Below are 57,671 nucleotides of genomic sequence, written 5' to 3' on the forward strand. Positions count from 1 at the left end.
TGCAATATCTGGCGCTGAACCGTGAATAGGCTCATAAAGACTTGGCCCCTTTTCAGAATGACTGGCTGATGGCATGACTCCAAGGGTACCAGATAGGACGCTTGATTCATCTGATAGAATATCTCCGAAGAGATTCTCTGTCACGATGACATCAAATTTAGCAGGATTGGTAATCATGAGCATGGCAGCTGAGTCGACTAGCTGGTGTTCCAAGATCACATCTGGGAAATCCTGCGCGACTTCCTCAGCTACTCTCCGCCAGAGTTTTGATGTCGCTAGAACATTTTGCTTATCGATACTAGTAACGATTTTTCTGCGATTTCTTGCAATTTCAAATGCCTTGCGAATAATCCGCTCTACTTCCTCATAGCTGTAGTCGTTGATATCACGCGCTTTTCGCTCTTCAAGGATATGATCTCCAAAGTAAATACCACCTGTCAACTCACGCACCACGACAAAGTCTACACCAGCAATTCTTTCCGGTTTGAGAGGTGACAAATGCTTGAGACTGTCAAAGATTTTTACGGGGCGAATATTGGCATAGAGATTGAGTTCCTTACGAAGAGACAGCAAGCCTTGTTCAGGCCGAACCGCAGCCCCATCATACTGGGGACTGCCGATAGCTGCTAGGAGAATAGCATCTGCTTCTCTACATGTCTTGAGGGTTTCATCAGGTAAGGGATGACCCACAGCATCAATACCTGCTCCTCCAAAGGGGCGTCTGTCAATTTCATAGTCAAAACCTGTTTTTGAAGCTAGAACCTCTAGAACCGCTAGACCAGCTTCCATGATTTCTGGACCGATTCCGTCCCCTGCTAGAGCTACTATTTTCTTTGTCATAGCTTTCTCCTTCACACACTAGGCATGTCTCGGTAGGAAACGCTGCGCCCCATCTCACCTGCATTCTCTTTTTGAACAAAGGTATTGGCATTTATATAAGCAATAGCCGAAGCCTTCAATACATCAAAATCAAGTCCTGCCGCGTTAAAAATGGTCTCAGTATCTCTGTTTTCAACAGTAACCAAGACACGAGCTTGAGCATCGATCCCATCTGTCACCGCATCAATTGTGTAGGATACCAAGCGGACAGATTGGTTAAAGAACTTATCGATAGCATTAAAGATCGCTTCAACAGAGCCTTGTCCTGTCGCATTGAACTCGACCTTCTCACCATCCATATTAGCCAGACTAACAAGCGCTTCAATGTCATTATCTGCATGGGTTTGAAGTTGCAAATCATCAAAGTGGAAGCCTTCTGGGTTTTCAACAATGGTTCCAGCGACCAGTGCACGAATATCTGCATCTGTGATTTCTTGCTTTTTGTCTGCCAGCGCTTTGAACTTAGCAAAGAGTGGTTTGATATCCTCTTCTGAAAAGTCTAGGGCCAATTCCCTTAGTTTCTCAACGAAGGCATGGCGACCTGACAATTTTCCAAGCGGAAGACTATTACTCTTAACACCAACCAATTCAGGTGTAATGATTTCATAGGTAAGAGGATTTTTAAGAACTCCATCTTGGTGAATGCCAGACTCATGAGAGAAGGCATTACCACCAACCACAGCCTTGTTTTTAGGAACTGGAATACCTGAGAAGCGAGAAACCATTTCTGAAGTATTAATGGTTTCGTTTAGGACAATGCTTGTCTCTGCTTGGTAGTAATCTTGGCGAATATTGAGCGCCACTGCTATTTCTTCCAAAGCTGCATTTCCAGCTCTCTCCCCAATACCATTGATAGTCCCTTCAACACGTCCTGCACCGTTCTTGACAGCAGCAAGGCTGTTAGCCACTGCCATGCCGAGGTCATCATGACAGTGAGGCGAATAGACGATCTGACGATTGGTCTTGACATTCTCAATCAAGTGTTTGAAGATGGCACCATATTCCTCTGGCGTAGTAAATCCAACCGTATCAGGGATATTGATATAAGTTGCCCCAGCATCCACTGCTGTCTGTACAACTTGCAAGAGGAAATCCAACTCGGTTCTGGTCGCATCCTCTGGAGAAAATTCTACGATTTTAAACTTAGAACGGGCATAGGAAACATGCTCACTAATTGCTTCCAAAATCTCTTCTTTACTCTTATTAAGCTTATACTTGCGGTGAATCGGACTGGTCGCGATAAAAACGTGAACCTGTGGATACTTGGCATCCTTGAGCGCCTCATAACAAGCATCTATATCAGACTTGACAGAACGTGCCAAACCTGTCACCGCCGTTTTCTTCAAGACCTTAGCAATCTCCTGAACTGCTGTAAATGAGTCTGGACTCGCCGCCGGAAAACCAGCTTCGATGGCTGAAATACCCCATTTCTCCAGCTGTCTTGCGATGGCAACCTTTTCCTTGATTGAAAAATTAACACCTGGTGTCTGCTCACCATCACGGAGACTGGTATCTAGAAACTCAACTCTACGCATAAGAATTCCCCCTTCAAAATTTCAGTATAGAAAAAACATCTCGCTCGGAAACCCAAGCGAGATGTTGATTTACTCCCGCTTGGTAAGCCAAACAGGACTAATGCTTCTGCACTAGCCCGAGTACCTCAACAACAAAGCAAATTGATTAAACTTAGCTGTTTTCATGTTTGACTTTCTCCTTCGTTTGATATCTTGTTTAGTATTTTAGCATAGGAAAAATCTCTTGTCAAGAAAAAATCCAATATTTTCTGAAAATTTCTTCAGTAAAGAATATTTAGCTAATTAAAAGTATTTGAAAAATCAAGTGAATTTCCTTACTTTTTCAATGTCAAATTCCAACTGATTTCTAGCAAATCTAGAACGTCATCATCAGATAAACTATCATCAAGAGTAAGACTAATCCAGTAACGTTTGTTCATATGAAAGGCTGGATAAATGCCCTTTTTTGAAAGTAAATGAGCTACTTGATCGTGTTTGAGGTTAACTGCTTCCACTAGCCCTTCTCTGCCTTTATCCAGCTTAGTCCAAGAAATCCTCATAAAAACAGCATACCACTTTTGATTGCCTTCATGATGTAATACTGCTGTATCAGGTGATTTTTCCCACAGATACTCCAACTGATTGCCATACTTTTCTTGAACTTTAGCCATGATACGCTTAGTCTGAGGACAGATAAAATCCTGTGCATCAAAGCAAGCCTTCCGAATCTGGTAAAGAATCTCCAAACAAGCCTCACGGACACTTCCGACAAAACTTCCCCTCATACTTTCCATATGTACTTGAGGATAGAGGTCACCCGTCTCTTGATCAAAGACCTGAAAACTCACATTATCAGTAGTGATGGAAACTGTCATGAAAAAGTCACCCTGCAAAATCTGGCAACTATAGGTCCAGACTTCTCCATTTTCTACAAAACCAAAGGCATGAGCTTTTTCTTTATTAAACTGATAGGATTTAAAAATTTCAAACATAAGTGAAAACTGCTACCAAAAGCTAGCAGTTCCTTTCTATTTTTTAAAAGACAACCTTGGTTCCATGCAATTGTGTCACACCTAGTTGGTCGATAAAGGTTTGACGGTTGTCCAAGTCAATCCCCCCACCTGGTAAAATTTCAATTTTACCTTTAGCCTGTTCCAAAATTCTGTGATAGTGATCAAAACGTTTCTCTAGCGAGTCACCAGACACACCAGCACGAGTCAAGATACGATTGACACCAGCTTGGCTGAGCCAGTCAATAGCTTCCAACTGGTCTTCTTCGCTCAATTCATCAAAGGCCATGTGGAAGACAATTTCCATTCCTTTCGATGCGGCAATCAACCTCTCAAGATTAGCCTTATCCAACTTCTTATCAGCGGTTAATAGCCCAAAAACAACTCCTTGACTTCCAGCCTGAGCAGTCAAACGAATATCTTCTAGCATAATAGCAATGTCTAGGTCATTATAGACAAAGTCGCCACCACGTGGACGAATCATGGTCATGATGGTGGTATGATAGTTAGCTGCCAGTTCAACCGCTGCCTTTGTTACTCCATAGCTAGGTGTTGTGCCACCTACTGCTAGATTATCACAAAGTTCGATTCGACGAGCTCCAGCCTGCATAGCTTTTTCAAGCAAGGTCACATTTTCAGCACAAAATTCGTAAATCATTTGATTCTCCTTGATGTTTTCTTTGAATTTATTATATCATATTATTTGAATATGCTTTCATTTTTATCAAGGCAAATAACTACTATTTTTATCTATTCTTTGTCAGGAATGACTTTAAAGAGATAGTAGGTGATAAAGATAGTCAATGCTCCCAGACCGATTTTGACTGGCAAAATAGGGGCAAAATAAATAGAAATTCCCATCAAGATATAGATAGATACGATGATTTTTTTCTTGCGTTCTCGCGCGATAGACTTGGTCTCGCGAAAATCAGCTACATAAGTCTGATAGAGCTTGGTGTGATAAAGCCAGTCTTCAAAACGCTTAGAGGATTTTGAAAAGCAAGCGATTGATAATAAAAGAAAGGGCGTTGTTGGCAAGAGCGGCAGGACAACACCTACAAGAGCTAGAGCCAAAGAAATAAAACCAATACAGAAATAAATAATGCGCATGTCTTCTCCTAATAAAATAATCTTCTACTAGTTTCCCACAAAATGAGGAAATTTGTCAAGTTTAAACTAAAAAGAGCCTGAAATTCATTTTCAGGACTCTTCATTTTATTTAATCTTTTCCTCTTCGTAGTCGCCATTACTACATACAACCTGCTTACCACCACCACGGACCTTTTTCTCCACAAGGAAGTGTCCACATTTTGGACAATCACGTCCAATTGGTTTGTCCCAGGAAGTAAATTCACATTCTGGGTAACGATTGCAACCATAGAAGATACGATTGCGCTTGGTTTTGCGTTCAATGATTTGTCCTTGATGGCAGCTTGGACACTCTACGCCGATTTCTTTCACGATTGCTTGGGTATGGCGGCAATCTGGGAAATTGCTACAAGCATAGAATTTCCCAAAACGTCCTAGCTTAATCACCATTGGACTGCCACAAACTTCACAGTCAAATCCAGCTGGCTCATCCTTAATCTGGATTTTTTCCATTTCAGCTTCAGCCTTGGCTACTTCTTTGGAGAATGGTTTGTAAAATTCGTCAATAACCCGTTGCCACTGCTCTTTTCCAACTTCGACATCATCCAGTTTGCCTTCCATTTCAGCTGTGAAGGTCACATTGACGATATCTGGGAAATATTCAACGATGAGTTTATTAACAATTTCTCCCAACTCTGTTGGTTCAAAGCGTTTGGCTGCCAGACGAACATAATAGCGTTTCTGGATGGTTTCAATGGTCGGAGCGTAAGTTGACGGACGCCCAACACCATTTTCTTCCAAGGTCTTGATAAGGGTCGCTTCCGAATAGCGAGCTGGCGGTTGGGTGAAATGTTGTTCTGGCTTGCTATTGACCTGCTTGACCACATCTCCTACTGACATATCTGGCAGCATTTTGTTCTTGTCAGAGTCATTGTAGATAGCAAGATAACCATCAAACTTAACCTGACTACCATTTGCCGCAAACTGAACGCCATTTTGAGAAAACTTAACAGCCATGGTATCAAAGATAGCTCCCGTCATCTGGCTAGCCACAAAACGGTTCCAGATAAGGGTATAAAGTTTGAGCTGGTCTTTGTCCAAGTACTTAGCGATACTTTCTGGTGTGTTTAAGACACTAGATGGACGAATGGCTTCGTGGGCATCTTGAGCACCTGAGGCATTCTTGACCTTGCTACCATGCTTAGAATACTTGCTACCAAAACGGTCGTTAATGTAGCTTGCCGCTTCATTCTGAGCCACAGGACTGATACGAGTCGAGTCTGTACGCATATAGGTAATCAAACCTTGCACGCCCGATCCGATATTGATCCCTTCATAGAGCTGTTGGGCTACCATCATAGTCTTTCGAGTACGGAAATTAATTTTGTTAGCCGCATCCATTTGCATAGTTGAAGTAGTATAAGGTAGGGGCGCATTGCGTTTGCGTTCTTTCTTATCTACCTGGTCTACTATGAAATCTTTGCTAGTCAAATGGGATAAGACTTCTTTGACTTCTTCGTTGGTGGTCAATTTCATCTTTTTGCCATTCATACCATAGAAAGAAGCCTGAAATTGCTTGGTTCCCTTCTTAAAGACACCATCAATTGTCCAGTATTCTTCTGGTTGGAAGGCATTGATTTCATTTTCACGGTCAATGATGAGCTTAAGGGCAACCGACTGCACGCGTCCTGCTGATAAGCCCTTCTTGACCTTTTTCCACAAAATAGGCGAAATCGAATACCCTACCAAGCGGTCTAAGACTCGACGAGCTTGTTGGGCGTCGACCAAGTCCATGTCAATCTTGCGAGGTTCTTTAAAGGCATTTTTTACTGCGTCTTTGGTGATTTCATTAAAGACTACTCGGTTGGCATCATTCTCATCCAAATCGAGAATATGAGCCAAATGCCAGGAAATTGCTTCTCCTTCACGGTCCGGGTCACTCGCTAGAAAGACTTTATTGGCCTTTTTAGCTTCTTTTTTTAAGTCATTGATGAGAGGACCTTTTCCTCGGATATTGATATACTGTGGTTCATAGTTATTTTCAATGTCAACTGACATACTGGATTTTTTCAAATCACGAATATGTCCGACGCTGGCTAGAACCTTATAATTTCTGCCTAAATATTTCTCAATCGTTTTCGCCTTGGCAGGCGACTCTACGATGACTAGATTTTTTTTAACTGTTGATTTTTTCTTTTTTGTTGCCGTAGCCACACTATCACACCTTTTCAAAGTAATAAACTTTATAAAGTGTAAACCATTTTGCCATAACTGTCAAGACTTAGCTACTATATATAGAAGAAAAGTTTATCTGAGGGAACAAATTTCTCCTTAAAATTCAAACTCAGCCAGCACATCTTGACCGCTGGAAATCAGTTTTGCCCCCTCTTGGATCAAGTGGTGACAGCCATCTGAATGGCCATCTAAAATGTTTCCTGGAACGGCAAAGACATCACGCCCTTCCTCCATAGCACGCTCACAGGTGATGAGGCTCCCTGAACGCATCCTTGCCTCTGCCACAATAACTCCTCGACATAGTCCTGCTATGATTCGATTACGAGCTGGAAAGTGAAATTTCAGAGGTTGCTCGCCAGGTCCATATTCACTGAGAACCAGATGGTCATTGCCAATGTACTCCTGCAAGCGTTTATTGGCTTTAGGATAAAACACATCCAAGCCTGTTCCAATGACGGCAATCGTTCTTCCTCCATTCTGGAGTGCAGCCATGTGGGCAGCCGTATCAATCCCTTTGGCTAAACCACTGACCACGATTAACTCGTTTTCCAAACCTTGAATAACTCTCTGAACCGACTTTGCTCCCTGACTTGAACATGAACGACTCCCTACAGCAGCAACCTTCGGAAACTTCAACAAATCCAGATTTCCTTTATAAAATAAGAGCACTGGAGCATCATAAATCTCACTCAGATCCCACGGATAACAGTCATCAAGAATAGAAAAGGATGGAAATTTTTGGAACTCCTTCTCCAACTGAGCATCATCTATCTGGAAATAGCGTTCCATAAAGACAGCAGGATTACGACATCCAGATATTTCCGCAATGTCACCTAGCAAGAGCTCCTGATCTACAGTCTCGTCATATTCAAGAACAGTTAAAATTTGTTGATTGGTCAGCCCAGCTTTGCGCAATTTGTAAATCTCATAGTTTGTGATCTTCATATACAACTCCATTTCTTTTTCTACTCATCTATCTATTCGTAAAAATAATAAAAAGAAGATCAGTTGATCTTCTTTTTTCATTTATTCAGCTTTAGTAGTTGACCAACTACTTTCAACCATCGGTAAGATTGTTTTTAAAGTTTCCCCATCCCCTTCAAGTGAAACATAGCGGATTTTACCATCATTTGATCGGAAAACCCAGGTAACGAGATATTTCCCTGACTTAGCAATTGCATTGACAACATAGGCTTCATAACCTCCAATGGTCGATTTGGAGCCCCAAACCTTACTGAAATCAGAGCTTTGTTCTTTGGAAGTTAAAATACTAGATGAGACAGTCACAACATCCAGTTTAGCATATTCTTCTTCGCTGATATTAAACTGCTCAGCCTTGAAGGTATTCAGTGTAACAATGTTGATATCTGTTCCATCGCAATACTGTATATCATTTCCACCTTCTACTTCATGGAATCGAACCCATGATTTGGGTACCTTGACAAATCCATACTCATTCGAGCCAATGATTTGCGTCTCTTCCTTTTTCGCTTCAGAAACGGCAGAGCTAGAGCTACTCGTTTTCTGACTGCCAGAAGAACTAACAACTGCAGACGAACTTTCTTCGGTTGCTGTTTGCGATTTGTTAGAGCATGAAGCTAAAAAAGCACTAAGAGTAACTAAAGTACCTAAAATTAATAATTTTTTCATCCTACCACCTTTCCATCTGCATTATAAGAAAAATAAGGACTTCTGTCAAATTCTAACCTGATCTATTTTGTCAGTTGATGATTTTACTCGCTCTCATTTAAAGTAAAAACTCTTGAAAAATCTTCAAGAGTTTTATTTCTATTCTTCATCCATGCTTAAGACGCTAAGGAAGGCTTCTTGTGGGACTTCTACTGATCCGATAGCTTTCATCCGTTTCTTACCTGCCTTTTGTTTTTCAAGGAGTTTGCGTTTACGAGAAACGTCACCACCGTAACATTTGGCAAGTACGTTCTTACGAAGGGCCTTGATATCCGTACGAGCCACAATTTTGTGTCCAATAGCTGCTTGAATCGGCACTTCAAATTGTTGACGAGGGATGATTTTCTTGAGCTTATCAACGATAAGTTTCCCACGTTCGTAGGCAAAATCCTTATGAACGATAAAGCTGAGAGCATCGACCTTATCACCATTGAGAAGAATGTCCATTTTGACTAGCTTAGATGGACGGTACTCTGACAATTCATAGTCAAAGCTTGCATAACCACGCGTCGAAGACTTAAGCTTATCAAAGAAGTCAAAGACGATTTCAGCAAGTGGAATTTGATAGATAACATTGACACGATTGTCATCAATATAATCCATGGTTACAAAGTCCCCACGTTTGCGTTGAGCCAATTCCATAACAGCTCCAACAAACTCCTGCGGTACCATGATTTGAGCCTTGACATACGGCTCTTCAATAGTCGCAATCTTGGTTGGGTCTGGAAATTCAGAGGGGTTAGACACATCCATAGACTCACCATCAGTTTGGTTAACCTTATAGATAACAGATGGAGCTGTCATGATGAGGTCAATATTGAACTCACGTTCTAAACGCTCTTGGATAACATCCATATGGAGAAGGCCAAGGAATCCACAACGGAAACCAAACCCCAGCGCCTGCGATGTTTCTGGTTCAAACTGCAGACTGGCATCGTTGAGCTGCAATTTTTCAAGGGCTTCACGAAGGTCATTGTACTTGTTTGACTCAATTGGATAAAGACCCGCAAAGACCATAGGATTCATTTGCTTGTAGCCATCTAGCGGTTCTGATGCAGGATTGCTTGCTAGGGTCACTGTGTCTCCGACACGCGTGTCTTGAACCGTCTTGATAGAAGCCGCAATATAACCAACGTCACCAGTCGCAAGGAAATCACGACCAACTGCTTTCGGTGTAAAAATTCCGACCTCAGTCACATCAAAAGTCTTGCCATTGCTCATGAGTTGAATCTTATCGCCAGGTTTGACAACTCCGTCCATGACACGAACTTGGAGGATAACCCCTCGATAGGCATCATAAACTGAGTCAAAAATTAAGGCTTTGAGTGGTGCTGTAACATCACCCGTTGGCGCTGGCACTTTTTCTACGATTTGCTCAAGAATCTCTTCGATCCCAATACCAGCCTTAGCAGAAGCTAAGACCGCTTCGCTGGCATCCAGTCCAATGACATCCTCAATCTCTGTACGAACGCGCTCAGGATCGGCTGCTGGTAGGTCAATCTTGTTAATAACTGGAAGAATTTCCAAATCATTCTCCAAAGCTAGATAAACATTGGCAAGCGTCTGGGCCTCAATCCCTTGGGCTGCATCGACTACCAAAATTGCTCCTTCACAGGCAGCTAGAGAACGCGACACTTCATAGGTAAAGTCCACGTGCCCAGGTGTGTCAATCAAGTGGAAAATATAAGTTTCTCCGTCTTTAGCAGTGTAATTGAGCTCGATGGCATTGAGTTTAATGGTAATCCCACGTTCCCGCTCTAGATCCATACTATCCAAAAGTTGGGCTTGCATTTCACGACTAGAAACCGTCTCCGTCTTTTCCAAAATGCGATCTGCTAGGGTTGATTTCCCATGGTCAATATGGGCGATAATAGAGAAGTTGCGGATCTTCTCCTGTCGTTTCTTTAATTCTTCTAAGTTCATGATGCTCTTCCTTTCAGGGTATCTATTAATTATAGATTGTTTTTAACATTTTGACAAGACCATACCCTGCTAGGAGTACTAATCTTCGGCAATAAAACCATCATTTTCGATAGAGTGGTGTTCTGTCATTCCTTGGTCTGTAAAGACGATTCCATGAAGGACACCACCATAGACAGCTCCTCCATCCATGCCAATCTTGCCATCTTCTGTAATCCAAAGCTCAGATGTACCTCGGTCTTGCTTGAGCAAACCATAAACTGGTGTATGCCCAAAGACAATGGTTTTTCCAGTATGATTTTCGGCTTCGTGGAATGGCTTTCTGAGCCAGACTTTTTTATAATCTGTAGTTTCATGCCAATCATCCAAAGTCAAATCAATACCTGCATGAACAAAGATATACTTGTCTGTCTCTACTACAAATGGCATTTGACGAATAAATTCGACCAAGTCTGCCGCTTCAGTCGCAACCCGTTTGGCATCTTCTACGCCATCAACTGGTGCATCCAAGGGACGACCTAAAATAGAGTTAATGGTTGTATCACCACCATTGCGACGATAGTGGTCATAGCTTTCCTCAGGATTGTCCAACCAAGTCAAAAACATATACTCGTGATTACCTGATAGACAGATAGCTCCATGATTGTCAACCAAGTCTTTGACCATTTCTAGAACACGGCGACTGTCTTCACCACGGTCAATCAAATCCCCTAGAAAAAGCAACTGAGTTTGACCATCCCAGGTTTTGAGCAGATCTTCTAGCATACCAGCTTTCCCGTGAACATCTCCAATTACATAATAGTCTGTCATTTATTTCTCCCTCGTTTGCAATAATTCTCTAGCTTGGGTAAGGGCAGCTTCTGTTACATTCTCCCCAGCCAACATCTTAGCTACTTCCTCTACTCGCTCTTCTAAAGTCAAGAGACGAACTGTCGACACCGTTGAGTGCTCATCGCTAATCTTCTCAATAAAGAATTGATAATCTGCGATGGCAATCACTTGCGGAAGATGAGAAATAGCTAAAACCTGACCATGCTGACCAATCTTATGAATCTTCTGAGCAATAGCTTGAGCCACACGACCTGAAACTCCCGTATCCACCTCATCAAAGACAATACTGGTCTTGCCTTCTTTGCGAGAAAAAGCAGACTTGATAGCCAACATGAGACGGGATAATTCCCCACCAGACGCAACTTTGACCAAAGGTTTAAAGTCTTCACCAGGATTGGTGGAAATGTAAAACTCAACCGTTTCATTCCCCTCACGACTAAATTTGCCCTTGCTGAAGCGAACCTGGAATTGTGCCTTCTCCATATAGAGGTCCTGAAGTTCTTGTTTAATCTCTGCCTCAAGCAGCTGGGCCAAATCATGGCGAGCAGATGCAAGCTGCCCTGCCAGATCAACAAGATTAATTTCCAATTTCTTGAGCTCTGCTTCCATGTCTTCGGAAGAAAGATTATTACCTGTCAAGAGATTGTACTCATCCGTAATCTTAGCGAAGTAAAGCAGGACATCGTCTACAGTCCCACCATACTTGCGGGTAATAGTATTCAGAAGGTCTAAGCGATTCTCAACCTGCATGAGGCGATTGCCATCAAAATCCAAATTCTCAATAATATCTTCCAAACGCTTGGTAATATCTTCTAGAACATAGTAGGTCTCTGATAGAGAACTTGAAATTTCACGGTATTCAGGGTCGTATTCTTCGACACTTTCCATGTCATTCATGGCCGAACGGACATTAGCAAGACTGGAGAATTCCTCATTGTCCAACATACTATAAGCATTGGTTAGCGTATCCGCAATATTTTTATGATTGAGGAGTTTATCTCGTTCTTGGTTGAGAGCCAAGTCTTCACCAGCCTGCAAGTTTGCTGCTTCAATCTCTGCCATTTGAAATTCCAACATCTCAATGCGAGACTTGTGTTCCTGCTGGTTTTTCTTGACTTCCAGAACTTGTTTACGCATTTTGCGGTAGGTGTCAAAGCTTGTCTGATAGGTCTCCTTCAAGTCCAAGAAAGCTGCATCACCAAACTCATCCAACATCTGGATGTGCAGTTGAGGACGCATTAACTCCTCTTGGTCATGTTGACCATGAATATCGACAAGATGCTGGCCGATTGCACGCAAAACAGAAAGATTGACCATCTGCCCATTCACGCGACTAACACTTCTCCCATTTTGAAGAATTTCACGACGGATGATAATTTCATCACCCAATTCTAAACCTTGCTCCTCAAAGAGTTCTTGTAAGACTCGGCTATTTTCAACAGAGAAAAAACCTTCAATCTCCGCCTTGGGAGCACCATACCGAATGACATCTGTAGTCGCTCTAGCTCCTAACATCATGTTCATGGCATCGATGATGATCGATTTCCCAGCACCTGTTTCACCAGTTAAAACAGTCATACCCTTTTCAAAATTGAGCGAGATCGCCTCTATAATGGCAAAGTTTTTTATCGAAATTTCAAGTAACATATAAACCTACCAATTTTTTACTTGTTCAAACATTTCCTTGGCGTCTTCTTCATTTCTCAAGATAATCAAAATTGAGTTGTCGTCTGCCAGGCAGTTGAAAATTCTCTCTGAGAAAGTATTCATCAGCTGACTCTTGACAAAGGCAGTATTCCCAGGAATGACATCCAGATTGATCATATTTCCCATGCGCTCAGAACCTACTATGTTATTCTCAGCCAACTGCAAACTTCTTACAATTGTTTTTGGCAATTCATAGATGTATTTATTGTTCTTCAAGGGAATTTTTACGATACCCAGTTCCTTAATATCTCGTGACACCGTCGCTTGAGTGGCAGAGATACCTGCTTCTTTTAAATGCTCAACGATTTCTTCCTGTGTTCCAATTTGATAATCTGTTACAAATCTTCTAATTTTTTCAAGTCTTTCTTTTTTATTCATCTTTAAATTCTCTATGTGCTCTCTCTACAACTTTTTCTATTTCAGGGGCAACTTGGTTACTTGCTCCATCTTCCTTTTTCAAATATGCCAGAAATTCGATATTTCCATGTCCACCTTGGATTGGTGAATAGTCTAATCCAAGCACTGAAAAACCTTGCTCAACTGCCATAGCAGTGACTGATTCAAGGACATGTTGATGAACCTTGGCATCACGAATGATTCCATTTTTCCCAATCTGCTCACGGCCTGCCTCAAACTGAGGTTTGACAAGTGCTACAACTTGACCTTGATCAGCCAAAACACGGTGCAAGGCAGGCAAAATCAGACTAAGAGAAATGAAACTCACATCAATACTGGCAAAACTTGGTTCCTGCTCAAAGTCAGTCTTTTCAGCATAACGAAAATTAAACTGCTCCATGCTAACAACCCGAGGATCTTGACGCAATTTCCAAGCCAACTGATTGGTACCAACATCAACTGCAAAGACCAACTCCGCACCATTCTGCAACATGACATCGGTAAAGCCTCCGGTAGAAGCACCAATATCAATCGTGGTTGCGCCATCAACTGACAAACCGAAGGCCTGCAAGGCCTTTTCCAGTTTCAAACCACCACGACTGACATACTTGAGTTTTTCACCTTTGAGTTTTAGCTCAGTATCATCTGGGATTTTCTCTCCTGGTTTGTCAAAGCGTTCTCCATTAAGGACTGCTACAACAAGCCCAGCCATGACACCACGCTTGGCTTGTTCACGTGTTTCAAACAAACCCTGTTTATAAGCTAGTACATCCACTCTTTCCTTAGCCATTGATTCTCAAACTTTCTACTACTTTCACAATCGGCTCTTTTTCAAAGCTGACTTGCTGGGCGATTTCTTCTAATTTTGCCGTGGCTTGATTCAATGTTTGGTTACAAAAGGCAATAGCCTCCTCCAAACCCAACAAGGCTGGATAGGTTGACTTTTCTGCCTGCAAATCCTTTTGTGGAGTCTTCCCGATTTCCTCAAAACTAGCTGTCACATCCAGCACATCATCTCGAACTTGAAAGGCCAGCCCAATCAATTCACCAACTGTTTTCAGTTTTGCTTGGATTTCTGGTGCTAATTCAGCTATGATAGCGGCGGCTTGGAAAGGATAGGCTAGTAATTTTCCAGTTTTATTGGCATGAATGGTCTGAAGTTCTTCCAAGGACAAGTGCTGGTGTTCACCTTCCATATCTAAAACCTGCCCTGCAACCATTCCCAGACTTCCTGATGCAAGAGATAAGTTGGCAATCAAGTCCACCTTGATCTGACTTGGCAAATCTGCCTGCGCTATCAATGCAGAGGGATCTAGGAACAAGGCATCTCCTGCCAAAATCGCCATAGCCTCGCCGAATTTCTTATGATTTGTCAAGCGTCCCCGACGATAATCGTCGTCATCCATAGCAGGTAGATCATCGTGAATCAAACTTCCTGTATGAATCATTTCCAAGGCCGCAGCCACCTGCGCGTGAGCTGGTTGGATTGCGACCTGCAAGGCTTCCAAAACTTCTAACAAGAGAAAAGGCCGAATACGCTTGCCACCAGCATGAATGGAATAGAGAATGGACTCTCGTAGACTAGAAGCAAACTGCTGGTCTCCATAAAAATCTTCCAAGGCAGACTCGACAAGAGCTAATTTTTCTTGCTTCTTCATTCAAAATCACTTTCTGTTCCGTCTTCTTGCATGACCTTGACCAAGGTCTTTTCAGCCTTGTCCAGCGTCGCCTGAAGTTCTTTTGACAAGACCATACCCTTTTGAAAGGCAGCAATCGCATCTTCCAGAGCGATTTCACCATTTTCCAAACTTTGGACAATGGTTTCCAGTTCTGCTAGATTTTCCTCAAATTTCTTTTGTTTTGACATCTTTAACCTCTAATTCTACTTGACCATCTCGCATCAAAAGCGTTACTTGGTCTTTTTTCTTCAACATCTCAACCGAATCGACTACGGACTCTTCTTTTTTGACAATTGCATAGCCACGCGCCACTATTCGACTGGTATCCAACATCAACAAGGCTTCTGAAAGTCGCTTCACTTCAGCAACCTTGGCATCATAAACCAGCGCCATTTGGCTACGTAGCAGCTTGTCTAACTGACCAAGCCGGTCCTGATAGCGTTGTATTTTGGTTATAGGTGATAATTGTACCAATTGATGCGTCCTTGCTTGTACTAATTGGTTGCTATCAGAAATCCGTGTTCGTAAACTTTGTTTTAAGCGCAGTTGCAGTTGGTCCAATCGTTGCAAATAGCCGTCATACAAGCGCTCTGGTTGTCTAAAGATAACAGACTGACTGCATTTTTTCAGAGCTTCTTTTTTTCTTGACAGGACATTTTGTACAGCTGTCGCCATCCGTTTTTCTTGATTTTGCAAATGAGCCAAAAGATCCAACTTGGTCACTGGTGTTGCCAGTTCTGCTGCAGCTGTTGGCGTTGCAGCCCGTCTATCTGCTACAAAATCCGCTAAGGTCACATCTGTCTCATGCCCCACGCTAGAAATGATTGGCAAACGCGATTCAAAAATAGCCCGTACCACAATCTCTTCGTTAAAGGCCCAGAGATCCTCAATAGAACCCCCACCTCGACCAATGATGAGAACATCTAGGTCCTCACGCTCATTAGCACGCGCAATATTTCGAGCAATTTCCTCCGCAGCTCCATCACCTTGCACCTTGGTCGGATAGAGAAGAATATCGACACCAGGAAATCGTCTGCTGACGGTCGTGATAATATCTCGAATAACAGCTCCACTGGGACTAGTTACCACACCGATTCGCTTAGCAAACTGGGGAAGAGGTTGCTTGAACCTCTCTTGAAACAAACCTTCTTCTATCAATTTTTTCTTGAGTTGTTCAAACTGAATCGCAAGCGCCCCAACCCCATCAGGCTCAGCTTTTTCAATGATAATAGAGTAGCTCCCACTGGGTTCATAGACCTGCACACGCCCAATCACATTGATCTTCATCCCCTCTTCGAGGTCGAAGCCTAATTTCTGATAGATCCCTGACCAGATGGTTGCTTGAATAACCGCATGGTCATCTTTTAGGGAAAAATATTGGTGAGTAGGTCGTTTACGAAAGTTGGAAACTTGACCAGTTAAATAGACCCGTTCCAAGTAAGGGTCTTTATCGAATTTCATTTTCAGATACTTGGTCAAAGTTGTTACCGATAAATACTTTTCCATCTCCACCTACTATTCATTTTCTTGCTTTTCCATGGGTATTATTATACCAAAAATATGCTTAAAAATCACCTTTTTCCTACCGAAACTAAAGGAAAAATAGAAAAAGGAGGCATGGCCTCCTCATCTGATTATTTGCTGTTACGAGCTTCTTCCAAAATCTTTGCAATCTTTGTGGTCAAAAGGTCGATAGCAACTGTATTGCTGACTCCCTCAGGAATGACGATATCCGCATACCGCTTGGTCGGCTCAATGAACTGGTGGTACATGGGTTTGACCACACCCAAATACTGATCAATAACGCTATCTAGACTACGGCCACGCTCCTCCATATCACGCTTAATCCGACGAATAATGCGTACATCATCATCTGTATCCACAAAAATCTTGATATCCATCAAATCGCGCAGACGCTTGTCCTCCAAGACCAGAATCCCCTCAACGATAAAGACATCCTGAGGCTCCTGACGATAGGTCTTGCTACTCCGTGTATGCGCTGTATAGTCATAAGTCGGGATATCCACTGGGCGCCCTGCCAACAATTCCTTAATCTGCTCGATCATCAAGTCTGTATCAAAGGCAAATGGATGGTCGTAGTTGGTTTTGACACGCTCTTCAAAGGTCAAGTGAGACTGATCCTTGTAGTATGAATCATGCTCAATCATGGAAATCTTTTCATCAGGAAAGTGCGATAAAATGGCTCTTGAAACACTTGTTTTTCCTCCACCAGAACCACCTGTCACTCCGATAATGATTGGTCTATTTTGCATGCTATCCTCCGTTCTTTTATCCGTCGTCTATTCTATCACATTTCTAGCAAAATTTATAGTCTGATTTTGGATAGATTATGGGTAACAATTCAAATCCCTACATCTCAGTTAGACTAGATAAAAACCTTCCTTGGTTTGTAAAGTTCATCCCGTTTTTCAAGAATGGCTAGCAATTTTTCTCCCTCAAAGGCAGCCAATTCCTTATCCAACTGTTCTAGCTCGATAAAACGACCAAAGCGTACTTCTGTAGCCTGTTCTTGAGTTAGGAAAACTTTAACAAGGTCCCCTGTTCCAATTTCTAGAGGATGGAGAAAGTCCAGTTGATCAGCCTCCACTTTTTCAGCAATTTCTTCCAAGGTCAAGGCATCTTCTAACTGCAAACCGGCTGCACTAGTACGTGTTAGGTGAGACATATGAGCCGCATAACCAAGCTTCTCTCCCAAGTCAACAGACAAGGTACGGATGTAAGTTCCCTTACTGCATTTCACACGGAAAGTGAATCGTGCAAGTTCGCCCTCATAAGAAATCGGACTTGTCCGCTCAAAGCTATAAATAGTTACCTCACGTTTTGGACGCTCTACTTCCTGACCAGCACGCGCATACTCATATAGCTTGCGGCCATTGACCTTGACAGCCGAATACATGGGAGGAATCTGGGTAATAGGCCCAGTAAAGCTCGCAATCGTTTCATCGATAAGCTTTTCATCCAAGGGCGACAAAACAGGGGTCTCTGCGACCACTTCCCCACTAGCATCCTCGGTTATCGTTGAATAGCCCAGAGTGATTTCTCCCTCATAAACCTTACCCTCATCCTGCATAAACTCGACCATGCGAGTCGCCTTGCCAACCGCAATCGGCAAAACACCCACCACATCCGGATCCAGCGTCCCACCATGACCAATTTTCTTGGTTCCTAAAATCTTACGCAGTTTAAAGACCGCATCGTGCGAGGTCATCCCCGCTTCTTTTTTTAAGTTAATAATACCGTTCATTTTTGCTTTCTTACTCCCCCTTCAGCGCTTCAAACTTCGCTTTCATAGTTGGATTTTTGCGGGTCAATTTTTTAACTGAAATGTCTTCCAGCTTATTGTTAGCTAAGCGGAGTTGGTTTTCAGATGTGGTCAGGAATTTCTTGACTTCTTCCATACGCTTAATTGCTTTATCAATTTCATCGATGGCTTTGCCAAAGTTGGTCGAAGCGGAGTTGTAGTTTTTGGCAAAAGCTACTTTGAAGGCATCCAAGTCTTCTTCAAAATGCGTAATGTCAATATTTTGTTCGCGAACCAAGGCCAACTCTTGCTTGTATTTGAGAGAATTAAGCGCCGCATTACGCAAGAGCCCAATCAACTGAATAAAGAACTGAGGACGGACAACATACATCTTTTCATACTCATGACTGACGTCAACAATCCCTGTGTTAAAGTAGTCGTTATCTGCCTCAAGCATGGTCACCAACACGGCATATTCACAGTTCTTTTCATAACGGTCCTTGTCTAATTCTTTGTAAAAATCGGAATTCTTATGCTTCTTCTCCGTCCCATCCGCTTCGTTTTTCATTTCAAACATGATGGAAATAATTTCCACACCATTTTCATCACTTTCACGGAAGATAAAGTCCCCCTTAGACCCACGCGCAGAGACCTTGTTATCCTTCTCAAAGTAGGCATTTGGAAAGGCAAAGCTACGGACCTTATTGAACTCACTCTCTGCATACTGTTCCAAACTTTCACCGATTGCCTTGGTAGATTGTTGAGCTTTGAAATTCTTGTAAAATTCGACTTGTTCACTAGCAGCCTTAAGCTGGGCTTCGTAATTCTGCTTAACAGAAGCCAAAGACAACTCATTTTCTTTTTCTTGCAAGAGGAGCTGATTTTTGACCTGATCCCGTTCTTTTTCTAGGTCAGAAAGGGTCCTTTGCAGTTGATTTTCATGCTCCAAACGCAAGGTAGCCAATTGGTTTTCCAAGGTCTGTACTTCCTTATCCTTTGCCAATAAAGCCTCATGACTTGACTGTTCAAGCTCTTTCTTAGCCAGCTCTTTCTCTGTATCAAAGTTTTGGATTTGACTCTGCAATTGCGCAATTTCTTGATCCTTCTGAGCCAGTTTAGACTGTTGTTCATTCATAGCTTTTTGCTCAACCAAAGCCAATTCCTGCTTCATCCGATCGTGTAGTTCCTTATCAAACTCAGCCGTTCTCACTTGGGATAAAAGTTCGGCATACTGACTTTCATTTACTGTAAAGACTTCCCCACAGTTGGGACATTTGATTTCGTTCATATCGTTCCTCTTTCTAGACTTCTGTAACCATTATATCATGCCAGAGGGAAAATCAAAAACAGTGAGTCGAAACCCACTGTTGATATCTGTTACTTTAAATTTTTTCCAAAGCCAAGCGCAAATCTTCAATCAAATCCTCTACATTTTCAAGACCGATAGACAAGCGGATTTGGTTGGGTGTTACACCTGCTGCTTCTAGATCTTTTTCTGACAACTGACCGTGAGTGGTTGTCGCAGGATGGACAACAAGAGATTTTGCATCTGCCACGTTTGCAAGGTCAGAGAAGATTTCCAAATTATCAATAACCTTGCGAGCTTCTGCCTCTCCGCCTTTAACATGGAAGGTAAAGATTGAACCAACACCTTTTGGCAAATATTTCTCAGCCAAGTCATGGTAAGGACTGTCAGCAAGTTTTGGATAATTTACCTTCTCTACCTTAGGATGGTTGACAAGGAAATCAACAATTTTCTCTGCATTTTGCACATGGCGTTCAACACGAAGAGAAAGAGTTTCAAGTCCTTGGAGCAAGAGAAAGGCATTAAATGGCGACAAGGCCGCACCTGTATCACGGAGCAATTGAACACGAACAGCGATAATAAAGGCTGCTGCACCCACATCACGAGTATAGCTCAAGTTGTGATAACTTGGGTCTTCCTCAACAAATTGAGGGAATTTCCCTGAAGCTGCCCAGTCAAAACGACCGCTATCGACAATCACTCCTCCAATAGTCGTACCATGCCCACCGATAAACTTAGTTGCAGAGTGAATGGCAATATCTACACCGTGAGAAAAGACGTTAATCAAATAAGGTGTGGCAAAAGTGTTGTCAGAAACGAGAGGAATCTGGTGTTTATGCGCAATCTCAGCCAATTTCTCCAAGTCAGGAATGTTAATTAAGGGATTCCCCAAGGTTTCAATCAAGACAAGCTTGGTATTGTCATTGATAGCTGCTTCCACTTCTTCCAAATTATCCACATCGACAAAGGTTGTTGTGATCCCATAACGAGGAAGGGTTTCCTTCAAGAGGTTGAAGGTCCCACCGTAAATAGTTGACGCAGCCACCACATGGTCACCTGCGTGAGCAAGCGCCAAAATAGTGTAGGTTACAGCAGCCATCCCTGATGCTGTCGCTAGTGCTCCAACACCACCTTCAAGAGCAGCGATTCTTTCCTCAAAAGCTGCTGTTGTAGGATTTGTGATACGAGTATAAATGTTCCCTGGTTTTCTCAAGGCAAACAGATCAGCACCTTCTTGCGTGTCATCAAAAACGAAGGATGTTGTTTGATAAATCGGTACTGCACGAGACTTAGTTGCCGGATCAACTACTTGCCCAGCATGTAATTGTAGAGTTTCAAATTTAAAATCACGAGTCATAAGACGACCTCCAAATAGCTTCATTAGGGATATTGTATCATCTTGGGCTAGTCTTTTCCAATACCGTTTTTCTATATTTTGATATAAGGAACAACTATGACTAGTCTTACACATCAAACAAAAAAAGCACGATTCACTCGTGCTCATTTCTTTAATCGACATAAGTATCTTCGTTTTTATTGAGGAAAGCGTATGGTAAGCCCATCAAGAGACCTCCTCCGATAAAGTTTCCGACAAAGGTTACACCCCAGTGACGAAGAATATTAGGTATGTCAAAATTAGCAATTGAATCTGCTGCAACACTGAACTTAACAATCGCAAAAGAAGCAAAGTTCGCAGCAATGTGTTCGTTTGTTAAGAATACAAACATGTAAATTGCTGACAAAACAAGCCAAAGTTTAGCCCCACCGTCTTTTACCAAAACAAAGGAAAGAATGGCAATGTTTACAAAGATATTGGCTAAAATACCTTCAAGTAAGACTAGCTCATTGGAACGGCTTAACTTCATCTCTACAACCCCTGAAATGAAGCTATCATGCGTTAGATTTGCATAGGCTGCTGAGTGGGCAAAGCCCCAACCTGCTATCAAAGCTCCGATAAGGTTGAACAAGGTACAGTAAAGTAAAATCTCAGCTGTTTTTCTCCATGAAATTTTTTTCAAGAAACTACCAGCTGTCAAAAACATCATATTTGAAGTTACCAGCTCAGCATTCAAGAAAACAATGTAGGCCAATCCCCAAGCAAAAACAAATGGGAAGAGAAAACGTCCACTACCTGGAGCGATCTTATTAATCAAGTCAGCCCCAACTGCGCCTGCAGCCGTACTAAATGTCATAAAAGCACCTGCAAACATGGAACGAATCGCATACTTAAACTTGCTTTGGCTATAAAGACTTTCTTTCTTCTTGCAAGCAAATTCAATCTTTGAGATAAATTCTGAAGAGACCATAAAAAACTCCTAAACTTTTATTTGTGATAATTATAACATAATTCTTGTTTTCTCGAAAGCGTTTTCTGTAAAATTCTAAAATATTTATCTTAAAAATCTTTATCCTAAGCCTTATTATCCTTTTTCATAAGAACTATTTTGATCCTATTTGTTAACATAAAAACCAGTGAAATAGCACTTCACTGGTTCATTCATTCTTAATAACGTTGTCTATACGGTTGATTAAAGGCCTTCAAAATATCCTCAGAAGTCTCAGAATAAGCTTTTGATTCTTTAAAGATTCCTTTGACGATTATACGCTCAGTCGCATTATAATCAACACAGGTAACCAAAGTAATCTCCTTTACGCCATCACGATCCTCGATTTCATCTACACGGTCTGGTGTAACACGTTTAACTTCTGTAATCTCATAAGTATAAACTTTATCCTTATCCGTCAGGTAAATTTTCATACCTGCTTTGGCATTGACCAAAGGAGAGAAGAGCATTTGACTGGCATTTTCAGCAGTAAAGATATGGTGACTGGCTAGAGAATAGTTCCCTTCTCCCATTTTTTGATCAGGTTTCATGGTCCCTGCTCCGTAGAACAAGTTTACATTGTCCAAACCTTTGAAAATAGGAAGGTTAATCTCTACTTCAGGAATAGCAATACCTCCAATAACAGGAAGTTTCTGAGCATCCCATTGTGAAGCCAATACAGCTTCGGATGAAATAGACTTAACAGAGTCAAAATCAAAATTTCCTTCGGTTTTTAGATTTTCATCTATATTTTCCTTAGTTACTTGATTGACTTGGTATTTATTGGTATTCCAGACCAAAAAGATATCACGAATCTTTGAATTAAAAATTAAAGCTAGCGATAAAAGAATTAAGAAACCCGCTAAAATATTGATAAATAGATTTCTGCGCTTGTTTTTCTTACTCTTTTTATTTTTCGTTTTTTTATGAGACATTATGCTTCACCTTCTGTTTCAATTTCAGTCCCAACTTCTTCTTTTTCTGCCGCAGCAACCGTTGTAAAGGTCACAATCTTAGCATCCTGATCTAGACGCATCACCTTAACTCCCATAGTTGAGCGTCCTGTTTGTGAAATATTGGCAACGTTTGTACGGATCATGACACCTGTATCTGTGATAATCATCAGGTCTTCATCTCCTTTAACAGTGAGAAGACCTGCCAGAGGACCATTCTTCTCAGCAACATTGGCTGTCTTCATCCCTTTACCACCACGGCCTTTAGTAGGATATTCAGTAGCAAGTGTACGTTTACCATATCCTTTTTCAGTGATGATAAGAACTTCGTCTTGGTTTGTAATCACGCTAGCACCAACTACTGTGTCACCCTCACGAAGATTGACTCCTCGGACACCTGTCGCGATACGGCTCATGCCACGAACAGCTGATTGATTAAAGCGAACAGCATAACCAAACTTGGTACCAATGATAATATCCGTATCTTCTTCTGTCAGCAAGACATTAATCAATTCGTCTTCATCCTTGAGATTCAAGGCTTTCAGTCCATTTTGACGAATATTAGCGAACTCTTTAACACTAGTTCTCTTCACAATACCGTGACGAGTTGTAAAGAAGAGATAGGCGTCATCGCTACGTTCAGACTCAACGTTGATGATGGTCTGAATACTCTCACCTTCGTCCAACTTCAAAAGATTGACAACTGGCAAGCCCTTAGCGGTACGACCGTATTCAGGAATTTCATAACCTTTCAGTCGATATACGCGTCCTTTATTGGTAAAGAAGAGCAAATGATCATGGGTACTGGTTGAAACCAACTCACGCACAAAGTCATCATCCTTAACCCCCGTACCTTGAACTCCACGGCCACCACGTTTTTGAGCAGTAAACTCACCTTGGTCCAAACGTTTGATATAGCCCTTGTTAGATAGGGTAATCAAGACATCCGTTTCTTCAATCAAATCTTCATCTTCAAGAGTTAAGACTTCTCCGATCATCAACTCCGTACGACGCTTGTCACCAAACTTGCGTTTGACTTCGTCCAATTCCTCTTTGATGATTTGCGCCACGCGCTCAGGTTTGGCAAGAATATCAGCCAAATCTGCAATCAAGGCAATTAATTCATCATATTCAGACTGAATCTTATCACGTTCCAATCCTGTCAAACGACGAAGACGCATATCAAGGATAGCTTGACTTTGACGTTCAGAAAGCTTGAACTTGCTCATCAACTCAGCTTGCGCTTCCGCATCTGTTTCACTGGCACGAATGATACGAATCACTTCGTCGATATGGTCAAGTGCAATTAAAAGACCTTCTAAGATGTGCGCACGCGCTTCTGCCTTTTCCTTGTCAAAACGAGTACGGCGAACAACCACTTCTTTTTGGTGCTCGATATAAGCATCCAAAATTTGACGAAGGGACAAGATTTTTGGCACGCCATTTTGAATCGCCAACATGTTGAAACCAAAATTGGTTTGCATCTGGGTCATCTTGAAGAGGTTGTTAAGGATAACGTTGGCAGACGCGTCGCGTTTAACCTCGATTACAAAGCGAACGCCTTCACGGTTGGACTCATCACGTACAGCTGTAATGCCCTCAATTCGTTTTTCCTGAACCAAGCGAACAATATGCTCATGCACCTTGGTTTTATTAACCATATAAGGGAATTCCGTTACAACGATGCGCTCCCGACCCGTCTTAGTGGTTTCAATCTCTGTACGAGAACGAAGGACAATGGAACCTTTACCAGTCTCATAAGCCTTATGGATCCCTGATTTCCCCATGACAAGGGCACCGGTTGGAAAATCTGGACCAGGCAAGACTTCCATCAAGTCCTTAGTCGTCACTTCAGGATTGTCCATAACCAACTTCACTGCATCAATGGTTTCACCCAAGTTGTGAGGTGGAATATTGGTTGCCATCCCAACGGCAATACCCGTTGCTCCATTGACCAAAAGGTTTGGAAAACGAGCTGGCAAGACCAAGGGTTCACGTTCGTTAGCATCGTAGTTGTCTACGAAATCAACGGTGTTTTTATTGATATCACGAAGCATTTCAAGAGCAATCTTGCTCATACGTGCCTCAGTGTACCGCTGCGCGGCAGCACCGTCCCCGTCCATAGAACCAAAGTTTCCATGCCCATCAACAAGCATGTAACGGTAGCTCCACCATTGAGCCATACGAACCATGGCTTCGTAAATAGAGGAATCTCCGTGTGGGTGGTATTTACCCATAACATCCCCTGTAATACGGGCTGATTTTTTATGAGGTTTGTCTGGTGTAACACCTAGTTCATTCATTCCGTAAAGAATACGACGGTGAACAGGTTTTAAGCCATCTCGAACATCAGGAAGGGCCCGCGCGACGATAACGCTCATGGCGTAGTCGATAAAGCTGGTCTTCATCTCCTTTGTCAGATTGACATTCACTAAATTTCTATCCTGCATTCATAAATGCCTCATTTCACTATTAGTAATTAGATATATTATACCATAATTTGTCCTTCATTTCAGTCTTTGAAAACCACTAAAACGTTTACATTAATAACCGAATAGAATATTCGTGACAAAGCTTTTTAAAAGTGATAGAATGAAAGTGTCTGGGGATTCCCCTAAAAAAAATGAAGGAGATGTTTAGATAATGACTTCAACTAAACAACACAAAAAAGTGATCCTTGTTGGTGACGGTGCCGTAGGTTCATCTTACGCTTTCGCACTTGTTAACCAAGGAATTGCACAAGAGCTTGGAATTATCGAAATTCCACAATTACACGAAAAAGCTGTTGGTGATGCGCTTGACCTTAGCCACGCCCTTGCCTTCACTTCACCTAAAAAAATCTACGCTGCTCAATACTCTGACTGTGCAGACGCTGACCTTGTTGTTATCACTGCAGGTGCTCCTCAAAAACCAGGTGAAACTCGCCTTGACCTTGTAGGTAAAAACTTGGCTATCAACAAATCAATTGTAACACAAGTTGTTGAATCAGGTTTTGATGGTATCTTCCTTGTTGCGGCTAACCCAGTTGATGTTTTGACTTACTCAACTTGGAAATTCTCTGGATTCCCTAAAGAACGTGTTATCGGTTCAGGTACTTCACTTGACTCAGCACGTTTCCGTCAAGCACTTGCTGAAAAATTGGATGTTGATGCTCGTTCAGTTCACGCCTACATCATGGGTGAACACGGAGATTCTGAATTTGCGGTTTGGTCACACGCTAACATCGCTGGTGTAAACCTAGAAGAATTCCTTAAAGATACTCAAAACGTTCAAGAAGCTGAATTGATTGAATTGTTCGAAGGTGTTCGTGACGCTGCTTACACAATCATTAACAAAAAAGGAGCTACTTACTACGGTATCGCTGTAGCACTTGCTCGTATCACAAAAGCAATCCTTGATGACGAAAATGCAGTACTTCCACTTTCAGTCTTCCAAGAAGGTCAATACGGTGTTAAAAACGTCTTTATCGGTCAACCAGCTGTTGTTGGTGCACACGGTATTGTTCGTCCAGTTAACATCCCATTGAACGATGCTGAAACTCAAAAAATGCAAGCATCTGCTAAAGAATTGCAAGCTATCATTGATGAAGCATGGAAAAACCCTGAATTCCAAGCAGCTTCTAAAAACTAATGAAAAGAAGGTTCTCAAACATGGGAACCTTTTTCTTTTTGCACAGAATCATAACTCAACTTTTCAAATAAACAAAAAAAGCCTATCTACCAAGCAATGAAGCTTGATACAATAGGCTTTTTGAAAATTCATTATTTAACAGCGTCTTTAAGAGCTTTACCAGCTTTGAATGCTGGAACTTTAGAAGCTGCGATTTTGATTTCTTTACCAGTTTGTGGGTTGCGACCTTTACGTGCAGCACGCTCACGAACTTCAAAGTTACCGAAGCCGATCAATTGAACTTTTTCACCAGCTGCAAGGTATTCAGTTACTGCTGCAAATACAGCGTCAACTGCTGCTGCTGAATCTTTCTTAGTCAATTCTGTAGCTTCTGCTACTTTAGCGATCAAATCTTGTTTGTTTGCCATGTTAACAAATCCTCCAAATAATTTCTAATTAACAAATATAATCATATCCTAAAATCGGCTATAGGTCAAGTCAAAAACACTATTTTGACCATTTTTTCTCTATTTTTTTAGGAATTGTAGCGAATTAGAATTGCCCAAGCATTCTCTCCAGTATGAGTTTGAATAATAGAGCCAGTTTCCAATACAGAGATTGGTTTCTCAACATAAGGTTGCAATAATGCCTTCATCTCATTCGCCCATTCGTTCGTTCCAGCATAGGAAATTCCAATTTCTGCAACTGATTTTTGGGAAAGAGCATTGGTTAATTCCTCAAGCCACTTTTTGAAAGTTTTCGCTCCACGTCCTTTGGCGATTGGTTGGAGTTCGTGGTTCTTCATCTGCATTACTACACGAATGTTCAAGAGTGAGCTTAGTAATCCTGTCACACGTCCAATACGACCACCCTTAACTAAGTTTTCTAGCGTCGAAACACCGATATAGAGTTCTGTATGATTTTTGACGTCCTCTACATGAGCTAGAATCGTTTCTAAATCTTTACCTTCTTTAGCAAGTTTTGCGGCTTCAACAACTTGGAACTTCATTGCTTGATCTGTAAAAGAACTATCAATAACCGTTACATCAGCAGTTGAGAGGCTTGCCCCTTGGCGAGCAGCTTCCACAGTTCCAGACAAGGCATGGGACATGTGAATGGCGATAATTTGACTGCCATCTTTACCTAGTTCTTCAAAGATCTCAGCAAACACTCCTACAGGTGGCTGGCTTGTTTTAGGCAGATTCTTACTTTGTTGCATAAGATGAAGGAATTCTCCCTCTTTCAAATCTGCATCCGAATAAAGCACACTATCAATCATAACTGATAGAGGAACAACGGTGATATTTAATTCTTTAACTACTTCTGGTTCGATAGTAACAGAAGAGTCCGTTACAATTTTTACTTGTGTCATAATTCAATCTTTCTATTCTTCTCGATAGGATTGGGATTTTCTCCTTTATTATATCAAAAAAATGATAAAAAATCATAAGTGATCCGATGAAAAGAACTGAATTTTTGGTATAATTTATCTATAGAAAAGTGAGGAACAGCCATGATTCGAAAACTTCAACCGATTATCACTATTATTTTTGGAGCTGCTATCTATGCCTTCGGTCTTACTTACTTTGTTGTTCCTTATCATTTATTTGAGGGAGGGGCGACAGGTATTACCTTGATTACCTACTATCTTTTTAAAATCCCTGTCTCATTGATGAACCTCTTGATTAATATCCCTTTATTTATCCTGGCTTGGAAGATATTTGGACCTAAGACCCTCTACTCCAGCCTTCTAGGATCTATTTCACTTTCCGTTTGGCTAGCAATCTTTGAGCGCATTCCTTTGCACATCGACTTGCAAGGGGATCTCATCATTGTCGCTTTAGTCTCAGGTGTCTTACTAGGAGTTGGTTTAGGAATTATCTTTAATGCTGGTGGAACCACTGGTGGCTCTGATATCGTTGCCCGTATCCTCAACAAATACACCAATATTTCGATTGGGAAATTGCTTTTTGGGATTGACTTTTTTATCCTAATGTTGATTTTGATTATCTTCCAGGACCTTCGTCTAGTTACCTATACCCTCTTGTTTGACTTTATCATCGCTCGTGTTATCGACTTGATAGGCGAAGGAGGTTATGGTGGTAAAGGATTTATGATTATTACCCAATATCCTGATCAATTGGCCAAAGAGATTAACGATGAACTCGGACGTGGCGTTACCTTTATATCTGGTCAAGGCTACTACAGCAAAAAGGATTTAAAAATTATCTACTGTATCGTCGGTCGAAACGAAATCGTTAAAATGAAAGATATGATTCACAAAATTGACCCTCAAGCCTTTATCACCATCACTGAGGCTCATGAAATTCTGGGTGAAGGATTTACTTATGTGAAAGATTAAAAAAAGCTGGGAATTCCCAGCTTTTATTCTTCTTCTGCGAGGGTTGAATGGCGGAACCCGTAAGTAAAGTAAATGACTAGACCAACTAAAAGAGCAATGCCAAAGGCAATCCAGGTATCTAGACTATATTGAAGCATAAAGGAAACACAGATAAGAATGGAAAGAATTGGTAAAAGTGGCACCAAGGGAGTTTTAAACTCTCCCTCTTTTGGCATACCCTTATCCTTTCTGAGTTTTATTATTCCGTAGGCTAACAAAATCAGATAAGCTAGCGTACAAATATTTAAGAAGGCTGCAATACTAGCTAGAGGAAACACTCCTGCAGCAATGGCTGAAGCAACTCCTGTTAAGAGGGTTGCATTTTTAGGAACACGACTAGTCTTGCTTAATTGTTTGAAACTTTGGGGTAAAAATCCATCACGTGCTAAACTATAAATCATCCGAGACAAAGCGTAAGTCATGGAGATACATACGGTTATCAGGGTTAGAATGGCTACAAGCGAAACATAATTTGCTGCCCAGCCGATACCAATACTCCGTAATGAAAATGCTACTGCATCGTCCACATTGAGCTTACTGTAGTGAACAATCCCTGTCAATACTAAGGTTACCAAAGCATAGAGAATGGTGACGATTGTCAGAGAAAGGACGATTCCGCGGGGAATATTTTTTTGCGGACTTTGAATTTCATCAACTGCCATGGAAATAGACTCAAATCCGAGAAATCCAAAGAACATCAAAGATGCACCCGCCATAATACCAGTACTTCCACCATATAGTTGACCAAAACCAAATGGAGCAAAATTCGTCCAATTTTCTGGCTTGATGTACCAAATACCAACTAGGATAAATAAGGCTAGAGCTGAGAATTTCAAGACCACTAAAAGCGAATTAAATCTCAAAGCTGCCTTAGAATTTAATAAAACCAATCCCGTTACCAACGTAAGTACTAAAATCGGCAGAAGATCGATATAGGTTCCCTGTTCAGGGTTAAAGGTTCCATTCAAGGCTTGGGGCATGGAGATACCATAATTACTGAGCAATCCCTTAAAGTAAGCTGCCCAGCCAGACGCCACACCTGAAACAGCCGTCATGAATTCCATGATGGTCAGCCAGCCAGCAATCCAGGCTGGCAATTCTCCTAGAATCGCATAGAGGTAACTATAAGCACCACCAGTTGCAGGAACACGAGAGGCAAATTCTGCAAAAAAGAGGGCTGATAGAGAAACACACAGGGCAGAAATCACAATGGAAATCACTAGTGATGGACCAGCTAGGGTAGCCGCTGCTGTTCCTGTAATGGTGAAAATCCCCGTCCCCACCATAGCACCAATCCCTAGAAGAATCAAATCCCACAATTTCAAATGGCGATGCATCTCTGTCTGTCTCAGACTAACATCCTTGGTTCTAAAAATATTCATACTTCATCTCCACTAAATGTAATTGTTTTATTTTACCATATAAAAGTATTTTTGTGAATATTTATTAGGTTCTTTTTTAAAAAAATTCTGAACAGAAAGGATTCCTGTTCAGAATTTGCATTTTTACCCAGTAATTCTTTCAATTAGTTACTCATCAAGCGATTAAGCTCAACAGTATACCCCATTGAAAGTTTTTGGGGATTTGGGATTTTTTAAACTTCAAAGTAAGGGAACGGACGGTCACTATCTAAAGGACGATGTGGAACTTCTTGTTCCAGAATAGCGCGCCAACCAGATACCAATTCTTCAAAAGTCAGTTGTGCTTCTGGAGAAGCTGTTGTCAGCTTCCGACCAAACCAAGCCATGGTTGCAGTTTCAAATTGAAGCATAGCGTACTGGATTACTGGTACATTTGCCTCTTCATAATTTTCATTTGCTGCACGTGCCACACCTGGTGCTTGTGGAAGGAGTTGATTGCTGATTTTATCAATAACAGTCTCATCCATCTCTCTCCATGAAAGAAGTTGACCATTTACCTGATAAAAGAGCTCAAAGGTTTCTTGATTTTCTTTGAAATTAGTAAGAACAAAAGCACGTTCTACCGCCTCAGGACCACCAGCAGCTTTTACAGCGTTTATCAAGAAGTTTTGTTCCATTTGTCGCCAATAATCATCTGCTTCTTCTACTAAATCAATTGTAAAAGGTGGAACAATTTCCTCGACAGGAATTTCACCTTTATTCGCTTTTTCAACATTACCGAATAATTTTTTTAAAAATCCCATTTGCTTCTCCTTTTTGGATTTATCCGACTGAACCTTCCATTTCATAGCTAATCAAGCGGTTCAGCTCAACTGCGTATTCCATTGGAAGTTCTTTAGTGAAGGGCTCTACAAATCCCATAACGATCATCTCAGTAGCTTCAGATTCTGACAAACCACGACTCATGAGGTAGTAGAGTTGTTCCTCTGAAATCTTAGATACCTTGGCCTCGTGTTCCAAAGCAACTTGCGAGTTGTGAATTTCATTAAACGGAATGGTATCTGACGCTGATAAGTCATCCATGATAATGGTATCACACTCGATGTGAGAAACAGATTTCTTAGAGTTCTTGTTAAAGGTTACTTGTCCACGATAGTCCACCTTTCCTCCGCCTTTAGCAATGGATTTAGACACGATAGACGAGCTTGTATGTGGAGCGTTGTGGATCATCTTGGCACCCGTATCTTGGTGTTGCCCTGCATTGGCAAAGGCGATAGAGAGCATGGTTCCACGCGCTCCTTCTCCATCAAGGTAAACAGACGGGTATTTCATGGTTGTTTTAGCACCCAAGTTACCATCAATCCACTCAACAGTCGCATCTTTCAAAGCTTTGGCACGTTTTGTTACCAAGTTATAGACGTTATCAGACCAGTTTTGGATGGTTGTATAACGCATATAAGCTCCGTCCAAGGCAAAGATTTCTACAATGGCCGCATGTAAGCTATTGCTTGAATAAGTTGGCGCTGTACATCCTTCTACGTAGTGGACACTTGCTCCCTCGTCAACGATAATCAAGGTACGTTCAAACTGACCAGTATTTTCGTTATTGATGCGGAAGTAAGTTTGAAGTGGAATATCTACCTTGACACCTTTTGGTACGTAGATAAAGGTTCCACCAGACCATACTGCTGAGTTGAGGGCAGCCAACTTGTTATCCGTCGGCGGTACCAACTTGGCAAAGTATTGTTTAAACAAGTCTGGGTATTCCTTGAGGGCAGAATCCGTATCTGTAAAGATAATGCCTAACTTCTCAAATTCTTCCTTCATGTTGTGGTAAACCACTTCTGACTCGTACTGAGCAGAGGCTCCTGCTAGATAAGCACGTTCAGCTTCTGGAATTCCGATACGTTCAAAGGTTTCTTTAATCTTTTCAGGTACATCATCCCAAGAACGCGCTGGTTTATCAGATGGTTTTTGGTAATAGATCAAGTCATCAAAGTCAATCTCTGACAAGTCCGCTCCCCAAGTCTGCATGGGCATTTTTTTGAAGGTTTCATAAGACTTCAAACGGAATTCTAACATCCACTCAGGTTCTCCCTTAGCAGCTGATAGTTCACGAATGACACCTTCGTTGAGTCCTTTTCCTGTCGATAGGACAGGCTCTACATCATCATGGAAACCAAATTTATATTCACCAAGATCAATTGGTTTTGGTTCTACTCTTTCTTCAGCCATAATATCCTTTCTTTCATTCTTCATTTCTACTGACTTAATAAGACAAAAGAAACTTGTCTTACTTGTTCTCTTGATCTTCAATTGTTTTCTTAAGGGCATTCCAAGCTAGAGTTGCACACTTGATTCGTTGAGGGAATTTGGCAACACCTGACAAGAAGGCACCATCCCCGAGTTGGTCTTGGCGGTCATCTTTTTGTCCTTGAACCATTTCAGAAAAAATGGTCGCAAGTTCTAAAATTTCTTGCTTGGTCTTCCCTAAAACGGCATCTGTCATCATACTAGCAGAGGCAGTTGAAATCGTGCATCCTGAATTTAGAAAAGCAATATCTTCCAAACGGCCATCTGCATCAAACTTGACAGAGAGGTTGATGACATCGCCACAGGTTGGATTATTGAGGCTGATTTGCTCGGCATCTTCCAGCTTCCCTTGGTGATGTGGATTTTTCGAATGGTCTGCCACCACTGCCATATAAAGGCTATCTAGTTTAGAAAGTGCCATTGAAAAACTCCTTTGTCTTTTGTAGGGCATCGATCAACTTGTCGCAATCTGCCTTGGTATTGTAGATATAAAAACTTGCACGAGCTGTTGCAGGGACTTCCAAATACTGAAGCAAGGGTTGCGCACAGTGGTGACCTGCACGAACTGCTACTCCTTCATAATCCAGAGCCGTCGCAAGATCGTGAGGATGAAGATCTCCTAAGTTAAAGGCAATAACACCTGAACGTTGAGCCAAATCCTGTGAACCGTAAATAGTCAATCCTTCAATGGCCTGCAATTTTGGAAAGACATATGAGATTAATTCCTGTTCATGGGCTTCAATCGCATCCATACCAAGATTTTCAAGATAATCCACTGCAGCAGCAAGTCCAATAGCACCAGCCATATTTGGCGTTCCAGCCTCAAATTTCCAAGGCAATTCCTTCCAACTAGCAGATTGCTCGTAGACGAAATCAATCATTTCTCCACCAAACTCAACTGGTGACATTTGTTCTAAATACTTCTCTTTTCCGTAAAGAACACCAACACCAGTTGGTCCAGCCATCTTGTGACCTGAAAAGGCAAAGAAGTCCACATCCAAGTTCCGTACATCAATCTTCATATGAGGTGTAGATTGAGCACCATCCACTACCATGATGGCTCCAACTTGGTGGGCTAATTGAGTGATTTCCTTGATCGGATTGACCACACCAAGAACATTTGAAGCATGAGCTAGGGAGACAAACTTGACTTTATCAGTCAATTTAGATCGCAAGTCATCCATATCCAGAGCTCCATCTTTGAGATAGACATAAACAAGCTCTGCCCCAGTCTTTCGACAAGCTTCCTGCCATGGAATAATATTGGAATGGTGTTCCATGATAGAAATCAAGACCTGGTCGCCCTCAGTCAGGATTTCCTCAGCGAAGCGTGCCATCCAGTTAAGACTGGTTGTCGTTCCTCTGGTAAAGAGAACTTCCTTTGTAGAGCCTGCATTGATAAACTTTCGAATGGTTTCACGAGCGGCTTCATAGGATGCTGTTGCTCGCTCAGCCAAGGTATGAACACCACGGTGAACATTGGCATTGTCCTGCTCATAGTAGCGGTTGATTGTTTCCAGAACTGCTAGTGGTTTTTGTGTCGTCGCAGCATTATCCAGATAGACCAGAGGTTCATCGTTGACAATCTGGTCTAAAATTGGAAAATCCTTACGAATCGCTTCTACATCTAACATAGGCTTCCCCTTAGCGTTTTGACAATTTTTCTTCAATAGTTGCAATCATTTCGTCACGAACTTCTTTGACTGGAATCTCAACAATTACGGAGCCAAGGAAACCGCGAACAACCAAACGTTCCGCAGTCGCCTTATCCAAACCACGACTCATGAGGTAGTACATGTCTTCTGGATCCACCTGACCGATAGAAGCCGCGTGACCTGCAGTAACGTCATTTTCATCAATCAAAAGAATTGGGTTGGCATCTGAACGCGCTTGGTCTGAAAGCATGAGAACACGGCTTTCTTGTTGCGCATCTGCTCCCTTGGCACCCTTGATGATGTGACCGATCCCATTGAAGGTCAAAGTTGCTTTTTCAAGGATAACCCCATGTTGAAGGATATTTCCGATTGAGTTGCAACCATAGTTAGTCACACGAGTGTCAATCCCTTGAACCTGACGACCACTTGAAAGAGCTACGACTTTAAGGTCAGCATGGCTACCATTTCCAATCAAATCGCTATCAAAATCAGCAACAACATTTCCTTCGTTCATGACACCGATTGCCCAGTCAATGCTTGCATCGTTGCCTAGTTTACCACGGCGGCTAATGTAGGCAGTGACATTTTCACCTAAACGGTCAATAGCAGCAAATTTCACTTGTGCACCAGAACGAGCAATCACTTCAACTGTGATATTGGCAGTTGCCTTCGCACTACCTTCACCTCGTGACTCTAAACGTTCAAGATAACTAATCTTAGAATTTTTACCAGCGATAATCATAATATGCTTGTTAAATGGCACATCGCTATCACTGTCTTGGTAGAAAATTCCTTCGATTGGCTCTGTAATTTCAACATTATCAGGAATGTAGAGAACAGCACCACTGTTAAAGTAAGCTGTATGGTAGGCTGCCAACTTGTCATCGTCATACTTAACAGATGACATGAAGAATTCCTCGATAAGTTCGGGAATTTCTTCTAAAGCTGAGTGGAAGTCTGTAAAGATTACTCCTTGTTCAGCCAATTCAACTGGAGTTTGTTCAAAAACAGTCTGCGTTCCTACTTGCACCAACTTCAAGTGATTATCTAGAGCCGTGAAGTCAGGAACATTTGCTGAAGGCTCACTTTCTGTGATGGTTCCATCTCCCAGATTCCAACGGTGAAATTTGACACGCTCAATGACTGGTAATTCCAAACTCTCAATCTTATCAAAAGCTTTTTGACGGAGGTCAGCCAACCAGCTTGGTTCAGCGTGCATTTCTGAAAAAAGTTTAATATTCTCTTTAGTCATTTACTTCTCCTAAAAGATACGAGGGAATTACAATTCTTCCTTGTAGTCATATCCAAGTTCTTCAGCTAGTTTCGCGTATCCTTCACGTTCCAAGCGTGCAGCCAATTCTGGACCACCAGAAAGGACAACACGACCTTCCATCATCACGTGGACCACGTCTGGTGTGATGTAGTTCAAGAGACGTTGGTAGTGAGTGATAATCATAGCACCAAAGCCTTCACCACGCATGGCATTGACACCTTTAGACACAACTTTAAGGGCGTCAATATCAAGACCTGAGTCAATCTCATCCAAAAGGGCAAATGTTGGTTCCAACATCAAGAGTTGAAGAATTTCATTACGTTTTTTCTCACCACCTGAGAAACCTTCGTTGAGGTAACGCTCTGCCATTTCTTCTTTCATGTTGAGCAATTCCATTTTCTCGTCTAGTTTAGTGATGAACTCACGAACTGAAATCTTTTCATCATCTTCTTTACCAGCATTCATGGCTGCACGAAGAAACTCTGCGTTGGTAATTCCAGGGATTTCAGATGGGTATTGCATAGCAAGGAAAAGACCCATACGCGCACGCTCGTCTACTTCCAATTCAAGGATGTTTACACCATCAAACAAGACCTCACCTTTAGTAACTTCATAGTTAGGGTTCCCCATGATAGCGGCAGAAAGAGTCGATTTACCAGTACCATTTGGTCCCATGATAGCTGCGATTTCTCCTGTTTTCAGGGTCAGGTTAACCCCTTTCAAAATTTCTTTTCCTTCAATCTCAACGTGAAGATCTTTGATCTCTAATACTGACATGATAGTTCCTTTCTTTTTCTGGCCTACTTCCTTTATCCTTAGAGAAATCACTTACATTTCTCTAAAAAATACAAGAAAAGGTCCATAAATATACTCTACTAGTATAACAAAAAAAAGCCTAAAAGGCTTTGATTTTGTTTAGAAGCTAGTGACTAATCCTTGCGGTTTAGGTGCTGATCAATGGCATCTACTATTTTCCCCATTACATAACTTAACCTAAAGTTTCGAAAAAGTAGAATGGCCCAAAAGGCTGCCATGAAATAGCGACCCGTCATCCAAGCTTCATTGAAAAAATAAGTCTCAGCAGCAGTAAATAGTGCTATCACGATAAATTGTTGTCTAGTCATAGGATTATTGTACCATGAAATCCACTTTTAGTCTTCTTCGACCATGACTTTATCAGCCAGAAATTCAAATCCTTCTGGAATCAGACTGTCTTCTGCTTCTTTTTCAACTTGAGAAGATTTAGCTTTAGCTGAAAAGGCCGCTCGAACCTCTTTCCATTCCTCTAAGGAAATCGCCAAGATTTCAGGTGAAAAACCTGCTGCCTGACTGAGGATGTTGCCAAACATGGTATTGAGATTGTCCCGTTTCATGGTTTGCCCTGCATTGAAATTAGACTCAAAGGCTAAAATAGCATGGTGTTCGTTTGCCGCAACTGGTTGAGAACCAACGAGCAGAGCCTTATCCGGACCAGCTAAGCTTTCAATCACTTCTCCCCATGCATTTTGGAGGCGAATCAAGTTTTGCCGTGCCAAATCAGGATTTTCGACAGCTTCTTGCAGGATAGTCTGAACTTTGTTGCGATCCACTCGATAGACTGTCTTGGAAGTGGCTGGACGGCTAGGAACTGGCACCACTTGTTTAGGAGCTGTTTCAACATTGGCAAGTTCTTGTTTGAGACGAGCGACTTCCTGTCTCAGTGCAGCTATTTCACCTTCGACAGCTTCTGAAAGCACTGGTTCAGGCTTAATCTCAGCTAAACGAATGGTCATCATCTCAGCATAAATCTTAGGTTGCAGGCTTGCTTTCATATCTGCCAAGCTCACAGTCGCTATTCGAATCATTTCAAAGAGGCTTCCCTGAGATAAAGCTAGATTGTCCATAAAAACTGGACTATGATGAGTATTTTCGCCACCCGTCTGGACGACCAGTAAATCACGCAAATACAGCAAGAGATCCGTCACAAAACGAGTCATGCTCTTGCCATTCTCAAATAAAAGATTCAAAGAATCAAGTGCTTTTGGAACATCCTGTTGAGACAAGGCAGCTACATAGTCATCTAGTGCTGATAAACTAATGGTGCCTGTAATCTCCTCAGAGATAGCAGTCGTGAGCTCGTTTCCCTGTGTTAAACTCAAAGCTTGATCCAGAATGGACAAGGCATCCCGCATTCCACCTTCAGCTCGTCTGGCAATGATTTCCACAGCCTCCGGTTCAGAACTGATATTTTCTTTTTCTAGAATATGATAAATATGCTCCTTGATATCTTGAGTTTTAATCGATTTGAACTCAAAACGTTGAACACGCGATAAAATGGTTGCAGGAATCTTATGCAATTCAGTGGTCGCCAAGATAAAGACAACATTCTGAGTTGGCTCCTCAAGAGTCTTCAAAAGCGCATTGAAGGCTCCCGTAGACAGCATATGGACCTCGTCAATAATATAGACCTTGTAACGTGCTAAGCTAGGTGCATAGGTAGATTTGTCGCGAATTTCACGGATTTCATCAACTCCATTATTCGAAGCTGCATCCATTTCGATAACATCTTCTAAACTACCTTCTGTCACTGCCTGACAGATATAGCAGTGATTACATGGTTCTCCATCCACTTGATTTGGGCAGTTCATGGCCTTGGCAAAAATCTTGGCTACGCTAGTTTTCCCAGTTCCACGAGGGCCTGAGAAGAGATAGGCATGACTAATCTTTTCCTGCTCGACCGCTTGTTTTAGGGTTTTAGCCACAACCTCTTGACCTACCAGTTGTGAAAAAGTTTGGCTTCTATATTTTCGATAAAGTGCTTGATACATTAGGCTTTCTCCTCAAACATCGTAAAGTCCCATTCTGTCTTCTCAAGCAAAATAGCGACAAATTGTTCCAAGTAATCACGGTCAATGGCATTGTAATCATCAATAAGTGAAGAATCCAAGTCTAAGACACCCAGCAATCGACCATTCTTGAGCATGGGAACTACGATTTCACTCTTGGCCATACTATCACAAGAAATATAGTTTGGATAGGTGCTCACATCGCCAACCAAAACAGTCTCTTGAAACTCAGCAGCTTCTCCACACACGCCTTTCCCAAGCGGAATGCGAATACAAGAAACACCACCCTGAAAAGGCCCTAAAATCAACTCGCTACCATCAAACAGATAAAACCCTGCAAATACAGTATTGGGAAAGCGAGATTTTAGGAGGGCACTAGCATTTGAAAGATTGGCAAGAACATTGGTCTCACCTTCTAGTAAATAAGAGAGTTCCTCATTTAACATTTGATATTGTGATTGTTTTTCTGAATCTAACATAGAACTATTATATCAAAAATGGGAAAGAGACAAAAGAAAAATCCCTTGTTTTAAACAAAGGATTTTGTGATTATCAATTGATTAAAGTTCGATATCACCGAACAAGTCAGCCATTGAGAATCCTGTTTGTGTTTCTGGAAGTTCGAAATCACGTTTTTCTTGACGTTTTGGACGACGTGGACGAGCAGCACGTTTTTCTTCTTTTTGTCCTTCTTCTTGAGCTGGACGTTCTTCAAGAGCTTTGATAGAAAGTGATACACGTTCTGCGTCAGCGTTAACATCAAGGACTTTAACAGTAACTTCTTGACCAACAGTAAGAGCTTCTTTGGGATTTTCGATACGTTTGTGTGAAATTTGTGATACGTGAACAAGTCCATCGATACCTGGCAATACTTCAACAAATGCACCGAAGTCAGTCAAACGTTTAACTGTTCCTTCTACTACATCACCTTTAGCCAATTTTTGCTCAACGCCATCCCATGGTCCAGGTGTTGTTGCTTTAAGTGAAAGTGATACGCGACCTTCTTCTTCGTTAAGATCAAGGATCTTCACTTCGATTTCTTCACCAACAGTTACAACTGATTTAGGTGATACATTACGTTCGTGTGACAATTCAGTCAAGTGAACCAATCCGTCAACCCCACCAAGGTCGATGAAAGCACCGAAACTTGTGATACGAGCAACTTTACCAGTTACGACATCACCAACAGCCAATTTACCGAATACTTCAGCACGAGCCGCTGCAGTAGCTGCTTCAACAACTTCACGACGTGAAAGGATGAAGCGGTTTTCTTTAGGATCAACTTCTTTGATTTTAGCATCAAATTCTTGACCTACGAAACGCTCAGTGTTACGTACGAAACGAGTATCCAACATTGAAGCTGGGATAAATCCACGAACACCTTCAAATTCTACTGAAAGTCCACCTTTAACGGCACGAGTTCCTTTAACAGTAACAACTTCTTCTTCGCGTCCTACAAGTTTGTCCCATGCTTTGCGAGCTTCAAGGCGTTTTTTAGATACAAGGTATGTAACTGTATCAGTATCTTTACCAACTACTTGACGAAGTACAAGAACATCCAATACTTCTCCTACTTTAACAAAGTCATTGATATCTGCATCGCGATCGTTTGTCAATTCGCGAAGAGTCAAGACACCTTCAACACCAGTCCCAGAGATTGCAACGTTAGCTTGAGTCGCATCAACTGTCAATACTTCAGCACTAACAACATCACCAGGCTCAACTTGGCTAACGCTATTTAGCAAATCTTCAAATTCGTTCATCTAAAAAATCCTCCAACAATCAAGTCTTTTCCAAAACTTGACATACTTATAATTTTTTTCCTAAGCACCCGCCAGAACATGTTCGTATTGTTCACGTCTTTCAATATAAAAATAAAATACCCTAAGATATTTTTCTTTTTATCTTGAATTTATTACCTAAGAACTGGGGTAGCTGGATTCGAACCAACGCATGAGGGAGTCAAAGTCCCTTGCCTTACCGCTTGGCTATACCCCAATGATGAGATGGAGAGAGAGGGATTCGAACCCCCGAACCCGAAGGAGCGGATTTACAGTCCGCCGCGTTTAGCCTCTTCGCTATCTCTCCAATGCTTAACGAAAACTATTATATCATGAAATTTTCAAAAAAACAAGCATTATTTTGTTAAATTATAGTTTTCAATCAAAATTTCCACAGCTTTTTCAAGTTTTTTATAAAAACTATCGACATTTCCATTCTTTATGATGGCAAATTGACTATCTAATTCGGCAATTTCGCCAATGACCTTTTTTCCAATCGTCAAAACGTAACCTTCATAACTATCTTTTCCAACAGTCACTTTTGCATCTGTTAATTGGATTTCAATTTTCTTATCTTTTTTACTCATACTTTACCTCTTTTCACTTTTTCTATTGTACAAGAAAAAACTCAAACTAGCAAGAAAAAACTCCATTTCAGCCATTACAACTGCTATGGAGTTCTTCTTTACTTCGTGTCTTTTAGTCCACTTTGACAATCCATCCCTCTGGTGCTTCCACATCACCAAATTGGATACCGGTCAATTCATCATAGAGTTTACGTGTCACAGGCCCTACTTCTGTTTCACTATAGAAAACATGGAAATCATCGCCGTGTTGAATGCCTCCAATTGGTGAAATAACCGCTGCCGTACCACAAGCACCTGCCTCTACAAAACGATCCAAATTGTCGATTGGGACATCGCCTTCGATCGGTGTCAAGCCCAAGCGGTGTTCTGCCAAGTAAAGCAAGGAGTACTTGGTAATAGACGGCAAGATTGACGGGCTTAATGGCGTAACAAATTCATTATCTGCCGTGATTCCAAAGAAGTTTGCCGATCCGACTTCCTCAATCTTGGTGTGGGTAGCTGGATCTAGGTAGATAACATCTGAAAAATGACGTGATTTTGCCATTTTACCTGGAAGGAGACTTGCAGCATAGTTCCCACCTACCTTGGCCGCACCCGTACCATTTGGAGCTGCACGGTCGTATTCATCCTGAATCAAGAAATTAGTTGGAACCAAACCACCCTTGAAATAGTTACCAACCGGCATAGCAAAGATGGTGAAAATATACTCTTCTGCTGGTTTTACCCCGATAATATCTCCAACACCAATCAAAAGTGGACGAAGATAAAGGGTTCCACCTGTTCCATATGGTGGGACGTATTCTTCATTTGCACGCACAACTGCTTTACAAGCTTCTACAAACATTTCTGTCGGAACTTGTGGCATCAAAAGACGGTCGCAAGTACGTTGCAAACGCTTGGCATTTTCGTCAGGACGGAACAATTGAACACTGCCGTCCTTGGTACGATAGGCTTTCAATCCCTCAAATGCTTGCTGTCCATAGTGGAGACTTGGAGAAGACTCTGAAATATGCAAGGTTGCATCCTCTGTCAATTCTCCTTGATCCCATTGACCATTTTTGTAATGAGCGATATAGCGATAAGGTAATTTCATATAAGAAAATCCAAGGTTTTCCCAATCAATTGCAACTGTCATGTGTTTCTCCTTTATACTATTCAAACTATGTGTTCTATTCTACACTTTTCTAGTAAAATTTCAAGTATTATTTGTAATTTTCTGAAAATTTTTTCAACATAAAGAAATCAGCCCCTTGGACTGATTCTTTTTAAGGATTTGCTTTATCCTCTTTAAAGACTTCTTTGAGGTAAGCATCAAAAACTTCTTCATCTGAAATGGTGTCTGAGATAAAGCTTCCGTTGCTAGTACGTTCTGACAAGTTCAAATCTTGCAATCGGCTTTCATAGATTGTTCCCTTATTAGATTGAACAAGTAACGTTTGGTCGTTTTCTTCTACTTCTGTACTAAAGAGATCACCAACGAAACCTTGCTCTGCAACTGCTCCAGCTAAGAAGACACGGTGCGGTTTGTTTTTCAACTCACGCAAGACTTGTAGACCTCGTTTGGCACGGCTGGTTGCTGGAATTTCCTCAATAGAAACACGTTTTAAACTACCACGTTGGGTCAAGATGTAGAAGGATGAAGTGTTACAGATAAAGGCGGCCTGAAGCACATCATCTGCTTTCAGGTTCATGGCCTTGACACCCGCAGCCTTGGCACCGACAACTGGAACCTCTTCGACATTGAAACGAAGGGCATAACCATTTTGACTAATCAAGAGAACATCATCTAGTTTGATTGGAGCTACTGCTACAATCTGGTCTGTCTCGTCTTTGAGTTTGGCATACTTGACAGACTTAGACTTGTAGGTTCGCCATGGAGAGAATTCTTTGCGTTCTACGCGTTTGATTTGACCAAGACGAGTTGCTGCAAAGTAGGTAGTCGCATCATCAAACTGATCCACGACTTCTACATAAAGGATTTCTTCGTTAGTTTCAAAGTTTGTAATGGTCTGGCTCAAGTGCTCTCCGATATCCTTCCAGCGAATGTCTGCCAATTCATGGATTGGTCGATAAATGACATTTCCAAGAGTTGTAAACATCAAGAGGTGCTGGGTAGTCTTGGCAGCTTGCACAAAGATCAGACGATCATCATCACGCTTGCCAATTTCTTCCAGAGTGGATGCTGCAAAGGAACGTGGGCTGGTACGCTTGATATAACCTGCCTTAGTCACGCTGACATAGGTATCTTCCTCGGAGATAAGACTAGCTGTGTCAATCTCGATTACTTTTGCAGTATCTTCCAAAGTACTCAAACGTGGTGTCGCAAATTTCTTCTTGACTTCACGAAGTTCTTTCTTCATGAGATTGTACATGGTACGTTCATCACCAATGATAGCAGCAAGCATAGCGATCTTCTCACGAAGTTCTGCTTCTTCTTCCTGCAAGACAACCACGTCTGTATTGGTCAAACGGTAAAGTTGCAAGGTAACGATGGCCTCAGCCTGCTCTTCTGTAAACTCATAGCTGACCTTGAGGTTTTCCTTGGCGTCAGCCTTGTTCTCAGAAGCTCGGATAAGGGCAATGACTTCGTCCAAAATCGAAATCACGCGAATCAAACCTTCGACGATATGCAGACGTTTCTCAGCCTTTTCCTTGTCAAAGCGTGAACGAGCCAAAATCACTTCACGACGGTGGGCAATATAGCTAGACAAGATTGGCACAATCCCAACCTGACGAGGAGTGAAATTGTCAATCGCCACCATGTTGAAGTTGTAGTTGATTTGCAGGTCTGTGTACTTGAAGAGATAGTTAAGAACCAGCTCGGTATTGGCGTCTTTCTTGAGTTCGATAGCGATACGAAGACCATCACGGTCAGACTCATCACGAACCTCAGCAATCCCTGCAACCTTGTTATTAACACGAACATCATCTATTTTCTTGACCAGATTGGCCTTATTGATTTCATAAGGAATCTCGGTGATAACGATTTGTTCCTTGCCACCTTTTAGCTTTTCAATCTCCGTCTTGGAACGAACAACCACGCGCCCTTTCCCAGTTTCATAGGCCTTCTTGATTTCGTCTCGCCCTTGGATGATTCCTCCCGTCGGAAAGTCTGGTCCAGGCAAGAATTCCATGAGTTTATCAACCTTGGCAGTCGGATGGTCAATCATGTAAACCGTCGCATCAATAACCTCAGCCAAATTATGGGGTGGTATATCTGTGGCATAACCAGCCGAAATCCCAGTCGAACCATTGACCAAGAGGTTTGGAAAGGCTGCTGGCAAAACAGTGGGTTCTTTCTCGGTATCGTCAAAGTTCCAAGCAAAAGGAACTGTCTTTTTCTCGATGTCCTGGAGAAGGTAGCCTGCAACCTCAGACAAACGTGCCTCGGTATAACGCATTGCCGCAGGCGGATCACCGTCCATAGAACCGTTATTACCGTGCATTTCGACTAGAATCTCACGATTCTTCCAGTCCTGAGACATACGGACCATGGCATCATAGATAGAACTGTCCCCGTGTGGGTGGAAATTCCCCATGATGTTCCCGACAGACTTGGCAGACTTACGGTAGCTCTTGTCAAAAGTATTGCCATCTTTATTCATCGAATAAAGAATACGACGCTGAACCGGCTTCAATCCATCACGAATATCTGGCAAAGCCCGGTCTTGAATGATGTACTTGGAGTAGCGACCAAAGCGCTCTCCCATGATGTCCTCAAGGGACATGTTTTGAATGTTAGACATAATAATTCTCTTTTTAGTGTTTTATTTAAAGTAAATCTATATTTTATAAATTTAACTGTTTCTTTGTAGGTAGTGAGAAAAGAAGAGCAATCCTACTAATCCTAGAATGAATAAAAGATTAATTTTAATAACAAATAAGCTAAGTAGGGTATTAATTAGGCCGTGAAAAATGGCGCAATAAAGGATCGACTTAGTCTTTTTGAAAACAGCTGCTAGAAGAATACTGAGATAAATTGCAAATAGACTGAATAATATAAAAGGCATCCTACTTTGGGAACTTCCAATCACAAACCATAAAGGTACATGCCATATTGCCCAAATACAACCTGTTATCAAACCGGAAATCCAAAAGGAGAATCTAGTTTCCAAAGTTGGTTGCAAGATGCCTCGCCATCCCAATTCTTCTTCGCCACCATAAACACAGACTGCACTCAAAAAAACAACAAACAAATTTCCTAGTGGAAAAGCCGGATTAAGCTCCTTAGATGAGAAAGCAATGACACCTGTCTGCACGAAAATTAGTAAAAGAAATAACAAAATATATTTCTTTGAGTCTCCTAAGATAAAAGAGACTATGCTTTTAATGGATTTTTGAGGCAAACAAGAAATGGCTGCAATGGTTGGACCGAAACCTCCTAGTAGATGGAGAAAAACTCCCAGTGGACTCGTTAGACCTAAGAGGCTCATTTGCGTCAGAAAAGCGAGCAATCCCCAACCAAATCCCCAAGAAATGAGAAAACTAATCAGTAAAAATTTTGTTATCTTATTATTTTGTAAATGTTTCATTTGTTTCGAGTCTTTCCTCAGCATACTGAATCATCTTCTCAGCCACTTCCTTATCATAGTCAAAGCCCATCTTATGAGCAAGGGATTGAGCCTCTTGGTGGAAAAGTTGCATCGTAGCAAACAAAGACTGAGTGATTTTCTCTTTACTTGAAAAATCAAGCAGAACAGAAAATTCCTTCTCTTTCTCTGTAGGTAAATACTGGAAAAGATACTTATAGTTCTTACCGATATCAACAGTCCCTCTATCACTTGCGACCTGCCAGGCCAAGACCTTCAAGAGTTCTTGCTGACAAATACCGTAGAGATGGTCAGTTGCATAGAGAAGTTGCTTGCGACAGATTCCCTTGGCCACATAGGCTGATACCCACCAAAATTCATTGCAGGCTTTTTTAAAATCAATCCCACTAGCTGGACTTGTCCAGTAACGCCCTGGACTTGTAGTATAGGACTCAAACAAGCCTTTCTCATCTTTCAAAACTGTATAATCAGCTTCACTATCCACCCACTCTTGAATGTGGTCTTTGGGGCAGAGGGTCAAATCTATTCGATTGCCATCTTCAAAGAGCATGAGATAGAGGCGGCGGTTACCTAGGACATTATGCTGCTCAATGATACGTTTGCTAAAGGAGTCCAGCCAAGAAAGGGCACTCGTCAGATTATCTAAGTCGTCCACAATATAGACCACATCATAGTCTTGAAACTCGTCTTTTGGACCCTTTGGATTTGTCCGTGAACCAGACATGGCGACAGCCTCGACTTGGAGATTTTTTGCGATTTGTAAAATTAGATTCAACATTTCGGATTCAGTTCTCATATTAACACCTGTTCTTTATTTGATATTACTGTCTATTAGCATGCTATTTCTCAAGTTAAATTAGTTAATCAATTATAACAGATTTAGCTATCCTTCTCTCAAAGTTTTTAATTTCGACAAAATTCTAGATTCATCCATGCTTAAAATAACAAATAGAGTCGAAGTATAGATGTCATCGTACCATTGTTCCAGTTCATCGTCAGTCAAATCAAGATGATATTGATTTGAATTATTGTGTCTTAAACCGAAATTATTATACACTTCAAAAAGTTTTTCAAACGCGATAACCTTTTGATTGTTAACTTTCAAAATATCTTTTAATTCTTCAGAATTATTTAGTTCTCTCCTAAACGGTTCAAGGTAGTTCGCTAAAGCAATAAGTATTTCTTTTTTTCTCTGAATATTCCCCTTATTTGAAAAATGATTATATTCTAACACCTTTATCGCATCTTGAATACTCGTTTCAGATATAATCTGAGAAACTTCCGAGGCATAGGCATTCTTTTCAACGATGATTTGACGACCACTTTCTAAAATAAGAAACTCATGATTCGATAAATCTAGAACTCTGTTGATATTTTCTCTAACAGCATACACATCATCCCTTAATAAGGGATGATTCGGGTTTATAATCGACAACATATCATTTAAAAGCTCAGCAAAAATAAAAAGTTCTTCTAATTCATTATCCGCTTGAGATAAGCAAAACTTTAAGAACTCATCAAAATCTATAAAAGTTCTACGATTTTGATAATTAAGAAATTTATGTTTTAGTTCCTCTAACAATCTATTCGATAACAAAATACAGAGATTATCAAATTCCGTGCTCGGGTTAAAATTCATACCATCTAAGATTTCAAAATAATTTTTTCTAACCATCAGAAAACAGTACTCTCCTCCAAGGTAAACTTGACATTATCTTCAATCCACTTACGGCGTGGTTCGACCTTATCACCCATGAGGACATTGACGCGGCGTTCGGCGCGTGCTAGATCCTCAATCGTGACACGGATGAGGGTACGCGTTTCTGGGTTCATGGTTGTTTCCCAGAGTTGGTCCGCATTCATCTCACCAAGTCCCTTGTAGCGTTGAAGGGTAGCTCCTTTGCCGAATTGCTTACGAAGTTCTTCTAACTCTCCGTCCGTCCATGCATAGGCCACTTCTTCTTTCTTGCCTTTACCTCTAGACATCTTGTAAAGAGGCGGAAGGGCGATATAGACATGTCCTGCCTCAACTAGCGGACGCATGTAACGGTAGAAAAATGTTAAGAGCAAGGTCTGGATATGAGCACCGTCTGTATCCGCATCGGTCATGATAATGATTTTGTCATAGTTGGCATCTTCAATAGAGAAGTCTGCTCCGACACCCGCGCCGATAGTATAAATCATGGTGTTGATTTCCTCATTTTTGAGGATATCTGCCATCTTGGCCTTGGCTGTATTGATAACCTTACCACGAAGGGGCAAGATAGCCTGGAACTTACGGTCACGACCTTGTTTAGCCGAACCACCGGCAGAATCACCCTCGACCAGATAAAGTTCATTCTTGGCAGGGTTTTTGGACTGGGCTGGCGTTAATTTACCCGACAACAAGCCCTTGTCTTTCTTGTTCTTCTTGCCATTTCGGCTCTCATCACGCGCCTTACGTGCTGCTTCACGAGCGTCACGAGCCTTGATAGCCTTACGGATAAGATTGGAAGCTAGTTCTCCATTTTCCATAAGGAAGAAGGTCAACTTATCAGCCACAATACCATCGACAATTGGACGAGCTAGCGGGCTTCCTAATTTGTCCTTGGTCTGTCCCTCAAACTGGAGGTGTTCTTCAGGAACGAGAATTGATAGAACGGCTGCTAGTCCCTCACGATAATCTGAACCTTCTAGGTTTTTATCTTTTTCCTTGAGGAGCCCAGTCTTACGCGCGTAGTCATTCATGACCTTAGTAATGGCTGACTTGAGTCCTGTCTCATGCGTTCCACCATCTTTAGTACGAACGTTATTGACAAAAGACAAGATGTTATCTGAAAATCCATCATTGTACTGGAGGGCAACTTCCACTTGGAAACCATTGTCTTCGCCTTCAAAGTATAGAACTGGCGTCAAGGTTTCCTTGTCTTCATTCAGGTAAGAAACAAAGTCCTGAACTCCGTTCTCATAGTGGAACTCGATTGCTTCATCTGTTCGTTTATCAGTCAAAGACAAGGTCACATTTTTTAAGAGAAAGGCTGACTCATTGAGTCGTTCCGAAATGGTATTGTACTTGAAGTCTGTCGTAGAAAAGATAGTCGCATCAGGCATGAAGGTAACCTTGGTACCTGTCTTAGATTTGGGTGCTGTACCAATTTTCTTCAAGGTTGTGACGGGTTTCCCACCATTTTCAAAACGTTGCTTGTAGACTGCGCCATCACGAGTGATTTCAACTTCCAGCCAACTTGATAGGGCATTAACGACTGAAGATCCCACTCCGTGGAGACCACCAGATGTCTTATAACCCCCTTGACCGAATTTCCCTCCTGCGTGGAGAATGGTAAAGATAACTTCAACTGTTGGAATGCCCATGGCATGCATTCCAGTTGGCATCCCACGACCATGGTCTTGAACGGTTAAACTTCCGTCTTTATTGATAGTCACATCAATGCGGTCACCAAATCCAGACAAGGCTTCATCGACTGCATTGTCCACAATTTCCCAGACTAGGTGATGGAGACCAGCACCGTCAGTTGATCCGATATACATCCCTGGACGTTTACGGACCGCATCCAACCCTTCTAGCACCTGAATGGCATCATCATTGTAGTTGTTAATATTGATTTCCTTTTTTGACACAAGGAACCTCCTATTTGTTCATCTTTTCTATTTTACAGGTTTTCTAGGGATTTTGCAAAATTTTTCCCATTCAGCTGTCACAATTTCACAAGATATTCTCAGCCTTTCTACACCATTTCATGGTATAATAGACACATGATGACATTTGTATTATTAATTTTAGCTTATCTGCTAGGTTCGATTCCGTCTGGTCTATGGATTGGACAAGTTTTCTTTCAAACAAATCTGCGTGAACACGGTTCTGGAAATACCGGAACGACCAATACTTTCCGCATTTTAGGAAAGAAAGCAGGTATGGCAACCTTTGTGATTGACTTTTTCAAAGGAACCTTGGCCACTCTCCTTCCAATCCTTTTCCACCTACAAGGTGTATCTCCTCTTGTCTTTGGACTTTTGGCTGTGATTGGACATACCTTTCCTATCTTTGCAGGATTTAAAGGGGGCAAGGCTGTCGCAACCAGTGCTGGAGTTGTTTTCGGATTTGCGCCTGTCTTCTGTCTCTACCTAGCAGTCGTATTCTTTGGAACCCTCTATCTAGGTAGTATGATTTCCCTATCTAGCGTCGTTGCTTCTCTCGCAGCCGTTATCGGAGTTCTCCTATTTCCACTATTTGGTTTTATCCTAAACAGCTATGACCCTCTTTTTATCGTGATTATTTTAGCACTTGCTAGCTTGATTATCATTCGTCACAAGGATAATATCACACGCATCCAAAATAAAACTGAAAATCTAGTCCCATGGGGATTAAACTTGACACATCAAAATCCTAACAAATAAAACGCCAGTTTAAACTGGCGTTTAAAAATATTCTATTACACTAGTATCCTGGTGAAGAATTTTAATATATAAACTTTCTAAGTAATAATTTTCATGGTGGAAATAAAAATGAAAAATATAATTAGTGATCGTATATCAAATAAGCAAATTATAAAAGATTTTATTAGCAATTTCATTGGCTCTTTGAGCGGGAAATCTTTCAATTTTGCTTTAGGTTTGATGCTACTGGATCAAACAAAATCTGCAATGAGTTTTGGGATTAATATGATTATTTATCCTTTAGTCAGTTTGATTTTCTTAGTTCCCATTGGTAATCTAGTAGATAGATACCCACACAAGAAAATTTTAATATATAATTTCATCTTTAGGATTTTTATCTTTCTTTTGTTTTATGCTTTTTATTTTCTTATGGATTCTTCTAGTATCTTATATCTAGTAATTCCATTTGTAATACTCCACTCTATTACAGTCAATATAGGTGATACTTGTTATTCAGCCTCAATTCATGAATTAGTAAATGATAAAAAAATTCAAAGATTAAGTTCTGTTACACAGACTGCCATTGCAATTGCAACCATGCTTTCTCCAGCTATTGGAGTCATTTTTTATGGAGTCAAAGAAATCATTCAATTTCTTAAAGAAAATCAAATTGTAAAATACATTATTCTTGTAAGTGCTATCCTCAATTTTTTCTACACATCTATCAGTATTGGGGTGCCCTTTGTATTAAAAGAACAACTTCTGTTAGATAACTCGACAGTAGGAATGCTTGAAACTATGGCCGCAGTAGGAATGCTTTTAGCCAGTATTTCAATGTCACTATTGCCAGATAAGAAAGAAAACAACATCTTACTCTCGAGTAAGATAACCATGCCACTTGTTCTCTTAACTATGGCTATTATTGGTTTAGGCGTCACATTTGCATCAACTAACTCTCAAATTATTATTTCTTTTCTTGGTAGTATATTTATGGGAATCATAGCGTTTACTCTTGTTGTTTTAAATATTATTGTGATGACTTACCTTCAAAGTACTATCGAAACAAAATTTTTAGGCAGAGTAATGAGTACTTTATTTACACTAAATACATCTATCATGCCGATAGGTACCCTAGTATTCACTTATCTTTTTCAAAAAGAAGTGAATGGAGGGTTGATATTCATATTTGGGGGAGGGACCCTCCTAATATATATAATTATAATGTTACCTAAAATTTTTAGAATACTAAAAATTGAAAACTAATTTTAATTATAACTTAAAATTTAAGAGTTGCTTATCCACTATAAATTTACTATTATATGTTTCAAAACTAAAATTTTGAAATAGAAAACGCCAGTTTGAACTGACGTTTTTTTGTATGCTTATTTTGATTTGATATAGTTGATACCATCTGCCTTTGGTGCAACAGCTTTTCCAAAGAAGGCTGCCAAGACAATAACTGTCAAAACATAAGGCGCAATTTGTAAGTATACCGCAGGTACTCCTTGCAAGAAAGGAAGCTGGGAACCAATAACGGCCAAACTTTGAGAGAGTCCGAAGAAGAGACTTGAAAGCATAGCTCCGATTGGATTCCATTTACCAAAAATCATAGCGGCAAGAGCGATAAATCCAGGCCCTACAATGGTTGTCACTGAGAAGTTGACTGAGATTGATTGGGCGTAGATAGCTCCACCAATTCCACCAAGGAAACCAGAAATGATAACTCCAAAATATCTCATCTTGTAAACATTAATTCCCAAGGTATCCGCTGCTTGAGGGTGTTCACCGACAGAGCGAAGACGAAGACCAAAGCGGGTCTTGAAGAGGATAAACCAAGCAAGGAATGAGAAAGCAATGGCCAAGTAACCAAGTAGACTTGTTGACTTGAAGAAGATATCGCCGATTACTGGGATATTTGCCAAAACTGGGAAATCAAAACGTCCAAAAGTTTGGCTCAAGTTGTCGGTTTGTCCTTTGTTATAAAGAACTTTGACCAAAAAGACTGCTAAAGCTGGCGCCATCAAGTTCAATACTGTTCCACTGACAACATGGTCCGCACGGAAGTGGACGGTCGCAGCTGCGTGGATAATTGAGAAAATCGCTCCCACAATTCCTCCGACCAATAAGGCAAGCCAAGGAGTTGCTGATCCAAGTTGTTCTGCAAATTCAAGGTTAAAGACTACCCCAGAAAAGGCACCCATAACCATAATTCCCTCAAGACCGACATTGACTACCCCTCCTCGTTCAGAGAAGACTCCACCAATACTCGTAAAAACAAGAGGTGCTGAGTAGATCAACATAGAGGATACCAAGAGGGTTAGCATTGTTGTAATAGACATCTTTACTTACCTCCTTTTGCTTGTTTTTTCGATTTGACAAAACGCTCAATAAGGTAGTGAACGCTGACAAAGAAGATAATAGACGCCGTTACGATGCTAACAAGCTCTGATGGTACTTGCGCAGCATTCATACCAGGTGCTCCGACTTGGAGAACTCCAAATAGGAAGGCTGCAAATAGAATACCGATTGGAGAGTTTGCTGCAAGGAGACTAACTGCCATCCCGTTAAATCCGATAGCCAATGACGAACCTTGAACATAAACGTTTTGGAAAGTACCCAGACCTTCAACTGCTCCACCCAAACCTGCCAAGGCTCCTGAAATAATCATAGATAGGATAATTGTGCGTTTGGCAGAGATACCTGCGTATTCAGAAGCATGTGGATTGAGACCAACTGCACGGATTTCAAAACCAAGAGTTGTTTTCTTGAGCAAGAACCAGATGACAACTACCGCAATAACCGCAAAGAAAATTCCGATATTCATACGAGAATTTCCAGTCAACTCAGACAACCATGGTGTCTGATAGGCGGCGTTGGCACCGACACGGATTGTCGAGTCTGTACTTTGCATCAATTCCTTAGGGAAAGAGCGGATAAAGGCATTCCCCACATACAATACAATGTAGTTCATCATGATGGTCACGATAACTTCCGATGTTCCGAGATAAGCTCTGAGGATACCTGGAATAGCTCCGACAACCCCACCAGCAATAAGGGCAATAACAACTGTCGCAAGAATCATCAAAGGACGTGGCATATCAGGATTTGAAAGGGCAAACCACCCACTCATAACCCAACCTGCAAGAGCCTGTCCAGGAAGACCAACGTTAAAGAAGCCTGCACGACTGGCAACCGCAAAACCAAGACCAATCAAGACAAGAGGTCCCATGGCACGGAAAATCTCACCGATACCACGCAGACTACCGAAGGCTGTGTAGAACAACTCCTCATAACCCCAAATAGCATCGTAGCCGAAGATCCACATAACGATGGCTCCGAGTAAGATTCCTAAGAATACGGAAATCAGGGGAACCGAAATTTGTTGTAATTTTTTAGACATCACTCTTCTCCTTTCCCAAGCTTCCACCAGCCATCAAGACACCAAGTTCTTGTTTGTTAGTCGTTTCTGGCGACACAATACCTTGAATCTTACCGTCATGGATAACAGCAATACGGTCTGAGACATTTAAAATCTCATCCAATTCAAAGCTGACAACGAGAACAGCCTTGCCATTATCACGTTCCTCAATCAAGCGTTTGTGAATATACTCAATGGCACCAACGTCCAAACCACGTGTCGGTTGGCTAACGATCAGGAGATCAGGGTCTCGATCAATCTCACGAGCGATAATTGCTTTTTGCTGATTCCCCCCTGAAAGAGCTGCTGCTGGAACAAACTCGTTAGCAGCACGAACGTCAAATTCTTCCATCAGTTTCTTGGCATGAGAAGTGATATTTGCATAGTTCAAGATGCCATTTTTACTGAGTGGTTCTTTGTAGTAAGTTTGAAGAGCGATATTTTCCGAAATCATCATATCCAAAATCAAACCATCGCGATGACGGTCTTCTGGAACATGGCCAACACTCATCTCTGTAATTTTTCGAGGATGCAGACCCGCAATTGATTTGCCTTTTAATTCAATACTACCTGACTCAATCTTGCGAAGACCCGTGATGGCTTGAATGAGTTCTGACTGGCCATTTCCATCGATACCCGCAATACCGACAATTTCACCAGCACGAACATCCAAAGAAAGGTTCTTCACAGCTGGTACACCACGGTTTTCATTGATAACTAGGTCTTTGATAGACAAGACCACATCTTTTGGCTGGGCTGCTTGTTTGGCTGTCTTAAAGGATACCGAACGTCCCACCATCATTTCTGCCAAATCTGCATTAGTGGCTCCTGCTATCTCAACAGTCTCGATTGATTTCCCACGACGGATAACCGTAACACGGTCAGACACTGCACGAATCTCATCCAGTTTATGGGTAATCAAAATGATGGACTTCCCTTCTTTGACAAGGTTTTTCATGATTGCCATCAACTCATCAATCTCAGAAGGAGTTAATACCGCTGTTGGCTCGTCAAAGATAAGGATATCTGCCCCCCGATAGAGTGTTTTCAAGATTTCTACACGTTGTTGAGCACCAACGGAAATGTCTGCTACCTTGGCAGCAGGGTCAATCGCCAAGCCATAACGTTCTGAAAGTGCCTTAATTTCTTTGGTAGCCCCTGCAATATCTAGCACGCCATTTTTGGTGACTTCACTCCCCAAAATGATATTTTCAGCCACTGTAAAAGCTTCAACCAACATAAAGTGTTGGTGAACCATCCCGATTCCCAAACTAGCTGCTTTAGAAGGCGAGTCTAGTTTTACAACTTGACCATTCACCGCAATCTCACCACTAGTTGGTTCAAGAAGCCCCGCTAGCATGTTCATCAGAGTGGATTTCCCTGCTCCATTTTCTCCTAAAAGTGCATGAATTTCACCTTTCCGTAGGTGCAAGTTGATTTTATCGTTGGCGACAAATTCACCAAACACCTTGGTAATCTCACGCATCTCAATGACATTTTCGTGTGCCATATGCTCTTCCTTTCAGAGGTTTATTTTATTTCAATAAAACCTGCTAATCACATTAACAAGCTCTATTGAGACAAAAATTGTCTCAATTCTTAAAGAAGCGACCGATGGCCGCTTCCTAAGAAATGACTTTTATCCATTATTTTTCAGGAACTTTTACGCTTCCGTCAAGGATTTTAGCTTTTGCGTCTTCAACAGCTTTTTTACCTTCTTCTGAAAGGTTTGTTACTGCCAAGTCAACCCCTTTATCTTTCAATGAGAAGACGATAACTTGTCCACCAGGGAATTCACCTTTTTCCGCTTTATTAGCGATATCTTTTACAGCTGTACCAACTTGTTTCAAAGTTGAAGCAAGAACAAAGTTTGATTCTTTACCATCTTTAGAAGTGTATTTACCTTCTTCTGCTTGGTCACGGTCTACACCGATAACCCAAACTTTTTCATTTTCAGGACGGCTTTCGTTAAGTGATTTAGCTTCAGAAAAGACACCTGCTCCTGTACCACCTGCTACTTGGTACACGACATCAGCACCTGCAGCATACTGAGCTGCAGCGATTGTTTTACCTTTAGCTGCGTCACCAAACGAACCAGCGTAGTCTACTTGAACCTTGATAGATGAGTCTACTGAAGCAACACCTGCTTTGAAACCAGCTTCAAAACGTGAGATAACTTCGGATTCCATACCACCTACAAAACCAACTTGTTTTGTTTTAGTTGTTTTTGCGGCAGCAACACCTGCAAGATAACCCGCTTCGTTATCTGCAAAAGTAGCACTTGCAACGTTCTTTTGATCTTTGATGACATCATCGATCAAGACATAGTTCAAGTCTGTATGTTCTTTTGCTGCCTCTTCAACTGCATTTTTAAGGGCAAAACCAACACCAAAGATCAAGTTATAGCTTCCTGCCGCTTGTTGTAAGTGGTTCGCATAGTCTGCTTCACTTGTTGATTGGAAGTAAGTGTAACCGTTATCTTTAGAAAGGTTGTGTTCTTTCCCCCAAGCTTGCAAACCTTCCCAAGCTGATTGGTTGAATGATTTATCATCAACACCACCAGTATCAGTGACGATTGCTGCTTTTGTCTTCACATCTGATGAAGATGAAGCCGCGTTACGAGAAGAGCGGTTACCACATGCAGCAAGTCCAACTGCTGCTACTGCAACTAGACCTAGGCCTAGCCATTGTTTCTTGTTCATTACTGAACCTCCTAAATAAGATGTGCAACGATGTTGCAAGTATGGATTGTTTGGTCACACAGACCACAGCCACTGCAAGAGTGGCCCAGACTAATTTAAGTCTGTAAATGAGTATGGAAGTAACTCCCCGACCGTCATCTCGACCGTCGATTTATCTTTAGCGACTAGGGTCACTTTTAGATCTTGTTCAAAAAACTCAACCATGACCTGGCGACAAGCACCACATGGTGAGATGGGTTTTTCAGTTTGACCGTAGACAATCAACTCTGAAAACTCCCGTTGCCCCTCCGAAACTGCTTTGAAAATAGCAGTACGTTCTCCACAATTAGTTAAGGGATAACTAGCATTCTCGATGTTCACACCCGTATAAATACTACCGTCCTTAGCTACTAAAACAGCTCCGATAGGAAAGTGAGAATAGGGTACATAGGCTTTCTTGCTGGTTTCAATTGCTAGTTCGATCAACTCAGTAGCCGCCATCAGCCAGTTCTCCTTTTAAAATAGCTACACCAGCAGAAGTTCCGATACGAGTAGCACCTGCCTCGACAAAGGCAAGAGCATCCGCGTAAGAACGCGCCCCACCTGCAGCCTTAACACCCATATCTGGTCCCACTGTCTGACGCATCAATTTAACATCTGGCAGAGTTGCTCCTCCAGTTGAGAATCCAGTCGATGTTTTAACAAAATCAGCCCCTGCTTTTTGAGCAAGTTGACAGGCCACAACCTTTTCATCGTCGGTCAACAAGCAAGCTTCAATAATAACTTTTACTAACTTGTCACCACTTGCTTCTACAACCGCACGGATGTCTGACTCAACTAAATCCAGATTGCCCGATTTGAGGGCACCAACATTGATAACCATATCAATCTCATCTGCTCCATTTTGGATGGCTTCCTTGGTCTCAAAAGCTTTTACCGCTGAAGTTGTTGCTCCCAACGGGAAACCAACTACTGTACAAACCTTTACATCTGAGCCTTCAAGCCCCGCCTTTGAATGAGCAACCCAAGTCGGATTAACACAGACACTGGCGAAATCATACTCTCTCGCCTCAGATAGCAAACGATCGATTTGCTCTCGAGTCGAATCTTGCTTCAAAAGCGTATGATCGATATATTTATTTAATTTCATATTCGGATTCTCCCTGGTTTTATGAGATAATTTCTATAATTTCTCGTAAACTTTGCACTCCATCATTCATTTTAACATATTTTTGAAATTCTGTAACTAGTTGAGGAGAAATTTTTCCATTTGTATATACTTTTGCGACAATTTCACCCTTCTGGACAGGTTCACCAACTTTTTTATCAAAAACGATTCCAGTTTCATAGTCTAAAGGATCAGACTTGACTGCACGACCAGCTCCCAATCTCATGGCATATAGACCAAATTCCATAGCTGGAAGAGCTGAAATGACACCGGTCTCTTGAGCTGGGATTTCCACCACATGCGCAACATTTACTGGACGATAGAGATCTTCTAGATCACCACCTTGTGCTGCTACCATTTCTTCAAACTTGGCCAGAGCTTGTCCATTCTCAAGGTGTTGACGCACTTCTTCTACAGTCTTCTCAACATCTGCTAAACGAAGCATGATTTGAGCAAGTTCACAGATAAAGTGACTGATATCTTCTCGGCCTTTTCCTTGAAGGATTTCAATTGCTTCTAGGATTTCAAGACGATTGCCGATAGCTCGTCCCAAGGGTTGGCTCATATCTGTAATGACTGCAACTGTTTTTCGACCAACTGCCTTCCCCAAATCAACCATGGTTTGAGCCAATTCGCGCGCCTCGTCAACAGTCTTCATAAAGGCACCCTCACCAACTGTCACATCTAGCAAAATGGCATCTGCCCCAGCAGCGATTTTCTTACTCATGACAGAACTAGCAATCAAAGGAATGGTGTCGACAGTCGCTGTCACATCACGAAGAGCATAGAGAAGTTTGTCTGCTTTAACCAGCTGGTCAGACTGACCAATGACAGATACACCAATATCTTGCACCTGGCGAATGAAATCTTCTTGACTGCGC

54 protein-coding genes and 2 tRNA genes (2 of these 56 cut by a window edge) are annotated in these 57,671 nt (G+C 41.5%); 4 read left to right on the top strand and 52 right to left on the bottom strand.

All coding sequences use genetic code 11. The annotated features are described in order from the left end of the window. The 23 genes from leuB to gyrA form a co-directional block, all read right to left on the bottom strand. A protein-coding gene (leuB, locus tag BLS46_RS02875; protein WP_093585553.1) for a 3-isopropylmalate dehydrogenase crosses the window boundary here: on the bottom strand, window positions 1-840 show its 5' portion. Its footprint begins 198 nt before the window's first position; 840 of the gene's 1,038 nt are visible here — the first part of the coding sequence; the start codon lies at window positions 838-840; the stop codon falls past the left edge of the window. Window positions 841-851: 11 nt separating this feature from the next. Beyond that, window positions 852-2,414: a 2-isopropylmalate synthase gene (locus BLS46_RS02880; protein ID WP_093585555.1), complete on the bottom strand. Its 1,563-nt coding sequence runs from the start codon at window positions 2,412-2,414 to the stop codon at window positions 852-854. Window positions 2,415-2,728: 314 nt separating this feature from the next. Then, window positions 2,729-3,385: an MmcQ/YjbR family DNA-binding protein gene (locus BLS46_RS02885; RefSeq protein WP_093585557.1), complete on the bottom strand. Its 657-nt coding sequence runs from the start codon at window positions 3,383-3,385 to the stop codon at window positions 2,729-2,731. Between the two features lie 43 nt (window positions 3,386-3,428). Then, window positions 3,429-4,061, bottom strand: coding sequence for a copper homeostasis protein CutC (locus tag BLS46_RS02890; RefSeq protein WP_093585559.1), 633 nt, complete (start codon window positions 4,059-4,061; stop codon window positions 3,429-3,431). 92 nt (window positions 4,062-4,153) lie between these two features. Continuing rightward, on the bottom strand, window positions 4,154-4,513 hold the full coding sequence (locus tag BLS46_RS02895; RefSeq protein WP_093585561.1) for a YbaN family protein: 360 nt from the start codon (window positions 4,511-4,513) through the stop codon (window positions 4,154-4,156). Window positions 4,514-4,618: 105 nt separating this feature from the next. Then, the gene (gene topA / locus BLS46_RS02900; protein WP_093585563.1) at window positions 4,619-6,706 is read right to left on the bottom strand and encodes a type I DNA topoisomerase; all 2,088 of its coding nucleotides are present in this window, start codon (window positions 6,704-6,706) and stop codon (window positions 4,619-4,621) included. A gap of 117 nt (window positions 6,707-6,823) precedes the next feature. Next, window positions 6,824-7,672, bottom strand: a complete 849-nt coding sequence (dprA, locus tag BLS46_RS02905) for a DNA-processing protein DprA (RefSeq protein ID WP_093585565.1) — start codon at window positions 7,670-7,672, stop codon at window positions 6,824-6,826. 81 nt (window positions 7,673-7,753) lie between these two features. After that, window positions 7,754-8,377, bottom strand: a complete 624-nt coding sequence (locus BLS46_RS02910) for a hypothetical protein (RefSeq protein WP_093585567.1) — start codon at window positions 8,375-8,377, stop codon at window positions 7,754-7,756. A gap of 138 nt (window positions 8,378-8,515) precedes the next feature. Further along, window positions 8,516-10,339, bottom strand: a complete 1,824-nt coding sequence (lepA, locus tag BLS46_RS02915; protein WP_093585569.1) for a translation elongation factor 4 — start codon at window positions 10,337-10,339, stop codon at window positions 8,516-8,518. A gap of 78 nt (window positions 10,340-10,417) precedes the next feature. Continuing rightward, window positions 10,418-11,146, bottom strand: coding sequence for a metallophosphoesterase family protein (locus tag BLS46_RS02920; protein ID WP_093585571.1), 729 nt, complete (start codon window positions 11,144-11,146; stop codon window positions 10,418-10,420). Next, the gene (recN, locus tag BLS46_RS02925; RefSeq protein WP_093585573.1) at window positions 11,147-12,814 is read right to left on the bottom strand and encodes a DNA repair protein RecN; all 1,668 of its coding nucleotides are present in this window, start codon (window positions 12,812-12,814) and stop codon (window positions 11,147-11,149) included. 6 nt (window positions 12,815-12,820) lie between these two features. Continuing rightward, complete coding sequence (locus BLS46_RS02930) at window positions 12,821-13,252, bottom strand: arginine repressor (protein WP_001034389.1); 432 nt, start codon at window positions 13,250-13,252, stop codon at window positions 12,821-12,823. Further along, a complete protein-coding gene (locus BLS46_RS02935) occupies window positions 13,245-14,060 on the bottom strand; it encodes a TlyA family RNA methyltransferase (RefSeq protein WP_093585575.1) in 816 nt (271 codons plus the stop codon). The genes BLS46_RS02930 and BLS46_RS02935 overlap by 8 nt, the downstream gene beginning before the upstream one ends. Continuing rightward, window positions 14,053-14,928: a polyprenyl synthetase family protein gene (locus tag BLS46_RS02940; protein WP_093585577.1), complete on the bottom strand. Its 876-nt coding sequence runs from the start codon at window positions 14,926-14,928 to the stop codon at window positions 14,053-14,055. Before BLS46_RS02940 ends, BLS46_RS02935 begins: the two co-directional genes overlap by 8 nt. Beyond that, on the bottom strand, window positions 14,925-15,137 hold the full coding sequence (locus tag BLS46_RS02945) for an exodeoxyribonuclease VII small subunit (protein ID WP_000043226.1): 213 nt from the start codon (window positions 15,135-15,137) through the stop codon (window positions 14,925-14,927). Before BLS46_RS02945 ends, BLS46_RS02940 begins: the two co-directional genes overlap by 4 nt. Beyond that, window positions 15,115-16,455, bottom strand: coding sequence for an exodeoxyribonuclease VII large subunit (xseA, locus tag BLS46_RS02950; protein WP_093585579.1), 1,341 nt, complete (start codon window positions 16,453-16,455; stop codon window positions 15,115-15,117). Before xseA ends, BLS46_RS02945 begins: the two co-directional genes overlap by 23 nt. 128 nt (window positions 16,456-16,583) lie before the next feature. Then, window positions 16,584-17,222, bottom strand: a complete 639-nt coding sequence (gene udk / locus BLS46_RS02955; RefSeq protein WP_001181369.1) for a uridine kinase — start codon at window positions 17,220-17,222, stop codon at window positions 16,584-16,586. 113 nt (window positions 17,223-17,335) lie between these two features. Beyond that, window positions 17,336-18,214 (bottom strand): tRNA pseudouridine(55) synthase TruB, encoded by an 879-nt coding sequence (truB, locus tag BLS46_RS02960; RefSeq protein WP_093585581.1) that lies wholly within the window; start codon window positions 18,212-18,214, stop codon window positions 17,336-17,338. Window positions 18,215-18,224: 10 nt separating this feature from the next. Continuing rightward, entirely contained in the window at window positions 18,225-19,499 is a 1,275-nt protein-coding gene (locus BLS46_RS02965) for a DUF2130 domain-containing protein (RefSeq protein WP_093585583.1), read from the bottom strand. A 94-nt stretch (window positions 19,500-19,593) separates the two neighbouring features. Then, window positions 19,594-20,874, bottom strand: coding sequence for an O-acetylhomoserine aminocarboxypropyltransferase/cysteine synthase family protein (locus BLS46_RS02970; protein WP_093585585.1), 1,281 nt, complete (start codon window positions 20,872-20,874; stop codon window positions 19,594-19,596). 151 nt (window positions 20,875-21,025) lie between these two features. Then, window positions 21,026-21,823, bottom strand: coding sequence for a formate/nitrite transporter family protein (locus BLS46_RS02975; protein WP_093585587.1), 798 nt, complete (start codon window positions 21,821-21,823; stop codon window positions 21,026-21,028). A gap of 197 nt (window positions 21,824-22,020) precedes the next feature. Beyond that, window positions 22,021-22,776, bottom strand: coding sequence for a class A sortase (locus tag BLS46_RS02980; protein ID WP_000018509.1), 756 nt, complete (start codon window positions 22,774-22,776; stop codon window positions 22,021-22,023). Then, window positions 22,776-25,244, bottom strand: coding sequence for a DNA gyrase subunit A (gene gyrA / locus BLS46_RS02985; RefSeq protein ID WP_001154049.1), 2,469 nt, complete (start codon window positions 25,242-25,244; stop codon window positions 22,776-22,778). Before gyrA ends, BLS46_RS02980 begins: the two co-directional genes overlap by 1 nt. A gap of 193 nt (window positions 25,245-25,437) precedes the next feature. Between gyrA and BLS46_RS02990 the strand changes: the two genes are divergently transcribed. Continuing rightward, window positions 25,438-26,424 (top strand): L-lactate dehydrogenase, encoded by a 987-nt coding sequence (locus BLS46_RS02990; protein ID WP_000204722.1) that lies wholly within the window; start codon window positions 25,438-25,440, stop codon window positions 26,422-26,424. Between the two features lie 131 nt (window positions 26,425-26,555). Here BLS46_RS02990 and BLS46_RS02995 read toward each other — a convergent pair whose 3' ends face one another. Together BLS46_RS02995 and BLS46_RS03000 are read right to left on the bottom strand one after the other, a co-directional pair. Beyond that, on the bottom strand, window positions 26,556-26,831 hold the full coding sequence (locus BLS46_RS02995; protein ID WP_001284636.1) for an HU family DNA-binding protein: 276 nt from the start codon (window positions 26,829-26,831) through the stop codon (window positions 26,556-26,558). 107 nt (window positions 26,832-26,938) lie between these two features. Further along, a complete protein-coding gene (locus BLS46_RS03000) occupies window positions 26,939-27,775 on the bottom strand; it encodes a DegV family protein (RefSeq protein WP_084881769.1) in 837 nt (278 codons plus the stop codon). Window positions 27,776-27,916: 141 nt separating this feature from the next. Between BLS46_RS03000 and BLS46_RS03005 the strand changes: the two genes are divergently transcribed. Next, window positions 27,917-28,765, top strand: coding sequence for a YitT family protein (locus BLS46_RS03005; RefSeq protein ID WP_084880784.1), 849 nt, complete (start codon window positions 27,917-27,919; stop codon window positions 28,763-28,765). Between the two features lie 23 nt (window positions 28,766-28,788). Here the strand turns inward: BLS46_RS03005 and BLS46_RS03010 are convergent, their stop codons facing one another. The 20 genes from BLS46_RS03010 to parE all read right to left on the bottom strand — a co-directional run bounded on the left by BLS46_RS03010 (window position 28,789) and on the right by parE (window position 48,767). Further along, a complete protein-coding gene (locus tag BLS46_RS03010; protein ID WP_084944573.1) occupies window positions 28,789-30,186 on the bottom strand; it encodes an APC family permease in 1,398 nt (465 codons plus the stop codon). A 212-nt stretch (window positions 30,187-30,398) separates the two neighbouring features. Beyond that, window positions 30,399-30,968: a hypothetical protein gene (locus tag BLS46_RS03015; RefSeq protein WP_084944575.1), complete on the bottom strand. Its 570-nt coding sequence runs from the start codon at window positions 30,966-30,968 to the stop codon at window positions 30,399-30,401. Window positions 30,969-30,987: 19 nt separating this feature from the next. Beyond that, window positions 30,988-32,400, bottom strand: coding sequence for a Fe-S cluster assembly protein SufB (sufB, locus tag BLS46_RS03020; RefSeq protein ID WP_000797062.1), 1,413 nt, complete (start codon window positions 32,398-32,400; stop codon window positions 30,988-30,990). A gap of 58 nt (window positions 32,401-32,458) precedes the next feature. Then, on the bottom strand, window positions 32,459-32,899 hold the full coding sequence (sufU, locus tag BLS46_RS03025; protein WP_093585589.1) for a Fe-S cluster assembly sulfur transfer protein SufU: 441 nt from the start codon (window positions 32,897-32,899) through the stop codon (window positions 32,459-32,461). Beyond that, window positions 32,886-34,112: a cysteine desulfurase gene (locus BLS46_RS03030; protein ID WP_093585591.1), complete on the bottom strand. Its 1,227-nt coding sequence runs from the start codon at window positions 34,110-34,112 to the stop codon at window positions 32,886-32,888. The genes sufU and BLS46_RS03030 overlap by 14 nt, the downstream gene beginning before the upstream one ends. Before the next feature lie 10 nt (window positions 34,113-34,122). Then, on the bottom strand, window positions 34,123-35,385 hold the full coding sequence (gene sufD / locus BLS46_RS03035; RefSeq protein WP_042902171.1) for a Fe-S cluster assembly protein SufD: 1,263 nt from the start codon (window positions 35,383-35,385) through the stop codon (window positions 34,123-34,125). Between the two features lie 27 nt (window positions 35,386-35,412). Then, entirely contained in the window at window positions 35,413-36,183 is a 771-nt protein-coding gene (gene sufC / locus BLS46_RS03040) for a Fe-S cluster assembly ATPase SufC (RefSeq protein ID WP_000114489.1), read from the bottom strand. A gap of 152 nt (window positions 36,184-36,335) precedes the next feature. After that, window positions 36,336-36,530, bottom strand: a complete 195-nt coding sequence (locus BLS46_RS03045) for a DUF3272 family protein (protein WP_000198269.1) — start codon at window positions 36,528-36,530, stop codon at window positions 36,336-36,338. Between the two features lie 27 nt (window positions 36,531-36,557). Beyond that, entirely contained in the window at window positions 36,558-38,213 is a 1,656-nt protein-coding gene (gene dnaX, locus BLS46_RS03050) for a DNA polymerase III subunit gamma/tau (RefSeq protein WP_042902170.1), read from the bottom strand. Next, window positions 38,213-38,710: a GAF domain-containing protein gene (locus tag BLS46_RS03055; protein WP_009013631.1), complete on the bottom strand. Its 498-nt coding sequence runs from the start codon at window positions 38,708-38,710 to the stop codon at window positions 38,213-38,215. The genes dnaX and BLS46_RS03055 overlap by 1 nt, the downstream gene beginning before the upstream one ends. Window positions 38,711-38,791: 81 nt before the next feature. After that, entirely contained in the window at window positions 38,792-39,994 is a 1,203-nt protein-coding gene (gene rpsA, locus BLS46_RS03060) for a 30S ribosomal protein S1 (protein WP_001001617.1), read from the bottom strand. A gap of 163 nt (window positions 39,995-40,157) precedes the next feature. Then, window positions 40,158-40,229 (bottom strand) — tRNA-Gln (locus BLS46_RS03065). A 9-nt stretch (window positions 40,230-40,238) separates the two neighbouring features. Beyond that, window positions 40,239-40,319: transfer RNA gene (locus tag BLS46_RS03070), tRNA-Tyr, on the bottom strand. Window positions 40,320-40,368: 49 nt separating this feature from the next. Beyond that, window positions 40,369-40,599, bottom strand: coding sequence for a DUF2969 domain-containing protein (locus BLS46_RS03075; RefSeq protein ID WP_000037107.1), 231 nt, complete (start codon window positions 40,597-40,599; stop codon window positions 40,369-40,371). A 112-nt stretch (window positions 40,600-40,711) separates the two neighbouring features. Next, complete coding sequence (locus tag BLS46_RS03080) at window positions 40,712-41,749, bottom strand: branched-chain amino acid aminotransferase (RefSeq protein ID WP_306806747.1); 1,038 nt, start codon at window positions 41,747-41,749, stop codon at window positions 40,712-40,714. A gap of 115 nt (window positions 41,750-41,864) precedes the next feature. Continuing rightward, on the bottom strand, window positions 41,865-44,345 hold the full coding sequence (parC, locus tag BLS46_RS03085) for a DNA topoisomerase IV subunit A (RefSeq protein ID WP_093585595.1): 2,481 nt from the start codon (window positions 44,343-44,345) through the stop codon (window positions 41,865-41,867). 51 nt (window positions 44,346-44,396) lie between these two features. After that, the gene (locus BLS46_RS03090; RefSeq protein ID WP_093585597.1) at window positions 44,397-45,131 is read right to left on the bottom strand and encodes a CPBP family intramembrane glutamic endopeptidase; all 735 of its coding nucleotides are present in this window, start codon (window positions 45,129-45,131) and stop codon (window positions 44,397-44,399) included. Next, window positions 45,112-45,945, bottom strand: a complete 834-nt coding sequence (locus BLS46_RS03095; RefSeq protein ID WP_093585599.1) for an aminoglycoside 6-adenylyltransferase — start codon at window positions 45,943-45,945, stop codon at window positions 45,112-45,114. The genes BLS46_RS03090 and BLS46_RS03095 overlap by 20 nt, the downstream gene beginning before the upstream one ends. An 87-nt stretch (window positions 45,946-46,032) precedes the next feature. Then, window positions 46,033-46,824, bottom strand: coding sequence for a tryptophan--tRNA ligase (locus BLS46_RS03100; RefSeq protein WP_093585601.1), 792 nt, complete (start codon window positions 46,822-46,824; stop codon window positions 46,033-46,035). After that, a complete protein-coding gene (gene parE / locus BLS46_RS03105) occupies window positions 46,824-48,767 on the bottom strand; it encodes a DNA topoisomerase IV subunit B (protein ID WP_093585603.1) in 1,944 nt (647 codons plus the stop codon). Before parE ends, BLS46_RS03100 begins: the two co-directional genes overlap by 1 nt. A gap of 135 nt (window positions 48,768-48,902) precedes the next feature. On the opposite strand from parE, the gene plsY reads away from it, so the two are divergent. Together plsY and BLS46_RS03115 are read left to right on the top strand one after the other, a co-directional pair. Beyond that, the gene (gene plsY, locus BLS46_RS03110) at window positions 48,903-49,544 is read left to right on the top strand and encodes a glycerol-3-phosphate 1-O-acyltransferase PlsY (RefSeq protein ID WP_093585605.1); all 642 of its coding nucleotides are present in this window, start codon (window positions 48,903-48,905) and stop codon (window positions 49,542-49,544) included. Window positions 49,545-49,652: 108 nt separating this feature from the next. Then, on the top strand, window positions 49,653-50,786 hold the full coding sequence (locus BLS46_RS03115; protein WP_093585607.1) for an MFS transporter: 1,134 nt from the start codon (window positions 49,653-49,655) through the stop codon (window positions 50,784-50,786). Window positions 50,787-50,905: 119 nt separating this feature from the next. On the opposite strand, the gene BLS46_RS03120 is transcribed toward BLS46_RS03115, so the two are convergent. The 7 genes from BLS46_RS03120 to BLS46_RS03150 all read right to left on the bottom strand — a co-directional run. Continuing rightward, window positions 50,906-51,862 (bottom strand): ABC transporter permease, encoded by a 957-nt coding sequence (locus tag BLS46_RS03120; protein ID WP_093585609.1) that lies wholly within the window; start codon window positions 51,860-51,862, stop codon window positions 50,906-50,908. A gap of 2 nt (window positions 51,863-51,864) precedes the next feature. After that, entirely contained in the window at window positions 51,865-52,923 is a 1,059-nt protein-coding gene (locus BLS46_RS03125) for an ABC transporter permease (RefSeq protein ID WP_093585611.1), read from the bottom strand. After that, a complete protein-coding gene (locus tag BLS46_RS03130; RefSeq protein WP_093585613.1) occupies window positions 52,916-54,451 on the bottom strand; it encodes an ABC transporter ATP-binding protein in 1,536 nt (511 codons plus the stop codon). Before BLS46_RS03130 ends, BLS46_RS03125 begins: the two co-directional genes overlap by 8 nt. Before the next feature lie 136 nt (window positions 54,452-54,587). After that, window positions 54,588-55,643, bottom strand: coding sequence for a BMP family lipoprotein (locus BLS46_RS03135; RefSeq protein WP_093585615.1), 1,056 nt, complete (start codon window positions 55,641-55,643; stop codon window positions 54,588-54,590). Window positions 55,644-55,733: 90 nt separating this feature from the next. Continuing rightward, the gene (locus BLS46_RS03140; protein ID WP_093585617.1) at window positions 55,734-56,123 is read right to left on the bottom strand and encodes a cytidine deaminase; all 390 of its coding nucleotides are present in this window, start codon (window positions 56,121-56,123) and stop codon (window positions 55,734-55,736) included. Next, window positions 56,110-56,772, bottom strand: a complete 663-nt coding sequence (deoC, locus tag BLS46_RS03145; protein ID WP_093585618.1) for a deoxyribose-phosphate aldolase — start codon at window positions 56,770-56,772, stop codon at window positions 56,110-56,112. The genes BLS46_RS03140 and deoC overlap by 14 nt, the downstream gene beginning before the upstream one ends. Window positions 56,773-56,791: 19 nt before the next feature. Next, window positions 56,792-57,671 carry the 3' portion of a pyrimidine-nucleoside phosphorylase gene (locus BLS46_RS03150; RefSeq protein ID WP_093585620.1) on the bottom strand. 398 nt of this gene lie beyond the right edge of the window, so the window shows 880 of its 1,278 coding nt (coding positions 399-1,278); its start codon lies off the right edge, out of view; its stop codon occupies window positions 56,792-56,794.

The sequence above is a fragment of the Streptococcus sp. NLAE-zl-C503 genome, assembly GCF_900104285.1.
GTDB lineage: Bacteria > Bacillota > Bacilli > Lactobacillales > Streptococcaceae > Streptococcus.

What these genes read in the sequence shown, in the direction of transcription:
- BLS46_RS02945 (WP_000043226.1), bottom strand. Translation starts at nt 15,137, where the DNA reads ATGTCAAAACAAAAGAAATTTGAGGAAAATCTAGCAGAACTGGAAACC.
- parC (WP_093585595.1), bottom strand. Translation starts at nt 44,345, where the DNA reads ATGTCTAACATTCAAAACATGTCCCTTGAGGACATCATGGGAGAGCGC.
- sufB (WP_000797062.1), bottom strand. Translation starts at nt 32,400, where the DNA reads ATGGCTGAAGAAAGAGTAGAACCAAAACCAATTGATCTTGGTGAATAT.
- BLS46_RS03055 (WP_009013631.1), bottom strand. Translation starts at nt 38,710, where the DNA reads ATGTTAGATTCAGAAAAACAATCACAATATCAAATGTTAAATGAGGAA.
- BLS46_RS02995 (WP_001284636.1), bottom strand. Translation starts at nt 26,831, where the DNA reads ATGGCAAACAAACAAGATTTGATCGCTAAAGTAGCAGAAGCTACAGAA.
- BLS46_RS02965 (WP_093585583.1), bottom strand. Translation starts at nt 19,499, where the DNA reads ATGAACGAAATCAAATGTCCCAACTGTGGGGAAGTCTTTACAGTAAAT.
- plsY (WP_093585605.1), top strand. Translation starts at nt 48,903, where the DNA reads ATGATGACATTTGTATTATTAATTTTAGCTTATCTGCTAGGTTCGATT.
- dprA (WP_093585565.1), bottom strand. Translation starts at nt 7,672, where the DNA reads ATGAAGATCACAAACTATGAGATTTACAAATTGCGCAAAGCTGGGCTG.
- truB (WP_093585581.1), bottom strand. Translation starts at nt 18,214, where the DNA reads ATGAACGGTATTATTAACTTAAAAAAAGAAGCGGGGATGACCTCGCAC.
- BLS46_RS02880 (WP_093585555.1), bottom strand. Translation starts at nt 2,414, where the DNA reads ATGCGTAGAGTTGAGTTTCTAGATACCAGTCTCCGTGATGGTGAGCAG.
- BLS46_RS03010 (WP_084944573.1), bottom strand. Translation starts at nt 30,186, where the DNA reads ATGAATATTTTTAGAACCAAGGATGTTAGTCTGAGACAGACAGAGATG.
- BLS46_RS02990 (WP_000204722.1), top strand. Translation starts at nt 25,438, where the DNA reads ATGACTTCAACTAAACAACACAAAAAAGTGATCCTTGTTGGTGACGGT.
- BLS46_RS03000 (WP_084881769.1), bottom strand. Translation starts at nt 27,775, where the DNA reads ATGACACAAGTAAAAATTGTAACGGACTCTTCTGTTACTATCGAACCA.
- BLS46_RS03125 (WP_093585611.1), bottom strand. Translation starts at nt 52,923, where the DNA reads ATGTCTAAAAAATTACAACAAATTTCGGTTCCCCTGATTTCCGTATTC.
- BLS46_RS03140 (WP_093585617.1), bottom strand. Translation starts at nt 56,123, where the DNA reads ATGGCGGCTACTGAGTTGATCGAACTAGCAATTGAAACCAGCAAGAAA.
- BLS46_RS03015 (WP_084944575.1), bottom strand. Translation starts at nt 30,968, where the DNA reads ATGGGATTTTTAAAAAAATTATTCGGTAATGTTGAAAAAGCGAATAAA.
- BLS46_RS03120 (WP_093585609.1), bottom strand. Translation starts at nt 51,862, where the DNA reads ATGTCTATTACAACAATGCTAACCCTCTTGGTATCCTCTATGTTGATC.
- udk (WP_001181369.1), bottom strand. Translation starts at nt 17,222, where the DNA reads ATGCAAAATAGACCAATCATTATCGGAGTGACAGGTGGTTCTGGTGGA.
- BLS46_RS03130 (WP_093585613.1), bottom strand. Translation starts at nt 54,451, where the DNA reads ATGGCACACGAAAATGTCATTGAGATGCGTGAGATTACCAAGGTGTTT.
- BLS46_RS03095 (WP_093585599.1), bottom strand. Translation starts at nt 45,945, where the DNA reads ATGAGAACTGAATCCGAAATGTTGAATCTAATTTTACAAATCGCAAAA.
- BLS46_RS03005 (WP_084880784.1), top strand. Translation starts at nt 27,917, where the DNA reads ATGATTCGAAAACTTCAACCGATTATCACTATTATTTTTGGAGCTGCT.
- BLS46_RS02890 (WP_093585559.1), bottom strand. Translation starts at nt 4,061, where the DNA reads ATGATTTACGAATTTTGTGCTGAAAATGTGACCTTGCTTGAAAAAGCT.
- sufU (WP_093585589.1), bottom strand. Translation starts at nt 32,899, where the DNA reads ATGGCACTTTCTAAACTAGATAGCCTTTATATGGCAGTGGTGGCAGAC.
- BLS46_RS02935 (WP_093585575.1), bottom strand. Translation starts at nt 14,060, where the DNA reads ATGGCTAAGGAAAGAGTGGATGTACTAGCTTATAAACAGGGTTTGTTT.
- dnaX (WP_042902170.1), bottom strand. Translation starts at nt 38,213, where the DNA reads ATGTATCAAGCACTTTATCGAAAATATAGAAGCCAAACTTTTTCACAA.
- deoC (WP_093585618.1), bottom strand. Translation starts at nt 56,772, where the DNA reads ATGAAATTAAATAAATATATCGATCATACGCTTTTGAAGCAAGATTCG.
- BLS46_RS02885 (WP_093585557.1), bottom strand. Translation starts at nt 3,385, where the DNA reads ATGTTTGAAATTTTTAAATCCTATCAGTTTAATAAAGAAAAAGCTCAT.
- sufD (WP_042902171.1), bottom strand. Translation starts at nt 35,385, where the DNA reads ATGACTAAAGAGAATATTAAACTTTTTTCAGAAATGCACGCTGAACCA.
- BLS46_RS03090 (WP_093585597.1), bottom strand. Translation starts at nt 45,131, where the DNA reads ATGAAACATTTACAAAATAATAAGATAACAAAATTTTTACTGATTAGT.
- BLS46_RS02975 (WP_093585587.1), bottom strand. Translation starts at nt 21,823, where the DNA reads ATGGTCTCTTCAGAATTTATCTCAAAGATTGAATTTGCTTGCAAGAAG.
- BLS46_RS02940 (WP_093585577.1), bottom strand. Translation starts at nt 14,928, where the DNA reads ATGAAGAAGCAAGAAAAATTAGCTCTTGTCGAGTCTGCCTTGGAAGAT.
- BLS46_RS02930 (WP_001034389.1), bottom strand. Translation starts at nt 13,252, where the DNA reads ATGAATAAAAAAGAAAGACTTGAAAAAATTAGAAGATTTGTAACAGAT.
- BLS46_RS03135 (WP_093585615.1), bottom strand. Translation starts at nt 55,643, where the DNA reads ATGAACAAGAAACAATGGCTAGGCCTAGGTCTAGTTGCAGTAGCAGCA.
- rpsA (WP_001001617.1), bottom strand. Translation starts at nt 39,994, where the DNA reads ATGAACGAATTTGAAGATTTGCTAAATAGCGTTAGCCAAGTTGAGCCT.
- sufC (WP_000114489.1), bottom strand. Translation starts at nt 36,183, where the DNA reads ATGTCAGTATTAGAGATCAAAGATCTTCACGTTGAGATTGAAGGAAAA.
- gyrA (WP_001154049.1), bottom strand. Translation starts at nt 25,244, where the DNA reads ATGCAGGATAGAAATTTAGTGAATGTCAATCTGACAAAGGAGATGAAG.
- BLS46_RS03030 (WP_093585591.1), bottom strand. Translation starts at nt 34,112, where the DNA reads ATGTTAGATGTAGAAGCGATTCGTAAGGATTTTCCAATTTTAGACCAG.
- BLS46_RS02910 (WP_093585567.1), bottom strand. Translation starts at nt 8,377, where the DNA reads ATGAAAAAATTATTAATTTTAGGTACTTTAGTTACTCTTAGTGCTTTT.
- BLS46_RS03115 (WP_093585607.1), top strand. Translation starts at nt 49,653, where the DNA reads ATGAAAAATATAATTAGTGATCGTATATCAAATAAGCAAATTATAAAA.
- BLS46_RS03075 (WP_000037107.1), bottom strand. Translation starts at nt 40,599, where the DNA reads ATGAGTAAAAAAGATAAGAAAATTGAAATCCAATTAACAGATGCAAAA.
- lepA (WP_093585569.1), bottom strand. Translation starts at nt 10,339, where the DNA reads ATGAACTTAGAAGAATTAAAGAAACGACAGGAGAAGATCCGCAACTTC.
- recN (WP_093585573.1), bottom strand. Translation starts at nt 12,814, where the DNA reads ATGTTACTTGAAATTTCGATAAAAAACTTTGCCATTATAGAGGCGATC.
- BLS46_RS03045 (WP_000198269.1), bottom strand. Translation starts at nt 36,530, where the DNA reads ATGACTAGACAACAATTTATCGTGATAGCACTATTTACTGCTGCTGAG.
- BLS46_RS02895 (WP_093585561.1), bottom strand. Translation starts at nt 4,513, where the DNA reads ATGCGCATTATTTATTTCTGTATTGGTTTTATTTCTTTGGCTCTAGCT.
- BLS46_RS03100 (WP_093585601.1), bottom strand. Translation starts at nt 46,824, where the DNA reads ATGGTTAGAAAAAATTATTTTGAAATCTTAGATGGTATGAATTTTAAC.
- BLS46_RS02970 (WP_093585585.1), bottom strand. Translation starts at nt 20,874, where the DNA reads ATGACTCGTGATTTTAAATTTGAAACTCTACAATTACATGCTGGGCAA.
- BLS46_RS02920 (WP_093585571.1), bottom strand. Translation starts at nt 11,146, where the DNA reads ATGACAGACTATTATGTAATTGGAGATGTTCACGGGAAAGCTGGTATG.
- xseA (WP_093585579.1), bottom strand. Translation starts at nt 16,455, where the DNA reads ATGGAAAAGTATTTATCGGTAACAACTTTGACCAAGTATCTGAAAATG.
- BLS46_RS02980 (WP_000018509.1), bottom strand. Translation starts at nt 22,776, where the DNA reads ATGTCTCATAAAAAAACGAAAAATAAAAAGAGTAAGAAAAACAAGCGC.